At 40.3% G+C, this 56,522-nt stretch carries 61 protein-coding genes and 3 pseudogenes; 28 read left to right on the top strand and 36 right to left on the bottom strand.

All coding sequences use genetic code 11. The features are described from left to right. Positions 1-85: 85 nt before the first annotated feature. From LC608_RS04500 to LC608_RS04485, 4 genes are all read left to right on the top strand, one after another. Positions 86-223 carry a hypothetical protein gene (locus tag LC608_RS04500; protein WP_229552381.1) on the top strand — a complete coding sequence of 46 codons (138 nt, stop codon included), beginning with the start codon at positions 86-88 and terminating at the stop codon, positions 221-223. Between the two features lie 93 nt (positions 224-316). After that, complete coding sequence (locus LC608_RS04495; RefSeq protein ID WP_229552380.1) at positions 317-922, top strand: VWA domain-containing protein; 606 nt, start codon at positions 317-319, stop codon at positions 920-922. 56 nt (positions 923-978) lie between these two features. Further along, positions 979-1,584: a VWA domain-containing protein gene (locus tag LC608_RS04490; protein ID WP_229552379.1), complete on the top strand. Its 606-nt coding sequence runs from the start codon at positions 979-981 to the stop codon at positions 1,582-1,584. 27 nt (positions 1,585-1,611) lie between these two features. Then, complete coding sequence (locus LC608_RS04485; RefSeq protein WP_229552378.1) at positions 1,612-2,004, top strand: salt stress protein, Slr1339 family; 393 nt, start codon at positions 1,612-1,614, stop codon at positions 2,002-2,004. Between the two features lie 70 nt (positions 2,005-2,074). On the opposite strand, the gene LC608_RS04480 is transcribed toward LC608_RS04485, so the two are convergent. Both LC608_RS04480 and LC608_RS04475 read right to left on the bottom strand, forming a co-directional pair. Then, positions 2,075-2,422 (bottom strand): helix-turn-helix domain-containing protein, encoded by a 348-nt coding sequence (locus tag LC608_RS04480; protein ID WP_229552377.1) that lies wholly within the window; start codon positions 2,420-2,422, stop codon positions 2,075-2,077. 86 nt (positions 2,423-2,508) lie between these two features. Further along, on the bottom strand, positions 2,509-3,255 hold the full coding sequence (locus tag LC608_RS04475) for a ferritin-like domain-containing protein (RefSeq protein WP_229552376.1): 747 nt from the start codon (positions 3,253-3,255) through the stop codon (positions 2,509-2,511). A 186-nt stretch (positions 3,256-3,441) separates the two neighbouring features. Between LC608_RS04475 and LC608_RS04470 the strand changes: the two genes are divergently transcribed. Continuing rightward, the gene (locus LC608_RS04470; protein ID WP_229552375.1) at positions 3,442-4,011 is read left to right on the top strand and encodes a thermonuclease family protein; all 570 of its coding nucleotides are present in this window, start codon (positions 3,442-3,444) and stop codon (positions 4,009-4,011) included. A gap of 142 nt (positions 4,012-4,153) precedes the next feature. Here the strand turns inward: LC608_RS04470 and LC608_RS04465 are convergent, their stop codons facing one another. Further along, a complete protein-coding gene (locus LC608_RS04465; RefSeq protein ID WP_229552374.1) occupies positions 4,154-5,035 on the bottom strand; it encodes a carbohydrate ABC transporter permease in 882 nt (293 codons plus the stop codon). A gap of 25 nt (positions 5,036-5,060) precedes the next feature. Between LC608_RS04465 and purN the strand changes: the two genes are divergently transcribed. Then, a complete protein-coding gene (purN, locus tag LC608_RS04460; protein WP_229552373.1) occupies positions 5,061-5,732 on the top strand; it encodes a phosphoribosylglycinamide formyltransferase in 672 nt (223 codons plus the stop codon). 157 nt (positions 5,733-5,889) lie between these two features. Here the strand turns inward: purN and LC608_RS04455 are convergent, their stop codons facing one another. The 7 genes from LC608_RS04455 to LC608_RS04425 all read right to left on the bottom strand — a co-directional run bounded on the left by LC608_RS04455 (position 5,890) and on the right by LC608_RS04425 (position 12,967). Further along, positions 5,890-8,460, bottom strand: coding sequence for a GAF domain-containing protein (locus tag LC608_RS04455; RefSeq protein ID WP_229552372.1), 2,571 nt, complete (start codon positions 8,458-8,460; stop codon positions 5,890-5,892). A 776-nt stretch (positions 8,461-9,236) separates the two neighbouring features. Continuing rightward, positions 9,237-9,839: a CPBP family intramembrane glutamic endopeptidase gene (locus LC608_RS04450; protein ID WP_229552371.1), complete on the bottom strand. Its 603-nt coding sequence runs from the start codon at positions 9,837-9,839 to the stop codon at positions 9,237-9,239. 130 nt (positions 9,840-9,969) lie between these two features. Next, complete coding sequence (locus LC608_RS04445; protein ID WP_229552370.1) at positions 9,970-11,034, bottom strand: DUF3326 domain-containing protein; 1,065 nt, start codon at positions 11,032-11,034, stop codon at positions 9,970-9,972. A gap of 91 nt (positions 11,035-11,125) precedes the next feature. Continuing rightward, entirely contained in the window at positions 11,126-11,305 is a 180-nt protein-coding gene (locus tag LC608_RS04440) for a hypothetical protein (RefSeq protein ID WP_094351499.1), read from the bottom strand. Between the two features lie 147 nt (positions 11,306-11,452). Then, the gene (locus LC608_RS04435; protein WP_229552369.1) at positions 11,453-11,773 is read right to left on the bottom strand and encodes a 2Fe-2S iron-sulfur cluster-binding protein; all 321 of its coding nucleotides are present in this window, start codon (positions 11,771-11,773) and stop codon (positions 11,453-11,455) included. Positions 11,774-12,215: 442 nt separating this feature from the next. Further along, positions 12,216-12,560 (bottom strand): flagellar brake protein, encoded by a 345-nt coding sequence (locus tag LC608_RS04430; protein ID WP_229552368.1) that lies wholly within the window; start codon positions 12,558-12,560, stop codon positions 12,216-12,218. A gap of 134 nt (positions 12,561-12,694) precedes the next feature. Continuing rightward, positions 12,695-12,967, bottom strand: coding sequence for a transposase (locus tag LC608_RS04425; protein WP_229552367.1), 273 nt, complete (start codon positions 12,965-12,967; stop codon positions 12,695-12,697). 927 nt (positions 12,968-13,894) lie between these two features. Here LC608_RS04425 and LC608_RS04420 point away from each other — a divergent pair. Further along, positions 13,895-14,296 carry a hypothetical protein gene (locus tag LC608_RS04420; protein WP_229552366.1) on the top strand — a complete coding sequence of 134 codons (402 nt, stop codon included), beginning with the start codon at positions 13,895-13,897 and terminating at the stop codon, positions 14,294-14,296. A gap of 191 nt (positions 14,297-14,487) precedes the next feature. Beyond that, positions 14,488-14,738 (top strand): annotated as a pseudogene (locus LC608_RS04415) (hypothetical protein); the annotation flags it as partial. A 105-nt stretch (positions 14,739-14,843) separates the two neighbouring features. Here LC608_RS04415 and LC608_RS04410 read toward each other — a convergent pair. Further along, positions 14,844-14,924 (bottom strand): annotated as a pseudogene (locus LC608_RS04410) (IS5/IS1182 family transposase); the annotation flags it as partial. A gap of 26 nt (positions 14,925-14,950) precedes the next feature. Here LC608_RS04410 and LC608_RS04405 point away from each other — a divergent pair. After that, the gene (locus LC608_RS04405; protein ID WP_374108368.1) at positions 14,951-15,478 is read left to right on the top strand and encodes a hypothetical protein; all 528 of its coding nucleotides are present in this window, start codon (positions 14,951-14,953) and stop codon (positions 15,476-15,478) included. A gap of 666 nt (positions 15,479-16,144) precedes the next feature. Further along, on the top strand, positions 16,145-16,873 hold the full coding sequence (gene pepE / locus LC608_RS04400) for a dipeptidase PepE (RefSeq protein ID WP_229552365.1): 729 nt from the start codon (positions 16,145-16,147) through the stop codon (positions 16,871-16,873). A 51-nt stretch (positions 16,874-16,924) separates the two neighbouring features. Here the strand turns inward: pepE and LC608_RS04395 are convergent, their stop codons facing one another. Next, positions 16,925-17,644 (bottom strand): hypothetical protein, encoded by a 720-nt coding sequence (locus LC608_RS04395; protein ID WP_229552364.1) that lies wholly within the window; start codon positions 17,642-17,644, stop codon positions 16,925-16,927. A 97-nt stretch (positions 17,645-17,741) separates the two neighbouring features. On the opposite strand from LC608_RS04395, the gene LC608_RS04390 reads away from it, so the two are divergent. Beyond that, the gene (locus LC608_RS04390; RefSeq protein ID WP_229552363.1) at positions 17,742-18,035 is read left to right on the top strand and encodes a hypothetical protein; all 294 of its coding nucleotides are present in this window, start codon (positions 17,742-17,744) and stop codon (positions 18,033-18,035) included. Here the strand turns inward: LC608_RS04390 and LC608_RS04385 are convergent. From LC608_RS04385 to LC608_RS04375, 3 genes are all read right to left on the bottom strand, one after another. Then, entirely contained in the window at positions 18,018-20,234 is a 2,217-nt protein-coding gene (locus tag LC608_RS04385; protein WP_229552362.1) for an AAA family ATPase, read from the bottom strand. The genes LC608_RS04390 and LC608_RS04385 overlap by 18 nt on opposite strands. 89 nt (positions 20,235-20,323) lie before the next feature. Then, entirely contained in the window at positions 20,324-21,025 is a 702-nt protein-coding gene (locus LC608_RS04380; protein WP_229552361.1) for an SDR family NAD(P)-dependent oxidoreductase, read from the bottom strand. A gap of 115 nt (positions 21,026-21,140) precedes the next feature. Continuing rightward, positions 21,141-21,368, bottom strand: coding sequence for a hypothetical protein (locus LC608_RS04375; RefSeq protein ID WP_229552360.1), 228 nt, complete (start codon positions 21,366-21,368; stop codon positions 21,141-21,143). Positions 21,369-21,635: 267 nt separating this feature from the next. On the opposite strand from LC608_RS04375, the gene LC608_RS04370 reads away from it, so the two are divergent. Further along, positions 21,636-23,699, top strand: coding sequence for a cytochrome-c peroxidase (locus tag LC608_RS04370; protein ID WP_229552359.1), 2,064 nt, complete (start codon positions 21,636-21,638; stop codon positions 23,697-23,699). A 317-nt stretch (positions 23,700-24,016) separates the two neighbouring features. On the opposite strand, the gene LC608_RS04365 is transcribed toward LC608_RS04370, so the two are convergent. Then, positions 24,017-24,184, bottom strand: coding sequence for a hypothetical protein (locus tag LC608_RS04365; RefSeq protein ID WP_229552358.1), 168 nt, complete (start codon positions 24,182-24,184; stop codon positions 24,017-24,019). 462 nt (positions 24,185-24,646) lie between these two features. Between LC608_RS04365 and LC608_RS04360 the strand changes: the two genes are divergently transcribed. The 5 genes from LC608_RS04360 to LC608_RS04340 all read left to right on the top strand — a co-directional run bounded on the left by LC608_RS04360 (position 24,647) and on the right by LC608_RS04340 (position 28,357). Beyond that, positions 24,647-24,997 (top strand): hypothetical protein, encoded by a 351-nt coding sequence (locus LC608_RS04360; protein ID WP_229552357.1) that lies wholly within the window; start codon positions 24,647-24,649, stop codon positions 24,995-24,997. Between the two features lie 460 nt (positions 24,998-25,457). Next, the gene (locus LC608_RS04355) at positions 25,458-25,694 is read left to right on the top strand and encodes a hypothetical protein (RefSeq protein WP_229552356.1); all 237 of its coding nucleotides are present in this window, start codon (positions 25,458-25,460) and stop codon (positions 25,692-25,694) included. A gap of 694 nt (positions 25,695-26,388) precedes the next feature. Next, complete coding sequence (locus tag LC608_RS04350) at positions 26,389-26,622, top strand: hypothetical protein (RefSeq protein ID WP_229552355.1); 234 nt, start codon at positions 26,389-26,391, stop codon at positions 26,620-26,622. Further along, entirely contained in the window at positions 26,622-27,392 is a 771-nt protein-coding gene (locus LC608_RS04345; RefSeq protein ID WP_229552354.1) for a response regulator, read from the top strand. Before LC608_RS04350 ends, LC608_RS04345 begins: the two co-directional genes overlap by 1 nt. Further along, positions 27,389-28,357, top strand: coding sequence for a PleD family two-component system response regulator (locus tag LC608_RS04340; RefSeq protein WP_229552353.1), 969 nt, complete (start codon positions 27,389-27,391; stop codon positions 28,355-28,357). Before LC608_RS04345 ends, LC608_RS04340 begins: the two co-directional genes overlap by 4 nt. A 42-nt stretch (positions 28,358-28,399) precedes the next feature. Here the strand turns inward: LC608_RS04340 and LC608_RS04335 are convergent, their stop codons facing one another. Continuing rightward, positions 28,400-29,536 (bottom strand): cob(I)yrinic acid a,c-diamide adenosyltransferase, encoded by a 1,137-nt coding sequence (locus LC608_RS04335; RefSeq protein WP_229552352.1) that lies wholly within the window; start codon positions 29,534-29,536, stop codon positions 28,400-28,402. 224 nt (positions 29,537-29,760) lie between these two features. Between LC608_RS04335 and fraC the strand changes: the two genes are divergently transcribed. From fraC to LC608_RS04320, 3 genes are all read left to right on the top strand, one after another. After that, positions 29,761-30,300, top strand: coding sequence for a filament integrity protein FraC (gene fraC / locus LC608_RS04330; RefSeq protein ID WP_229552351.1), 540 nt, complete (start codon positions 29,761-29,763; stop codon positions 30,298-30,300). 60 nt (positions 30,301-30,360) lie between these two features. Beyond that, the gene (gene fraD / locus LC608_RS04325; RefSeq protein WP_229552350.1) at positions 30,361-31,395 is read left to right on the top strand and encodes a septal junction protein FraD; all 1,035 of its coding nucleotides are present in this window, start codon (positions 30,361-30,363) and stop codon (positions 31,393-31,395) included. Between the two features lie 107 nt (positions 31,396-31,502). Then, positions 31,503-32,282 (top strand): ABC transporter permease, encoded by a 780-nt coding sequence (locus LC608_RS04320; protein ID WP_229552349.1) that lies wholly within the window; start codon positions 31,503-31,505, stop codon positions 32,280-32,282. Positions 32,283-32,330: 48 nt separating this feature from the next. Here LC608_RS04320 and LC608_RS04315 read toward each other — a convergent pair whose 3' ends face one another. Both LC608_RS04315 and LC608_RS04310 read right to left on the bottom strand, forming a co-directional pair. Next, positions 32,331-32,987 carry a pentapeptide repeat-containing protein gene (locus LC608_RS04315; RefSeq protein ID WP_229552348.1) on the bottom strand — a complete coding sequence of 219 codons (657 nt, stop codon included), beginning with the start codon at positions 32,985-32,987 and terminating at the stop codon, positions 32,331-32,333. Between the two features lie 308 nt (positions 32,988-33,295). After that, the gene (locus LC608_RS04310) at positions 33,296-33,448 is read right to left on the bottom strand and encodes a hypothetical protein (RefSeq protein WP_229552347.1); all 153 of its coding nucleotides are present in this window, start codon (positions 33,446-33,448) and stop codon (positions 33,296-33,298) included. A gap of 411 nt (positions 33,449-33,859) precedes the next feature. On the opposite strand from LC608_RS04310, the gene LC608_RS04305 reads away from it, so the two are divergent. After that, entirely contained in the window at positions 33,860-34,087 is a 228-nt protein-coding gene (locus LC608_RS04305; protein ID WP_229552346.1) for a hypothetical protein, read from the top strand. 132 nt (positions 34,088-34,219) lie between these two features. Here the strand turns inward: LC608_RS04305 and LC608_RS04300 are convergent, their stop codons facing one another. After that, complete coding sequence (locus tag LC608_RS04300) at positions 34,220-34,876, bottom strand: DUF3386 domain-containing protein (RefSeq protein ID WP_229552345.1); 657 nt, start codon at positions 34,874-34,876, stop codon at positions 34,220-34,222. A gap of 100 nt (positions 34,877-34,976) precedes the next feature. Here LC608_RS04300 and LC608_RS04295 point away from each other — a divergent pair, with 100 nt between their 5' ends. After that, positions 34,977-35,648, top strand: coding sequence for a LuxR C-terminal-related transcriptional regulator (locus LC608_RS04295; protein ID WP_229552344.1), 672 nt, complete (start codon positions 34,977-34,979; stop codon positions 35,646-35,648). A gap of 591 nt (positions 35,649-36,239) precedes the next feature. Here LC608_RS04295 and LC608_RS04290 read toward each other — a convergent pair. Then, the gene (locus LC608_RS04290; protein WP_229552343.1) at positions 36,240-36,635 is read right to left on the bottom strand and encodes a hypothetical protein; all 396 of its coding nucleotides are present in this window, start codon (positions 36,633-36,635) and stop codon (positions 36,240-36,242) included. Positions 36,636-37,561: 926 nt separating this feature from the next. Here LC608_RS04290 and LC608_RS04285 point away from each other — a divergent pair. Then, positions 37,562-40,312, top strand: coding sequence for a zinc-dependent metalloprotease (locus LC608_RS04285; RefSeq protein WP_229552342.1), 2,751 nt, complete (start codon positions 37,562-37,564; stop codon positions 40,310-40,312). 110 nt (positions 40,313-40,422) lie between these two features. Here LC608_RS04285 and LC608_RS04280 read toward each other — a convergent pair whose 3' ends face one another. Together LC608_RS04280 and LC608_RS04275 are read right to left on the bottom strand one after the other, a co-directional pair. After that, complete coding sequence (locus LC608_RS04280; RefSeq protein WP_229552341.1) at positions 40,423-41,328, bottom strand: alpha/beta fold hydrolase; 906 nt, start codon at positions 41,326-41,328, stop codon at positions 40,423-40,425. Positions 41,329-41,464: 136 nt separating this feature from the next. Beyond that, positions 41,465-41,974: a HugZ family protein gene (locus LC608_RS04275; RefSeq protein WP_229552340.1), complete on the bottom strand. Its 510-nt coding sequence runs from the start codon at positions 41,972-41,974 to the stop codon at positions 41,465-41,467. Positions 41,975-42,224: 250 nt separating this feature from the next. Between LC608_RS04275 and LC608_RS04270 the strand changes: the two genes are divergently transcribed. Together LC608_RS04270 and LC608_RS04265 are read left to right on the top strand one after the other, a co-directional pair. Beyond that, positions 42,225-43,709: a CIA30 family protein gene (locus LC608_RS04270; RefSeq protein WP_229552339.1), complete on the top strand. Its 1,485-nt coding sequence runs from the start codon at positions 42,225-42,227 to the stop codon at positions 43,707-43,709. Positions 43,710-43,772: 63 nt separating this feature from the next. Beyond that, a complete protein-coding gene (locus LC608_RS04265; protein WP_229552338.1) occupies positions 43,773-44,120 on the top strand; it encodes a hypothetical protein in 348 nt (115 codons plus the stop codon). A gap of 160 nt (positions 44,121-44,280) precedes the next feature. On the opposite strand, the gene LC608_RS04260 is transcribed toward LC608_RS04265, so the two are convergent. From LC608_RS04260 to LC608_RS04245, 4 genes are all read right to left on the bottom strand, one after another. After that, positions 44,281-45,093, bottom strand: coding sequence for an alpha/beta fold hydrolase (locus LC608_RS04260; protein WP_229552337.1), 813 nt, complete (start codon positions 45,091-45,093; stop codon positions 44,281-44,283). A 42-nt stretch (positions 45,094-45,135) separates the two neighbouring features. Next, positions 45,136-45,528: a carboxymuconolactone decarboxylase family protein gene (locus LC608_RS04255; protein WP_229552336.1), complete on the bottom strand. Its 393-nt coding sequence runs from the start codon at positions 45,526-45,528 to the stop codon at positions 45,136-45,138. 73 nt (positions 45,529-45,601) lie between these two features. Further along, positions 45,602-46,162 carry a TIGR02281 family clan AA aspartic protease gene (locus tag LC608_RS04250; protein ID WP_229552335.1) on the bottom strand — a complete coding sequence of 187 codons (561 nt, stop codon included), beginning with the start codon at positions 46,160-46,162 and terminating at the stop codon, positions 45,602-45,604. Between the two features lie 388 nt (positions 46,163-46,550). Then, positions 46,551-47,324: a nucleoside phosphorylase gene (locus tag LC608_RS04245; RefSeq protein ID WP_229552334.1), complete on the bottom strand. Its 774-nt coding sequence runs from the start codon at positions 47,322-47,324 to the stop codon at positions 46,551-46,553. A 244-nt stretch (positions 47,325-47,568) separates the two neighbouring features. Here LC608_RS04245 and LC608_RS04240 point away from each other — a divergent pair, with 244 nt between their 5' ends. Further along, a complete protein-coding gene (locus tag LC608_RS04240) occupies positions 47,569-47,916 on the top strand; it encodes a DUF6883 domain-containing protein (protein WP_229552333.1) in 348 nt (115 codons plus the stop codon). Then, the gene (locus tag LC608_RS04235; protein WP_190961074.1) at positions 47,913-48,137 is read left to right on the top strand and encodes a DUF4926 domain-containing protein; all 225 of its coding nucleotides are present in this window, start codon (positions 47,913-47,915) and stop codon (positions 48,135-48,137) included. Before LC608_RS04240 ends, LC608_RS04235 begins: the two co-directional genes overlap by 4 nt. A 49-nt stretch (positions 48,138-48,186) precedes the next feature. Here the strand turns inward: LC608_RS04235 and LC608_RS04230 are convergent. The 9 genes and pseudogenes from LC608_RS04230 to LC608_RS04190 all read right to left on the bottom strand — a co-directional run. Continuing rightward, positions 48,187-48,414: pseudogene (locus LC608_RS04230) on the bottom strand (PIN domain-containing protein); the annotation flags it as partial. Between the two features lie 31 nt (positions 48,415-48,445). After that, on the bottom strand, positions 48,446-48,556 hold the full coding sequence (locus tag LC608_RS04225) for a type II toxin-antitoxin system HicA family toxin (protein WP_229552332.1): 111 nt from the start codon (positions 48,554-48,556) through the stop codon (positions 48,446-48,448). Then, positions 48,557-48,775, bottom strand: coding sequence for a type II toxin-antitoxin system HicB family antitoxin (locus tag LC608_RS04220; RefSeq protein WP_229552331.1), 219 nt, complete (start codon positions 48,773-48,775; stop codon positions 48,557-48,559). 123 nt (positions 48,776-48,898) lie between these two features. Continuing rightward, a complete protein-coding gene (locus LC608_RS04215) occupies positions 48,899-49,312 on the bottom strand; it encodes a type II toxin-antitoxin system VapC family toxin (protein WP_229552330.1) in 414 nt (137 codons plus the stop codon). Continuing rightward, on the bottom strand, positions 49,299-49,559 hold the full coding sequence (locus tag LC608_RS04210) for a DUF2281 domain-containing protein (RefSeq protein WP_229552329.1): 261 nt from the start codon (positions 49,557-49,559) through the stop codon (positions 49,299-49,301). Before LC608_RS04210 ends, LC608_RS04215 begins: the two co-directional genes overlap by 14 nt. Positions 49,560-49,757: 198 nt before the next feature. Continuing rightward, positions 49,758-50,762 (bottom strand): reverse transcriptase family protein, encoded by a 1,005-nt coding sequence (locus LC608_RS04205; protein ID WP_229552328.1) that lies wholly within the window; start codon positions 50,760-50,762, stop codon positions 49,758-49,760. Positions 50,763-50,912: 150 nt separating this feature from the next. Next, positions 50,913-51,614, bottom strand: a complete 702-nt coding sequence (locus LC608_RS04200; RefSeq protein WP_229552327.1) for a hypothetical protein — start codon at positions 51,612-51,614, stop codon at positions 50,913-50,915. A 186-nt stretch (positions 51,615-51,800) separates the two neighbouring features. Continuing rightward, positions 51,801-52,073: a hypothetical protein gene (locus LC608_RS04195; RefSeq protein ID WP_229552326.1), complete on the bottom strand. Its 273-nt coding sequence runs from the start codon at positions 52,071-52,073 to the stop codon at positions 51,801-51,803. 219 nt (positions 52,074-52,292) lie between these two features. Then, positions 52,293-54,506: a phosphoketolase gene (locus LC608_RS04190; protein WP_229552325.1), complete on the bottom strand. Its 2,214-nt coding sequence runs from the start codon at positions 54,504-54,506 to the stop codon at positions 52,293-52,295. A gap of 189 nt (positions 54,507-54,695) precedes the next feature. On the opposite strand from LC608_RS04190, the gene LC608_RS04185 reads away from it, so the two are divergent. Continuing rightward, positions 54,696-56,078, top strand: coding sequence for a cytochrome P450 (locus LC608_RS04185; protein WP_229552324.1), 1,383 nt, complete (start codon positions 54,696-54,698; stop codon positions 56,076-56,078). The last annotated feature ends 444 nt before the right edge of the window (positions 56,079-56,522 follow it).

Below are 56,522 nucleotides of genomic sequence, written 5' to 3'. Positions count from 1 at the left end.
GACTCAATACGGTTGCAACAACCAAATTAACTACTAAGTTTTGGTGTTTCCAGGGGATTGTGGGCTAGGAAGATTTTGTTCAAAGATGCGGCGGTCACTGAGCGCAGCCGTACCACTTGCCTACGGCACGCTCCGCGAACCTGGAAGGAAGCTACGCGCAGCATCTCGTAGAGAAGTGCGGGCTACGCCAACGCATTTATCAACTGTGACACGGCTTTATTGAGTAGCAAGATTGATACGAAACCTTAAAATGCTTACGGTATCGTCAAATTCGTACACTAGACTAGAACTACACGGTAACAATCAGAGGAATATTATGATGAGCGATCGCGACTACACATTAATCATTGACAAAAGCGGTAGTATGTCCACACCCGATCAAGTGGGTGGTAGAAGTAGATGGGACATAGCCCAAGAGTCTACTCTAGCTTTGGCAAGAAAGGCCGAACAGTTTGACCCCGATGGCATTACGGTGTACTTGTTTTCCGGTAGATTTAAACGCTACGATGATGTCACCTCAGCTAAAGTCGCGCAGATATTTCTCGAAAATGACCCTTCTGGAACAACAAACTTAGCAGGTGTACTCCAGGATGCACTCAATAACTACTTTCAACGCAAAGCTGCCGGTAAAAGCAAGCCAAACGGAGAGACAATTTTAGTCATTACCGATGGTGAACCAGACGATCGCAAAGCTGTATTTGAAGCGATCATTCATGCGACTCGCCAAATGGAACGTGATGAAGAATTAGGAATTTCGATCATTCAAGTGGGTTCAGATGCCCAAGCAACTAAGTTCCTCAAAGCTTTGGATGATCAGTTGCAAAGTGTCGGCGCTAAATTTGATATTTGTGACACGGTTACTTTAGATGACTTAGAAGAAATGAGCCTTGTAGATGTATTGACGAATGCAATAACTGACTAATGCATCTATCAGCCCAAACTCTAATAAATATTGGCTCTTAATTGGAAAATTGAATCATGTTAGAAAATCGTGACTATACCTTGATTATCGACAAAAGCGGCAGCATGGCAAGCAAAGATCAAAAGGGTGGTAGAACTAGATGGGTTGCAGCACATGAATCTACTTTAGCTTTAGCTAGTAAGTGTGAGCAATTTGACCCAGACGGCATTACTATTTATGTATTTTCTGGTAAATTTAAGCGATACGAAAATGTGACATCCGGCAAGGTAGCGCAAATTTTTCAAGAAAATGACCCCTCTGGTACAACTGACTTAGCAGGTGTGTTAAAACATGCAACTGATGATTACCTTCAACGCAAAGCAGCCGGTCAAACCAAACCAAATGGTGAAACAATATTAGTGGTTACGGATGGTGAACCGGATGATCGCAAAGCAGTAATGAAGGTAATTATTGAAGCTTCTCGCCGCATCGATCGAGATGAAGAATTAGCTATTTCCTTCATTCAAGTCGGCACAGATCCCCAAGCTACCCGTTTTCTGAAAGTTTTAGACGATGAACTCCAAAGTGCTGGTGCTAAGTTTGATATCTGTGACACCATTACTATGGAAGATATGGAAGATTTGAGTTTATCAGAAGTGCTACTCAATGCCATTAATGACTAGCTATATTATTTATTAGGAATTACAAAAATGGATTCCATTGATAAGCTATTAGCTGAACTCCAAACCGAATATAAAGAAGTACAACCACAACAGCAGTCAAAATCAGCCACGGCCAAATCGTTTATTCTATCATCGCCAAAGTCGGCATCTTTCATGGATAACCTTTTGGCAGAGATTAAGGCTGATTTTGCCGAAGAGGATGCTGCTATTGAGTTAAAAAGACAGCAAGAACTAGAACAAGAACGAATTCGACAAGAACAAATCAAAGCCAAACAACTAGAAGCTTTGAAAGTGGAAGCAAAAAAATGGTTAGCCAAAGTAGATCCACTTTCTTCCGAAGGACTTTGGTTTGAAAGGTTTGCTGAAAGTTACCCCTCAAAATTAGAGGCAGCGATTGAATATTTGAGAAACAACGAATAAAATAATTCGTAATGCGGAGAAATCTGCTAGCTAAAATTATAAGTTAGCAATTGTTATTTATTACTTATGCTTAATATTGATGGTGATTTTTTAGAGCTAACTGTTGCACAGCCCATTCATGCATAGCATAGAGAATTGGTTGTAAAGTTTCTCCTAAAGGCGTCAGAGAATATTCCACCTTGGGCGGAATTTGGGGATAAACTTCTCGATGAATAATACCGTCTTCCTCCATTTCTCTGAGTTGCTGGGTAAGCATCTTTTGCGTAACCCCAGGTAAAGCCCGTTGCAACTCACCAAATCGTTTGACGCCAGTCATTAATTCTCTAATAATCAAAACTTTCCAGCGTCCGCCAATCACCTTTAGCGTAGTTTCTACTTCACAAGTCAGCCTGCGATTATTTTCTGCTTCAGCTTTCATAGTTAGTTTTGTGAATTTGAAGAAGGCAAGAGACAAACCTCCTGCCTTTCAAGCTAAATGTTGAATGTTCTCAATTCAATTTTTAATTATGACGTAGCTACCAACTCAGAATCGACTTCCGAGGGCGCACTATCTTGGACTAGCGATCGCATTTCACCCTTACGCTGGAGGATACCGCCAACCATTGCCAGCAAGGCGTTTACCTTGCGGGTTCGCCACATATCTACAAGTTCCTGTACTTTAGTCGCAGACATCCGTCGCATCATCGCTTCGTAGAGATAAGCAGCATGTCCAGTTTCATCTTGGGCAATACAAAGCATTCCTAACTTCAAGTTACGAGCGTTTGACTCGTTATCAGGTAATGCTTTCGCCATTCGCGCAAAGTCTTTACTAGCATCTAACTCCAGAATGTATGTGCTAGCCATAAACACATCCCAGTCAATAACAGCCGGTTTTAGCTGTTCTTGGGTGTAGCCTTCAAAGAATGCTGCAAAAAAGGGACTACGCTGTTGTGATTTTTTTGTAGATGTAGTTTGGGGTTGAGCCTTGAAATCTATAACTTGTTTATTTAACTGTTGTAAGGCGTGGGCAAAAATTTTACCATGCCTAGTTTCATCTGATGCATGTTTTGCTAGTTTTTCGGCTAGCCATGTATCACCTTCGGCTGCGGCGCGATCGCTAAGTGCAGATAAAAACGGCACAGAACCAGATTCGGCCAACTGAAACCCCGCAAGGATGTTAGGGCGGGTTTTAGAATCACGAATTTGAGCAGCAGAGTAATAGGCAAAAGCACCCGAACCAGCTAGATGCAGAACGTGAGTCAAGAAGTTCATCAGGAATTCCCGCCGACAATTGGAAGGTTACAATTCTTATACTAATCTGCATTTTCTATAGTGTGCCGCCAGATGCTCTTACTATTTGGAATTGCCTGTGGCAGTATGTCAAAGGTTAACAAATATATCTTTGCATTTTGCTAGTATCATTCCACATAGGTAATGCGGTAATGCAGGTAACTTTGGATGGAGAGATTAACTAAACCAGTGCGATTTTGGCTTTGTGCAACTATCTTAATTTTAGGTTTGATTGGCTGCGACCGCTTTATCGGTACTTCTGGAGAACCAGTTGAGCGAGTCAGTGATGGCGATACTTTAGTAGTGAAAGATACTAACGGCAAAAACCTTACCGTGCGTTTTGCTTGTGTAGATGCGCCAGAAATAGCTCATACTAACAAAGAAAAGCAGAGTAAACGTACTAGCGATCGCAATCAATTTAATTGGGGTGTGAAAGCCCAAGAACGGGTGCAAGAACTGGTGCAACAAGGAGGCGATCGCGTGACTTTGAATATCACCGATAGCGATCGCTATGGACGCAAAATTGCCGAAGTCCGTTTAAAAAATGGCACTTTTGTGCAACAGGTATTGTTGCAAGAAGGATTAGCAAAAGTGTATCGTCCCTATTTAAACAAGTGTCCTAGCAAAGACTTAGTTCAACAAGCCGAAGCTAAAGCCAAGGAACAACGGCTTGGCATTTGGAGCGATACTAAATTTATTAATCCTTGGGAATATCGCAGCCTATATAAAAAAAAGTAAAAATTATAGCTGTTTCTAACTGAATGCACTAAATTTTTTAGCATTGCATATTTACATGGTAATTCAGCAACTTCCAAAATTCTCCCCCTGCCTCCCCTGCTTCCCCTGCTCCCCCTGCCCCCTGCCCCCTGCCCCCTCCCCTCTACTCCTCTCCCCAAGTTTGCAGTTGCAAATAAACTAGTACCATTGTCGCTGCTAATAACACCGTCGCTGCTGCTGCTGCATAACCAAAATCAAATTGAGCAAAAGCCTCTTGGTAGATGTAGTAAACCAGCAAATTAGTCGAATTCAGTGGCCCACCACTAGTCATTACAAAAACTTGCTCAAAACTCCGCAATGTAAAAATCGCGGTAGTGATGACTGCAAATATCACAGTCGGGCGCAATCCAGGGAGAGTAATATACCAAAATTGTTGCCAAGCATTTGCTCCATCCAAATCTGCTGCTTCATAACGGCTGGGAGGAATTGCTTGTAACCCCGCTAAAAAAACTACCATATTGAAACCGAGTTGTTTCCAAATACTCATTAAAATAATTACTGGCATTGCCCAAAATGTGTCTCCTAGCCAGGGTATGGCTGGAATACCGAAAAAGTCTAAAAGTCCGTTTACTGGCCCAGATGTTTGAAACAGCCAACGAAATCCCAAACCGGCTGCCACAAGTGAGATAATTGAAGGCAGAAAATAGGCACTCCGCAGAATGCCCCGCAAGGGAATGGAGCGATTTAATAGCACTGCCAATCCTAAAGAGATAACTAAACTGGGAATGATGGTGGCAACAGTAAAATAAAACGTGTTACCCAAAACTTGCCAGAAGTCGGGGTTGAGTAGCAAGCGCGTATAGTTTTTTAAGCCTATCCAATAAATACCTTTTAGAGTGAAACTACCAGCAGTGAAACTGAGGTAAAACAAATAAGCGATCGGCCAAATGATAAAAACGCTCAGTAAAATTAATGCTGGTGTGAGAAAAATCCAGGCAGCTACTGTATCATTATCCAACCACGACTTAGAATATTTTTTTTGCATCTATATATTAACCCTCTTAGCTGTTATGACCTTCCGCCCTGATTCTACCCTTAGCTTGGTTTCTCCTAGTATTAGCGATGTATGCCGACAAGTTACCCCTTTAAAACTGGGAATTATGGCTTCTGGGAATGGCAGCAATTTTGATGTAGTTGCTCAAGCTATCCAAGATGGGCAGCTAAATGCCCAAATTCAAGTTTTAATTTACAATAACCCCTCAGCTAAAGCAGCCGTCAGAGCAACCAAAAGAGGTGTAGAAGCTGTTTTATTGAATCACCGCAACTATAAAAATCGAGAAGAGTTTGATCAGAAAATCGTGCAGACATTGCGACAGTACGATGTAGAATGGGTGATTTTGGCAGGTTGGATGCGATTGTTAACGTCAGTTTTCATCGATGCTTTTCCTGATAAAATTATCAATATCCATCCTAGTTTGTTACCTAGTTTTAAGGGAATCCATGCTGTAGAACAAGCCTTAGCATCTGGGGTAAAAATCACTGGTTGTACAGCGCATATAGCTTGTTTAGAAATGGACAGTGGCCCAATATTGATGCAAGCCGCAGTACCAGTATTGCCGGATGATACACCAGAAACACTCCACGCCAGGATTCAAATTCAGGAACATCGAATTTTACCATTAGCGATCGCTCTAGCAGCTTCTTCGTCAAAAACTACACTAAGCTCGATGCATTTGGGTTAAAAGAGGACAAGGGGCAGGGGGCAGGGAGAAAGGGGGAAAAGAACCTGCATCAAGCCTTTGATTTTTCCCTTATACCCTGCTACTGACTTTCTGCTCTTTTGCTTCTTCCTGCTCCCTGCTCCCTGCTTCCTGCCCTATTGCATCATCTCTTACAAAGCTATACTTCAGTAGCTTGATACGCTTGTAGAAGCCTAGCATGATCGAGAGTAAATCCTACTTGCATCGCTATCTGGGTAAATAAATCAATCTCAGGCTGTTGCCAATCACGGGGGCCAGAACACTGATGTGCAACTAACAAACCAAATAGCTGGTCATCTTTGATAATGGGTGCTACTAAATTTGCTTTCACACCAAAGGATTCGAGCAGGTTAATGTGACAATCAGCCAAACCGGCCTCGTAAATGTTGTTTGTTGCTACAACACGACCAGCCTGGTACTTTTCTATATAGTTTTCAGTGAAACAAGGGTCGTAAATTTTAGACCGCAAAACTTTGGGATAACCTGGAACTACTGATTCAGCAATTATAATTCCGAACCAATTAGCGTAAAAGCTATAAACTAATACTCGGTCAACACTCAGTGCTTTGCGAACCTCTTCTACAGTAGTTTTGAGAACATCCTCTTCTTTGAGTGATTGGCGAATGCTGCGGGTAATATCCACCAGTAACTGACTTCGCCTACTTTCAGCTTCGATTCGTTGTAAGAGTCTTGCATGGTCGAGAGCAAATCCCACTTGCATTGCTATTTGGCCAAATAAATCAATCTCAGATTGTTGCCAATCACGAGGTTTAGAACACTGATGTGCAATTAATAAACCAAATAGCTGTTCATCTTTAAGAATGGGGGCTACCAAATTTGCTTTGACAGCAAAGGATTCGAGTAGGCTAATCTGATAATCAGCCAAACCGGCTTCATAAATGTTGTTTATTGCTAAAACGCGACCAGACTGATAATCTTCTACATAGCCTTGACCAAAATATAGGTCTTGGATTTCAGATCGCAGAACTTTTGGATAGGTGAGAACAACTGATTCGGCAATCACAGTTCCAGAATAATTAGCATTAAAGCTATAAACCATCACTCGGTCAGTACTCAGTACTTTACGAACTTCTTCCACAGTGGTTTTGAGGACATCCTCTTCGTTGAGCGATTGGCGAATGCTGCCGATAGTATCCGCCAGCAATTGACTTTGCACATTCTCAGCCTCGATTCGTTGCACGAGTCTGGCATGGTCGAGAGCAAATCCCACTTCCATCGCTATTTGGGCACATAAATCAATCTCAGACTGTTGCCAATCACGAGGTCTGGAGCATTGGTGTGCAACTAATAAACCAAATAGTTGTTTATCTTTGAGAATAGGTGCGACCAAATTTGCTTTCACACCAAAGGATTCGAGCAGGTTAATATGACAATCACGCAAACCAGCTTCATAAATGTTATTCGTGGCTTGAACGCGACCAGACTGATACTTTTCTACATAATCCTGAGCAAAACATGGGTCTTGGATTTCAGACCGCAAAACTTTGGGATAACCTGGAACCACTGATTCTGCAATCACTGTTCCAGACCAATTAGCGCTAAAAGTATAGACCAGCACTCTATCACTACTCAGTGCTTTACGAACCTCTTCCACGGTGGTTTTGATGATATCCTCTTCGTTAATCGATTGGCGAATGCTGCGGGTAATTTCTATAAATGCCTGAGCTATATCTGCTTTCGTATCAACCTGTTCTAGAAGTTTGGTGTAGTCAAGGGCGAATCCTACTTGTATAGCTATCTGAGCCAACAAATCAATCTCAGACTGCTGCCAAAAACGAATTCTAGAACACTGATGTGCAATCAATAAACCGAATAGCTGTTTGCCTTTGAGAATAGGTGCTACTAAATTAGATTTGACAGCAAATTGCTCTAGCAATTCAATATCACTATCACTAAGATCGGCTTGATAGATATTATCAATAGCACGGATGGAACCATTCTGGTATTTTTCTCTATACCCTGCCTCGAACCCAGGCTCAGGGACTGTAACGCCTAATACTCTTGGCAAACCAGGTGCTACTGACTCAGCGATAAAGGTTCCATTACAACCGGATTTGAAGCAAAAAATGGTTACACGGTCAATGCTTAAAGCTTTACGAATTTCTTCTGAGGTAATTTTTAGAACATCTTCTTCATTGAATGATTCTCGAACCCATCGCGTAATTTTAATTAATAATTGGGAGTAATCAGCTTCGGCTTCTTTCTCCTTTATCAAAACTGAAAGCAGTTCTGTGAATAAGTTTATGTTTCTCTCTAACATCACTAATTCATCTTCATTAGCAATGAAATATTGAGTAAACTCACTGTCTGGACGTAGCTTGTTTTTGATACTATTAGAAGTTGCCGCAGCTTTACTGATTCGACTAAAAGCTCGATTAGTCACAAAAGCAGCGATCGCACCTGTTAAAATTGCTGTTACTCCCATACCAGTTAACAAGAGCGACAATTGTTTCTGTAGAGCTAGTTCAGTTTCTGTTGAACTTGCCGCACTCTCAAGTCTTACTTGCGGAATTTGTTTGGTAATTAAATTAATTCCGTAGTGGTAAGTAGCTGTTCCAATTGCAACTACAGGAAGGATACTAATGCTTAGTGCCCAAACAATTGCTTTAGTTTTTAAACTCCATTTTTGTTGCCACAGCCTTTGTTCACGATTTCGTCTTGCTTGGTTTTGAGAAAAAGACTGATTCATAAATGAAACCTGGATTGCTGCAATTGAGAATCAAGTAAATAACCTCTCCACCAAATTCTACACAAAACTTATTTAACAAGGAGTAGGTTTCAGGAGTACTTTAAGGCACTACCTTTTACGTCGTACCCCATAAAGCTTTTGTTGTCTTTGACCTCAAAAAAATCAGGTCTGATTAACGGGCTTGTTAACAATAAAATGGCGTAGGCGTAGCCCATCGTAGATATCGCTTTGTTTAATGTCTCATTTTCTTATCAGGTGTATAGTTTTCTGGCAAAACAGCCAAAAAATCTTTCTTTTTCAACAATAGTTCTACAGACTTTTCACAATTAGCATCCCCCCTCAGAAAGAGAAGGAACAACGCGATAATAAGCCTTTAGTCCGCTTGACAGCACAGAAACTTACTACTCACCTTACTTGAATTTGCGTAGCGGCACGACGTCCAGGAAGAAGTTTTGGTTTAACTATATTTATTGTAGTCTACTTGACTAAAAATCTCTGTAACTGAGGGCAAACAAACATACTTTATAAAAAATTTATAGCATATAACTAAGTATGAATATCTATATAAACACAACTTATAAATGTTGAAGCTGTAGTTAAAACAGCTCCTTCTGTGATTATAATTGCTGAACCTATCCGTAAAAGCAGGGCGACTCGCTTAAAAACTTTTGTACAAAAAGCATTTAGTCAAAGCGTTCAAAAGCCGTAATTTATTCTATGGTTGATAGTGTGCGATGCCTGGGTTGGGCTACGCCTTGGCACTAATTCCTAGAAGCTCAAAATTTATTTTTTAATTGCCGTAATTGCGACATTTTCCAGAAATAGCTAGAAATCCAATTGGTAATAATGTGAGCGACAATGGGCACTAATAAGTTGCCAGTGAGCAGGGCACTATATGCGAATATCATCCCGACAATTGTTGCCCAAATCACATAAGGCCATTGTTGGGAACCACTAAAATGCAAGATGCCAAAGCAAAGACTAGATACAATGACAGCCAGATGATCTAAGCCTAAAGCAGGCAGCATTACACCTCTAAATAATAATTCTTCACTCAATCCCGGTAGTAACCCTAGCCAAATCAAGTCTGGTAAGGCTAAGGGCCTTAGTACCATTTCTAGATAATAATCTGCACTTTTACGATAGGCAGTCCAAACGCGATAAGCTACGCCACTTAACGCAGTGATGACCAATCCTAACCCTACACCCAACAGCAACTCTCTTTGGTTCAAGTTCCAAGAAAATAGGGAAAAGTTGCCAAGGTATAAGGAGAGTTTGGCGACTATCAACAAAATGATTGCAGTCGCTCCCATCGCCCCAAGTATTTGGATGCGCGTCAGGTATGGAATTTCTGGCTTTTGCTTTTGTTGTTCAATCATGAGTTTTTAAGGGGGCAGGGGGGCAGGGGGCAGGGACGCAGGGGAGCAGGGAGCAGGGGGAGTAGGGGAGGGGAGCAGGGAAGGCAGGGGGAGCAGGGGAAGCAGGGGGAGAATAACTAATGACTAATGACTAATGACTAATTGACTGCACAGGTAATAAGTTGGGACGGAGAGCGGAGGGATTAATACCTGCTTTGTGTGCTACTAATACACCCACTGCTTCTAAATATGAGTTTACCTGTATACATTTGATCCCCAACGGTTGCGGAGGAACTTTTATTAGAGTTTTATTTTCTTCTACTGTAATTATTTGGCATCGTCTTTGGCTTAAACTCAGTAAGGCACTGCTACCACAAGCATTTGCTGGTACGATCGCAGCATCTACTTCATCTACCCAAATATCTTCTTGCTGCGATCCGATTGCTCCTTTCTCTACTATAAATTGTGGGGCACGGCTTAATCCGACAAGGACACACGGCAAAAAGGTATAGCCCAATTCTTCGGCGGCGGAACGGGGAGATAAATCAGGTTGCGGAGGTTCGCTCAAAAGGGCGGGAGAATGGGCGCAAGGAATTTGAAAGGTTCGCACTAGCAAATGGCTAATTACGGCTTCTGCACCCGCCAGAGAATCTACGCCTTCACCTTGGCGATATTTCTGTACTGCTTCCTCATCCATATCATCGGGGAAACGGGCTACAACTGCGATCGCTTCTGCCCCAGCTTTTTTAATTAATATCTCAGCTGCTCGTAATAAACTATCCGGGTTGCCAATCGTTCCCCAACTAGCTCCCGATGCTGTAGTCCGTAATTCTACATTTAACGGGGCATCAGTAATTACATAATCTGTTAAAGTTAATCCCAGAGTTGCTCTGACTGCATCTGCTGCTTGTATATGTCGTAGCCGTAACTCTGGCTCAATGGCTTGGTCTAAAAGCAAACCTACTTTGTTGCTGCGGACTGGACGCAAACCCCAACATCCAGAGGCGAATTTGTCAAGCCCGTAACCTTCAACATAGAAAGCGTTTGGAAGGTTCCAGTATAAACTTGCACCGTTAAGGACATTGGGGTGAGTAATTAGGCGATCGCAAACCTGTGCTATAACTTTGGCAACAGGTAAAGCATCTCCTGCATAACCCCCAATGGCAGCCCCAACGCCTGTTGGTACAATTAAGATAGCGGTATACGGACGATTCATTTTAAGTTAAGAGTGATGAGTGATGAGTTTATGAATCACAAGCCATCAAATCCTAACTCTTGTACAGACGCGATTAATCGCGCCTCTACTCCTAACTCTTAACTGTAGTCACCACCGCTTCAACTGTAGCTTTTTGTTCGTCAGCATCCACAGAAGTAACTGCCCAACGCAGAGGTTCGCCTTGTTTCTTCAACTCTGTTTCAATTACTTCTAGTAACTCTGCGGGAGTTTCTTGTAAATCAATTTCTGCGGTAATAAAATGAGTTGTCATTTTGGTAAATCCTGTTGATTTGTAGTTTCTAGAATAGCTGATATCAGTGGCGATGAGATACTTATGTTATTTCTCAGTTTTAGTAATACCAGCGAACAGTTACCAATAATTAAATCAATATCCTGATAATTGATAACTGATAACTGATTATTTGCCTTTGCCAAATTGTAACTGATAAAGTACATCTTCTTTTTCCGTCTGAATTTTCAAATCAGAAAGGGGTTTGGCAATACAAAGCAATACGTAACCTTGCTTTTGCAAATCTGGACTAACGCCCATACCATCAGTTTGATCCACACTTCCCTCGCTTATTTGTCCGGCGCAAGTTGTGCAAACACCTGCATTACAAGAACTCGGCAGTTCCAAACCAGCAGCATCGGCAACTGATAAGATCGTTTCATTTTCAGGAACTTGCAAGGTATGAATTTTGCCTTGGTGATCAATTTCTACGGTGTAAGTTTTAGGCATATACAAAAGAAGCGTGATGCTACGGACAAATTTCTTAGTTTATCTGAATTAGTTAAAAATATCCAGATGTTACTATAAAAATTTAGGTTAAATAGTGAAAATTATAGCAACTAATTCTGAACATTTTGTGTGTTAGTAACATTATTTACTATACAATACACAAATAAATTAGTTAAATTTGCTTACTATAAATATGCGCGTAGGCGTAGCCCGCCGTAGGCATCGCGTTTCCCCCTCCTTGGAAAGGGTGGGCAAATAGACTCTTAAAGCCCCTCTTAGAAAGCTATAGTTGTTGTATACACAAGTCAAATTACCCCCCTTAATCCCCCCTTATAAAGGGGAGAAACAAGAAAATCCGGTTCCCTCTCCTTTATAGAACCCATTTGAGATCTATACAGGAGGGCAATCGAATTTGGCTGAACTACGAGCTAAGTTACAAATTTTATAGATTGATCGTCAGGATTTTTTTCTTGCTTTTTTTGTCGCTCAACACGACTGTATTGTAGGGTAATGTATCCGTTCCCAGCGGAATTGGCAGCCTAAAACTGGGGCTTTTATGATCGAGTTCGCCTAAATCAATGCTTTTCGTTATATCGCCATCTGTTGCAAGATTTGCGGTAAGTTCGCCTTTATAATCTTCAATTAAAAAGTCTCTAAAGAAAACGACTTCCCCACCCTCAGGATCTATACCAAGGATGACCGTACCGCTGAAAGTTGCGCCTTTTCGTTCTTCATTAACCGTTGCCATTGTGATTTCCGAGGGGTTTTGACCGGACATATCTGCCATAAACTTTTTCCTGAGCGAATTCTCAACAATTGAAAATGATTTTACAAGAGCGCTATGGGCGATCGCAAAACTCTCAGGACGTATTTCTGCATCGGTCTTGCAAATGTATAGCCAAGTTACTTCTGGTTATACGCCTAATTGGAAGATTGAGTAGGGATGAGTAGGGGCCCAAAGCGATCACGAAGCGTTGCTGCAAAGCAGATCGCATCGCAGAAACCTGATAGAGGGGAGACGGCGGTAAATATGCAGGGTAAATCACACCAGTTACACCCATTCTTGAGTTGATAGAAGATACCATCTAAGATTTGTCGCTTTGTCCACTTTGGCGGTCTGGTTTGCTTTTTCTGCGGCAATAGTGGTTCAATGATTGCCCACTCTTTGTCGGTTAAGCTGCTGGAGTACGGCATTTATTTCTCATTTTACCCGTTCTTCCAAGATCCCAAATGGGTTCTATAAGGGGAGGGTTAGGGTGGGGTAAAAAAATATTTGATACATGAATAAATTTTTCTGCTACCTCATGCACCTCAGTGTCTTCAGTGACTCTCTGCTTATCCCTTTGACTTTTGACTTTTGACTTCCCCAACGGGGCTGCTTGCTATAATGCACTCACCAACAAACTTTAGTCATCAATGTTATAAGGTTGACTCTTAAGGTTACAGCATTAAGCCTTAGAGCTAGAACATAAAGGCTTAAGGTTACAACATTAAGCCTTAGAGCTAGAACATAAAGGCTTAAGGTTACAACATTAAGCCTTAGAGCTAGAACATAAAGGCTTAAGGTTACAACATTAAGGCTTAAAGTTAAAGCGATCTTGCTGTTGACATAGAATACAAACCATTTGTAGGGGCACAGCAATCCTCATAAGTGTCAACTTAAGCTTAAACCCTTATTCCACAGGCATTTTACCCCACCCTAACCCTCCCCTTGGAAAGGGGAGGGAACTAGATTTCCGGCTTCCCCCCAATGCATCGGGGGGATTGAGGGGGGTAATTTGACTTGTGTGTACACGGTAGCCTTGGCAAGGGGAGGAGAAGTTTTGGCTTTAGACAAAACTGGGGTGGGGTAACGTAGATAGTGATTGTAAGCAAGTGGACTTAATACCAGGTGATTCTAGGGCTTTGACGTTAAGTTGACACCTATGATCATTGCTGTGCCCTATTGTCTATTGCTTAAACATAATATTATTTTGCTGAAAATCAACCTTTGATGATTAAATTCCGAGAAATTACGGGCATAAATAAAAACTTTTACCAAAAGAATGCGCTTTTTGCTGAACCAGAATCCAGGCTAATTGAGACACAATAGCTCAGTAAAGCTTTTCAAAGTGTAAAATTATGACTCGAAGAAAACGTAGTTCCCGGATTTTAGAAAAAGCTGAGTTTAGAGTTGCCGGGTTGAAAGCTATCGATCCAAATATCAATTTTAATGATACTTACAACTTGCAAAACCTGAATCAATTAATAGATAATTTTCACAATACGCTTGATGATTATAACGCTGCTATAGCTATGATTGAGTCTTCTAGAAAAAAGCTAGATGAGATGGAAAAAAACTTAAGTCAGGTTTCAGACAAAATGCTGATGGGGGTTGGTTTCAAGTACGGCAAAAACAGCAATGAATATGAACTTGCAGGCGGCGTTAGAGACAGCGAACGAATCCGTAAAAGCAGATTGACACGCTTGAAATCTAACACAGATAAAACATCAGATGAAAATGTAGTAACCGCCACGCCCTAACGGGAAGTCAAAAGTCAAAAGGCTTATAAAATCTGCTTTTAAGTTTTTTAGAATGGTATCTGTGAAAATTAAAGGTGTCCAGATCCCCGACTTCTCAAAGAAGTCGGGGATCTATTTCATCATGAATGATTTAGCACTGCTATATAATAAGACTTTGCATTAACCCAGAACTTCCAAAATCTTAAAATTGAATGACCAGGTTTATCCATGATAAATTTGCCAAAGACTATCTGAACTACTAAAAGATTACGGAGAAGTTAAGGCATCAGAAAAAGTCTTAGGAGAGATAAAAGAAATAGATGTTTTATTCACTCCTGCTAAACAGCAAAGTTCTAATATACAAATACTGGGTTTGCTAGGAAGATTTGCAGAACAGCCTGCAATTATAGAAGCATACCGCAATCCAGCTTCTACCGATGAAATCTGCGACTGTATTCTAAGAGGGTGTTTGAAAAGTTTTGAGAAGTTAAATGTTATGTCAATCGCCTCACGATAATACGGATGGAGGCAAGATGGATAAATGTCTCCGAATGTTTCGGGCAATAACTACTGCTCGCATATCAGTTGGGCGGGGATGTCCACCTAACTTAGCTGGTGGAATCAGAGGCGCAAGGATTTCCCACTCCATATCATTTAAGTCTGTAGGATAAGACTATGGTTATCAAACACCCTGTTTTTCTTGCACTGTTACCACTCTCAATTATCTGCGTTAGTACTCTTTCCGGCTCTACATTCCATTCACCAATACCAACAGCACTAGCACTGACCAAGGACAACCAAAAATCCCCATCAATTATTTTCTTTCTCCCAAAGGAACGCCCTCAGCCTGGAGTCGGCTGGGAAATTACCACCACTTCCACCAAGGCAGAGATAGCCCTAGCAAAGCATTTGGTGAAGATAGGTGCAAAAGAATACGTTGCTTGGTGGTGTCCTCATTGCCACGAACAGAAGTTACTTTTTGGTAAAGAAGCCTACCAGATTATCAACGACAGCATTCAAGTTGAGTGCGACAAGAGAGGCATCAATCCTCATCCCGATTTATGTAAAGCTGCGAAGGTTCCAGGCTTTCCCACTTGGGTCATCAATGGACATCTTTATAGTGGCGTGCAAAACCTTAAAGAGCTTGCGAAAGCTTCTGGCTACAAAGGAGATATGAACTTTCGTTACATCCAAAGCCAATAAAGAGTGTGTATTTACTTTTTTAAATTTTTTGTAAAAAGTCCAAGATCAACGAATAGCTTTGAAAGTATTGTAAAGTAGTTTATAGCGCTTAAACCCTGCTTCATACAAAGAATTTGCCTCCGGCTGTACCACATTACTATCTTGCGATAATATCTTAAGTGCAGTTTGTAAATTGGGGTAAATACCAGGGCAAACGCATCTAAAGTATAAGAATCCTTTAATAGCAAGGGTTTCGGCGTTTTTAAATTTAGCCTATTTTTTCGTCAATATCCTTACCCAGTAAGGGTTTCAGAAATACCGTGCGTTCGCCCTGGGGTAAATACTAGCCCTGTCAAGGTGACAAATAGCCGGATAATAATGCCATGCGATCGCAAAGGAAAAAGTAGCGGAGGATATGGTGAATGCTGGGTGCAATATTTGAGCGTTTTGTCAAAGAGAGTCCAATAAGTGTAATGGTTCGAGGGCTTATGGAAAGAGTATTCGCGCCAGAAACAATCAATCAAATATTTGAGGAAAACGCTTCATCCCAGTACACGCGAGAACTACTTTTTGCACATAGTTCCGAGCGTGATCGCCCAAAAAGCTATGAACTGGTTTACTCAACCAACACCGAGTGTAAATTAACCATTTTTTATTATAGATAATTACAACTATAGGAAATAAATCATGTCAAAAAGATTGTTATTACTTAGTAATTCAACAAATATCGGTGAAGAATACTTATTTTATCCTCGTCAGGAAATTAAAAGTTTTTTAGGAAACTCTGTCAATAAAATAGTGTTTATCCCTTTTGCAGGAGTTACTTCAACTTATCAGCAGTATAGCGAAAAAGTTGAAAAAGTATTTCAAGATATAGGTTATGAAGTTGATGCTATTCATTTGGTTGAAAATCCTCATGAATTAATTAAAAACGCAGAAGCTATAGTAGTTGGAGGCGGAAACACTTTTCATTTAATACATTGCTTACACCAGACTAAACTACTTGAAGACATCAGAAATAAAGTTAGTAATGGAACTCCTTATATCGGATGGAGTGCAGGTTCTAATGTTGCTTGTCCTACCATCAAAACAAGTAATGATATGCCAATAATTGAACCGATAAGTTTTCAAGGATTGAATTTAGTTCCTTTTCAAATCAACCCCCACTATACAAATGCAGTAATCCCAAATCAGAATGGAGAAACAAGAGAACAAAGACTGGAAGAGTTCTTAGTTTTAAATCCAGATATTTATGTCGTAGGGTTGCCGGAAGGAACAATGTTAAAAATTGAAGATTCATCAATCAAATTGATTGGCAACAAAACGATATATTTATTCAAGTTTGGACAAGAAAAACAAGAGTATTATCCTAATGATAATTTGGATTTTCTTCTTGAAAGAGTTTCTTCTGCATGATGACCATTTTTAAATGACTAAGACGAGTTTTTATTTGTTAATTACTTAGCCTCAGCTTTTTTGCGCTTTTTTCAACCCGTCGAACTCACTTTCAAAATTATTAACCCGACGGCGATATTGATGTAGCAACAAAGCCGCTCCAGTAAAACCCAAACCAACTAGCGTTGTTGTAGCTGCTGGTTCTGGAACTCTTTGAGGAGTCCGTATAGAGAAATTTAGTACAGCTACACCCCTAGAGGTTAAGGGTCCATCAGTTGAACCTGGAGTCAGCCTGTCTTCTTGGGTGAAAGTTATTAAGCCTGTAGCATTCTCGAATATACCAGTTCCATCAGTAACATTTATGATGCCACCACCGACAATAGTTTGTTGAACTAGATCGATGACAGCGCTATCGCTTGCTCTTCCAAATAACTCATTAGAACCACCAAAATAGCGATCGCCACGAAGGTTGCCTTCTATGCCAAATACAGATGGATCTGCATCAAATGTGCTGAATATTTGGGTTGGGCGTTCCTCAAAACGCCCATAAGTTCTGCTGTCAAAGTTAGTTAATCCGAAAGGGGCATCACCAATACTTTCACCTAAAACGGCTACATCTAGAATGTTTTTTTCCTCATTAAAAACTGGACCAAAGATAGCTAGTGCGTCGTAAGTAATACTGAACTTATAAATATTTTCCGTACTCTGTGCGATTACTTCTTGTACATTCGCTCCAAAACTAAATAAAGTTAAGGCTACGGGAATGAACCATGTGACTTTTTGACAGAGCATGATAGTCCTTTGTTTTTTAAGTTAAAACACAGAGTGTAAATAAAATAGTGTCTCACCCAAAATAATACTAGAACTTATGCACTTTACAACAAGAATTTTGTCAAGGAGTTGCGGGAAAATTGAGCCAGAGAAAAATCTGGTGCAAGCTATGACTCCAACTACCCCAGTTCTAACTGATAGTAAAACCTTGAATGAAGTACTTAACTCTTTAACGGAGAATCTTCCAATTCAGACTCAAGGTAAGTGTGAACAACAAAATATTTTTGAAATTTTAATTCGGGCTGCTACCCAGAGAGATAGTATTGAAAACACTACTAAAGTCCTAAAAAATGTTCCAACCAGTAATGATATTCGTTACCATTTGGAGAAATATTCATCCGCTAATCTTTAAAAATGCCACAGTGCTTGACCAAGTAACGGATTGATTGAGTAAGTAACGAATAAATAAACTTTTAATAATATCTAATTCCCCACTTGTCAAATTTGCAGCCAGACGATCTGCATAGCTTGGTCGATTAGGATTAGCAGTAAATAAACGCTTGATAAAATGATCAGAGATATGTATTGGTGTTAAATACTGTTCAATAACCAGTTGTACGCAGTGTCCATTTGAGGCAAAAGCGTGATGTAAATCGTCAGCATCCCAGTTAAACATGGGGTCAGAGGCATCTGTATAAATAGCTTCTTCGGCTAAAACTAATCGCTCATACAATTGGGCATCTAAATTTTGGTTAGGCAGTAAGCGGTAAAACCTTTGGGTATGACGAGGTACTGTCTCACTTAAAATAAGCTTGACCGAGTGCGGGATCAATTGAGCTAAAATTTGGGCTGCAAGCCCCTTATTTAGTTCCGAGGCTAGTACATTGCGCCCGATAATAGAGTCAAACTGTACATTTGGTGCAAGAGATGTCAGCATCGCAGGTATCTGTGCAACAGATGCAGTAAAAATTATTGGTCGCATCGTTTCAGGAAGTGCCGCAGCAAGTTCATTTAAAGCATTGGCATCAGAACTATTGCGAACACAAGCATAAACCCCACCTTCGGGAACTTGCCGGATTGCTTCCCAAGTAAGTAAACCACTGGCGGCATTAAGATCTAATACTAAATGATGACGTTGTAATTGAGCGAAACTAAAAATGCGATCGCGCACAGATGCTAATTGTGTACTTACCTGAGAAAGTGTGCGTTGCAACCAGCGCTCATCTGCTCGGTCAACAGTTCCATAAGTCATCACTTCCACTGGTGCAACACCAATCCCCTCTACTATTGCAGCAAGTTGAGCTTCTCGACGACGTGCTACTTGTGTTGCGATTTGGTATTCATAACCTTGGGTTGATGGTTGGTAAAACAATTGGCCTTGCAAGCTCTTGGGTAAATATTGCTGTTCTACCCAATGATCTCGATAAGCGTGAGGATAGAGATAACCCGCCCCATGTCCAAAACCTTTTTTATCTCGATTGGCATCTTTAAGATGAGTGGGAACGGGAGCAACATTTTCAATTTCTACTGCGGCTAAAGCATCAAAAAAGCCCATAATGCTATTGGATTTTGGTGCAGTCGCTAAATAAAGTACTGCCTGCGCCAAATGATAACGTCCTTCCGGCATTCCCACGCGATCAAAGGCTTCGGCACAAGCATTTGTAATGACAACTGCTTGAGGGTCAGCTAATCCGACATCTTCGCTTGCAAGAATTAACATGCGACGGAAAATGAAACGCGGGTCTTCACCTGCATAAACCATTTTGGCTAGCCAGTAGAGTGCTGCATCTGGGTCAGAACCTCGTAAGCTCTTGATAAAAGCACTGATGGTATCAAAATGGACATCCCCTTCTTTATCATATAAAACAGCACGTTGCTGAATTGATTCTTCTGCCACTGCTAGGGGAATATGAATAATACCTGTAGCATCCGGGGATGTAGTCTCTACAGCCAGTTGCAAGGCATTTAATAATGAACGAGCATCACCATTGGCAACATTAACTAGATGAGCTAAAGCATCTACGTCAATTTGTACTGTTAACTTGCCATAACCGCGTTCAGAATCAGCTAGTGTTTGCTCAACAATTTTGTATAAATCTTTATCAGTTAATTGCTGAAGTTGAAAAATCCGCGAACGGCTGACAAGTGCTTTATTGACTTCAAAAAAAGGATTTTCGGTGGTAGCACCAATGAGAATGATTGTACCATTCTCTACCCAAGGCAATAGAGCATCTTGTTGAGACTTGTTAAAACGATGGACTTCATCGACAAAAAGAATAGTTCGTTGATTATGAAACTTGCGCTCTTCTTGGGCTTTTTCAATTGCCGCTCGAATTTCTTTAACTCCTGAGAGTACAGCATTGATAGCAATGAAGTGAGCGCGGGTGGTGTTGGCAATAACACGCGCTAGAGTAGTCTTGCCAGTCCCGGGTGGCCCAGAAAAGATTAAAGAAGACAGTTGATCCAAACTAATAGCACGCCGCAGTAGCCTTCCTTGTCCGATAATATGCTCTTGACCAATAAATTCATCAAGTGTCCGTGGACGCATCCGAGCTGCCAGGGGTGCTGATTCTTCAGTTATTTTTGCAAGATGCTGGTCAAATAAGTCCATTATTTAATACGTCGAGAAGAGGTGGGGTTTTTCGAGCCATAAAAGATTTATGCTTTTTCAAAGTAAAAAACTATAACGATAATTGATATCTAAAAAGAAATTACTGTACGATCCCGCAAAAACTTACCGTTTATATTGCGTGGAGCATTAGTAGCCAGCCAAATTGCAGTGTCGGCTCCTTGTTCTGGCTCTCGTGGTGCTGATGAACCACCCATATCTGTTCTGACCCACCCCGGGCAAATGGAATTGACGACGATCCCAAGGGATTGCAAAGCTTGTGCAAGCATGATCGTTGCGCCATTCAATGCTAGCTTTGATAGGCAGTAACTTGGGACATCGTAAGACAAGCCTCCTAATGCTCCATATCCGCTTGAAACGTTAATAATTCTAGCATCAGGGGATTTTTCCAACAGGGGTAAAAATGCCTGCACCATCCGAATTGAGCCAAAGGTGTTGGCATTCATTGTGGAATCCAGTAACTCACGGTCAATGGTAAGAATATTTACATCCTTGTCTGGATACACCCCAGCATTATTGATCAAAACGTCTAACCGATCAATTTTTTGGTGCAGGGTTTTTACTGCTTCATTGATAGAGCGATCGTCAGTGACATCCAATTCGACAGGAATTACCTTTGGTTGAAGCTTCTGGGCCGCAAGTTTTGCGTTATCAAGCGATCGCGAAGTGATAATTATCGAATAGCCTTTTGCTACTAGACCTTGAGCGATCGCAAACCCAATCCCTCGGTTCCCACCTGTGACTAATGCCCATTTGTCTTGCGTAGATTCCATTTTCTGTTCTCCCTTGTGTTAAGAATGCTTGCTTTTGTTGAATCAGCGAATAGCAAGTCGTTGGTTTGTGTATCGTGATTAATTGAAATTTCTATACAGTACCTACGTAATGCCTTCAAGAATCTAAAACAGATGTAATGCGTTTGTAGCGTTTACACTCTGTTGACCATTTGTTACATGCTTGTATAACTGTTTGTCTGTCTTGCTGTGATAAAAGCTTATCTGATTGACTGCAAGCTAAAATTTGTGCTGCTTTTCGAGCTTGTTCATATCCCACACCATATTTGACTAGTTCTGTATGGAATATTTTTTCTTTTTCCTCGACTGATATCTGAAAACTCAACAGACACTACGCTGTCAAATTATCAAACAGAATTTTTTATCAACTTTTGTAAATAATTGGTTGGTTCTGCATAAAACTTGTGTGCCGAATGTAAGTTATACAGGTACTTGCTTGACGAGTATTAATTGAGGTTTACTTGATCTGGCATTGCGTAACCATACAAAACTCATGGGAATTATACCAATAATAAGCTTAGTAACCTTTATTACTGGCTTATCAATTTACTTCCTACTGACCTCAAAAGGTCGAATTTTGCTCAAATCTTTGATGACAAAAATAAACTGCCAATGGTGGAGACTTGGCTTTGGCAAGCTTAACCAACTAGGAACAAGATTTTCCAAGACTATAGCAATTGCTGTGATTATTATGGTAGCAGTAATCGCTGGAAATAGTGTATCCGCGCAGGTTACGGGGTCGCCTCCAGTTTCGCTCAAGAGCGTATCGGTTCCAGAACCTGACAATCTTGGAGACTTTGTAAAAAATAAAGCAGCTGCAATCAAGTTAGGAAAGACTCTTTTTTGGGATATGCAGGTTGGGAGTGACGGACAGACCTCCTGTGCTACTTGCCACTTCCATGCTGGAGCCGACAATAGATCCATAAATCAGATTGCTCCTGGGCTTTTGCGAATTAACGCTGACCGTACAGAGAATCCAGATATAATTTTTAATATAGGCGGCGCGCCAAACTACCAGCTAAGAAAAGAAGATTTTCCCTTTCACAAGCTGTCAAATCCAAATGATTCTACGACTGTGGTATCTGACAGTAACGATGTTAGCTCCTCTCAAGGAGTCGCAAATACAAAATTTGTCGGTGTTATACCTGGTAGCTCAAGAGACCTAGAAACAAGTGAGCCAGATCCGGTCTTTAAAGTGGGAGGTATCAATGTGCGCCGCGTCCAGCCGCGTAATACGCCAACCGTAATTAATGCAGCATTCAACTTCCGCAACTTCTGGGATGGAAGGGCACAAGATATCTTTAATGGGGTGAATCCCTTCGGTTTAAGAGACTCTAACGCCTCTGTGGTGAAAGCAGAAAACCCAAATCAGCTTAAATTTGTCAAAGTCAGCCTGAATAATTCGTCTTTGGCTTCCCAGGCGGTCGGCCCGCCACTAAGTTCCTTCGAGTCGTCTGCTGATGGTCGCACTTTTCAAGAAATTGGTAATAAGTTTGGTCAAATTGACCTCAGCAAATTTATAGTTGTCAATGGTTCGCTGGAAAATATTCTGTCAATTGGGGGTACAAAGCTCCCCAGAGTCCTGGGGCAAAAGTTGTCTGGACTCACACCACTAGGCAAACAGATTGTGCATCCACAAGACAGCATTTTAGGTGCAGACAGTGGATATCCTCAACCCGGACTCAAGGATAAAACCTACGAGGATCTGATTAAAGATGCCTTTAAGCCAGAGTGGTGGAACTCTAATCAATTCATCCAAGTTGATGCTGAAGGTAAACGGACTTTTGTTAACAAACCTGATAACTCTTCCCAAACCGATGAGTACAGGCTGTTGGATTATAACTTCTCGCTATTCTTTGGGCTTGCAGTTCAGTTGTACGAGTCTACACTCATTGCCAACGATACACCCTACGATCGCTTCTTAGAAGGAAATACCACTGCCCTCACCGTGCAGCAGCAACGAGGCAAACAACTATTCGAGGGTAAAGCTGCCTGCATCTTCTGCCATAGTGGGTTGGAACTCACCAGCGCCTCGGTTAGCAACGTCAAAAACCAAAGACTTAGAGCCACTACCACCACTCCCAGAACCGTCTCGGACAGAGGTTACTTCAACATCGGTGTTAGACCCACCCTAGAAGATATCAGTGCTGGTGGTCGAGACCCATTTGGTAATCCGCTTTCGGAGTCGGGGGTAGCTGCTTTGGGGAAATTCCCACTACTTCTTGGTTCAAGCCCCAATATTACAGTTACTTCCAATGACAAAGTAGTTGCAGACGGACAGTTTAAGACTCCTGGACTACGCAATATAGAACTCACAGCTCCTTACTTCCACAATGGTGGCTATTTGACTTTGCCACAAGTGGTGGATTTCTATAATCGTGGTGGAGATTTCAGCCAGGAAGGGGTTCTCCGCCCATTGGGATTAAGCGAAACTGAAAAAGATGACTTGGTGGCTTTCCTGAAAGGACTCACTGATGAGCGAGTTGTCTCTGAGAAAGCGCCCTTTGACCACCCGCAACTGTTCGTTCCTAATGGACATCTAGGTAACTCTATGTATGTTGCCAATGATGGGACTGGCAAAGCTGCCGATAACCTACTAGAAATTCCTGCTGTAGGTAAGAATGGTGGTAAAGGTACTCCAAATTTCCTGAACTAAGTAGCAACTTGAGTTCGTCGCTCAGGTATCAGAGCAGGGGGAGATAAGCGAAAAAAATTACTTCCTTGTCCCCCTGATCTTTGCATACTTACAAACTGACGCTAATTTACCGCCGCTTGATGCGGAGTATGCACTCGCATTCATTTTGTATTTGGTAGAGATTTTTATCAGAAAAATGGGTTTAAGACCCTCACCGCACGATTGATAACACCCGCAAGGATTTTCACTTTAAGCAAGCTCACGCCCTTTGTGAATCTAGTGATATGGTCTTCATGGAAGATTTGGATTACCGGACTCTAGCAAAATGGATACACAGGTTACAGATGCTTGACGCGGGGTTTGGACAGTTCCGAAATTTTATCAAGTAGAGAAGCGATCGCAGTTCCGTATAAGCGATCGCTATAATTAATCCCTAACCACAGGGATTGATTATGACAATTATATTTGTCCCAGTAGTTTAATGATTGCAGTGCTAGCCCCCTCATCCCCCCGTCGCTCTTAAGACATAAAAAATAGGCAATTGTTCTACTTAGCCACAAGAGAACAATCACCTCAGTAAATGAGTGTTTTTACGTTTTCACTCGTAAATGCAAACTACAACGAGTATGTTATCAGCTTCACCTGAAAAAAATGTATTTAGCTTCATCTAATGGTAGCCCTTTCTTTAAAAATATGGGGATATTTATTAATTAAGTCTTTTAAAAATTAAATAATTTACGATTCTTATGTATACCCCTTAATTAATGACTGAAGCTCTTTAATAATAAATCAAACTATTAAAAATAATTAGCACTCAAGACTTATTAGTGCTAATTGCTGACTAAGGTTTAATGTTTATAATATAGAGATAAATTATACTTTTTATAGATGCTTTAGCTACTTCTTAGACGTTATATTAGAAAAAACTAAAGCTTTACTGCAATTAATTTAAAATTGGGAGTGGTAGCATGAAATATACTTTTGATATTGTCGGAGTATCTCCACTTTTGCAGTTTTTTAATCACCAACAGCAAAATGGGCAAAAACTACCCCGCCAAGGCGTGGAATACTTGGGAATGCATACCTGCACACTAGATACGTTTCTAGAATCAGTGGAATCAGTTCCAGCAAAGTGGGATTGGAATCTGGATCAAGTGGTAGATACCGTGATTCAGTTTTGGTTGAATAACTCAGACAGCATTCGTTATTGGAAAGTACGCTTAACTGATGCTGGTAAGGATAATTTATTAGTCGCAAGATTGGCGGATATAACCGCCTTACAAGCTGAATTTGAATCCCTACTAGATAAGGAGTGGTGAAGGAAGAGACAGGTAAAATTGAAAAAGAATTCAGGGGTGGAGCAACTCTTGCTCCGCCTTCAGTCAGAATGCACGCTTTTTTCTATTGTTTTCGTTTTTAAGTGCTTTGAGAACTTTGAGATATAAACTTTTTAATAGTATTTTTTAAGACGTTTGCGTTCATTTTAACACTGATACAGATTTTACTTATGTGTATGCATACAAATCATACAAACCCAATATTTGCCAAACTTTCTGCTTGAACATTGTTATGCCCTGGAAACAATTACAAATTAAGGCTTTGAGATTCATTGCCATCTGAAAATTCCAACTTAAGTGGTCTAAAATATAGCGCTCAGTGTTGACAATTTTTCAATAATCGAATAACAAGGTGGCAGCAGCATTAAAAAAAAGCGTTAGTGCATTCCTACCTAGAAACTAATTAACGCCCTTCATTAAACTTCATACGGTTAAGATAATTATGCCAGAAAATACGGATTACAAAGCTTCTAAATCAGACAATCAAGCTATTGCTTATAAAGAACGCCTCAATTCTTGGGCCATCGCTCGTCTACTTCCTAATACGCAACGGGAGATTGTTGCTCGCTTCCGCAGCCGTTCTGATGCCGAAGGCTATATGCGGCACCTCCCACAGCAAAAACCAAATGCTTCTTACATGGTTGTTTTTGATTGTCAACGCCAAGAAGCTGTGATTTAAGGTATAAGTATAGGCAATAAACCTATCTTGAAAGAGGGCAGTTTTCTGTAAGCTAGAACTGCCCTCTGCCTTCCTCGATAAAAAATTAAAAATGTGTAGGCGTAGCCCATCATTCGCGTAGCGTCTGTCTGCGACACGCTGCGCGAATGCAGACAAGACATCGCTTACAACTCCAGATTACAATTCACGCTTCACTTAAAAATTCTGGATGTTGTCAATAAGCATATCAACTTTTGTATTTTACGTTTTCAAATCCCAGTTTCCGAGCCAGTAAGCCTTTACGCGTAGAGTGTTAGTAAGCGAGTAACTTTAAGTTTATTCGCGTTAGTGGCACATTAGCGATCGCCACCGGAAAGGGCGGGTACGCCATCGCGATCGCGTCTCATCCAAAAGCCTATTACCGCAAGGTGGAAGTCAGCCCCTTCTCTGCGTTCCCTGCGGGACGCTGACGCGTAGCTTGCTTCCCCATTCGCGTGTCGCAGACAGACGCTACGCGAATGGGGAAGTCAAAAGAATTGTATTTAAACCTCTTGTGCCATTTTAAATGGTATATTTATTTCCGCCTACCTGTGCTAGTACAGACAATTTGCTGCTATCAAAAAAACGATAATTATAACCAGAAGTTATTAACTTTTTCTGACAAGATGATATCCAAATATCTAACCTATAAGTAAATTCCGTAATAGCTAATGATGTGATTGGGCAAAACTGCCGATTTTTGCAACGCATAGATAACCAGGAACCAGCACTCAATGAACTGCGCTCATCTCTTCAATCTGGAACAAGTTGCAAAGTTGTTCTCCGCAACTATCGCAAAAATGGCACTTTATTCTGGAATGAATTGAGTATAGTAATGGGGATCATCGACTACCACTGCGGATTCTTCTGGCAAAAGATACGATTGTCAATCAGAAAGTTGCCCTACTGATGCTCCAGAAAATTGGTTATGTGGCGGATGTCGTAACTAATGGGCTAGAAGTACTAAAGGCTTTGCAAAAACAGCCCTATGACCTAGTGTTGATGGATGTCCACATGCCCCAAATGGATGCGTTAGAAGCAACTCGAAGAATCTGTCAAGAATGGGGAGTGGGTTTTCGTCCCTATATCATTGTGATAACTGCCAATGCAATACGGGGCGATCGCGAAGTCTGTCTTGCTGCTGGTATGAATGACTACATTAGCAAACCCATTCAGCTTCAAGAGTTAGCTGAGGCACTCAGCAAATGCTCACCCCAAAGAAGTTCTGAATTCACCTCCAGAGGAAAACAAGATAAGGTGATGTGCTTAGAATTGCAACCTTCGCAAAATATCCTCCAATCAGAGCAAAACCAGACATCAAAAACCGCCAAAATCGATGCCAAAATTCTTCAATCTTTACAGGATATGCTCAGAGGAGATCGTGTGGCATTTGTTGAACTGATTGAGTGTTATCTTACAGAGGCACCGAGATTGGTGCAAGATATCAGCACAGCTATCACAACTCAGGATGCCCAGACTCTATTGAACACAGCCCACCAATTTAAGTCTAGCAGTGCTTCTGTTGGAGCGATCGCTCTATCACAGCTTTGCAAGGTGTTAGAAGCACAGGGATACAGCAGTAAATTAGAAAACACCCTAGAATTAATCTCACAACTATATCAGGAATATGAACAAGTTAAAGCTGCCTTAGAAGAAGAACTTGCGAAGGATGTACCATGAAAGCTGATGCTCAAGAAAGCCAATCTTTAGTTCTAATTGTTGATGATGAACCTTTTATGCGCCTGATACTGCGGCATTTCTTGGAGCGGGAAGGCTATCAAATAGCGGAAGCTCAAAATGGCATAGAGGCAATAAAAGTTTTTAAGCAATTGCATCCTCATATAGTACTTCTTGATGCCATCATGCCAGATATGGATGGGTTCGAGTGTTGCAGTCAGTTACAGAATTTTGATTGTAGCAAGTACACTCCGATTTTAATAGTTACAGGGCTTGAAGATCAAGTGTCAGTTGACCGGGCATTTGCTGTGGGGGCAATGGATTATGTTACCAAACCGATCCACTGGGCAGTTTTGCGACAACGGGTAAAACGCTTAATTGAGCAATCTCAGTTACAGAAAAAACTAGAAGCCGCTAATGTGGAATTGCAGCGATTAGCTACTATCGATGGATTAACTCAAGTAGCTAACCGCCGACGGTTTGAAGAGTATTTTAACCAAGAGTGGCAACGCATGAAACGGGATAAACGTCCCCTTTCCCTGATTCTTTGCGATGTTGATTTCTTCAAATTATATAACGATACTTATGGTCATCGGGTAGGCGATCGCTGTCTTCAAAAAATTGCTAAAACGCTCAAATATATTATTAAACGTCCCGGAGATTTAGTTGCCCGTTATGGCGGGGAGGAATTTGCTGTGATTTTACCTAACACAAACGCCGAGGGGGCGACTCATGTTGCCGAAAAAATTTGTCATGCTGCCCGAACACTAGCAATTCCTCATAAAAATTCCCAAGTTAGTCCTCATGTTACCCTGAGTGCCGGGTTTACAACAGAAATTCCTCAGCCAGATTCTGATATAGAAGAAATGATTTCCGCCGCAGATCGGGCGTTGTATCAAGCAAAAGCAGCAGGACGCGATCGCTTTGTGCAAAATATTCAACTACCAAAAAGTAAAAATTCCTCCTAGTGAGCCAAAACTCAGCTATTAGTCCAATGCCCCATTCCCGATTTAAAAATCTACCCCTCGTTTAAGTTCTACACCTTGATTGGCATAGTGTTTATGGCAGTAAACCTCAGAATGAACGCTAGCCAAGTCAAAGTACGCAGGTGGATTTTGGCAGCGACCGGTAATAATGATTTCGGTGTCGCGGGGTTTACGGAGTAAAGCTTGGACAATAGGTTCAACGGGGAGTAATTCTAAGTCAACGGTGGGATTTAGTTCATCGAGAATAATAGTTTTATATAATCCAGAGGCAATCGCAACTTTAGCAATTTCCCAACCCCTTTCGGCTTCTACATAATCTAATTCTTGCCGGGAATTTCGCCAGACGATCGCATCTCCACCGCAGCGCTGATGATCCACCACTTCTGGATATGACTGCTGTAAGGCAGCGATCGCAGCGTCTTCTGTGTAGCCACTACCACCTTTAAGCCACTGCATAATCAACACACGGGTAGACCCTGGATGATTGATTCCCCTACCAATGGCTTGTAAGGCTTTGCCCAAAGCACTAGTAGACTTGCCTTTACCAGCACCAGTATAAATTTCAATCCCTTCAAGGAAGAGAGCTTTAGCTGTTGGGTGGTGATGAGGTTTCATTTCTGAGTGCAAATCTGCAATATCAAGCAACCTTTGCGGTGCGGCGCGTCCGGTGGCGATGATTTCCAACTCTTGGGGTTTAGATTTTAATGTCCGTACCACTTCATCTACTGGTAGCAAACCCAAATCCAGAACTGGGTTAATTTCATCCAAGACAACAACTGAATATAAACCACTAGCGATCGCGCCTTTAGCTACATCCCAACCCCGCATTGCTTCATCTCGGTCAAAAGTGGTAATTTCCTCATGACCAAAAAATTCGGCTCTCCCAGTGCGAACCTGGTCAATTAAATGAGGAAACCCACGTTGTAAAGCTGCGATCGCGCCATCTTCGTCATAATCACGTTCAGGCCCTTTTAAAAACCGCAGCAGTAAAACGCGGTTAGAATTGCTAGGCATATTGATCCCCAAGCCAATAGAGCGCAAAACCACGCCCAAAGCTGCTTGAGACTTACCTTTACCCAGTCCATCGTAGACGTGAATTTGGCCGACGAGCCGTTCTTGACGCACTTGTGCCGTGCGAATACCAATACCGTTCCTTGTCATTTCTCGAAAAGCTATAAGTGGCAGTCTTTAATCTTACCTAACGTCTTGTAATCTTAGGTAGAGAAACTGCTCCTCTCATGCATCCGTATAATGTATAAATAATATCGACAATATTATATTGGCACACCAACATAGTAAAGGAAAAAAACAATCAGATAATTTCCACCATCACTCTCACTATCCCAGTTATACTCTCTACAGTTAACCCTTACCCTTGACCATTTATGCCTGAAAATTGGATGCTTCCGAGGATTTTTCCTATTGGTGGAATTTTGTTTGACTTTTTATTTGTACTGATTGCCATCCCCATTGAAGCGTATGTTTTGCACAATCGACTAAAATTTGACAAAAAAACTAGCATTTTTTATGCTATCTCTATGAATCTGTTTTCTAGTGTAATTGGTTGGGTCATATTTTTTGTAGTAGAACCAATGTTGCCGATACATCTGAAATCAGAATTAATTAGCTATATGTTTTTTAATAATTTTAAATCAGCAAATACACAAAGTTTAATAATTTTAACTGCTTGTATAATTTTCTTTGCTACTTTTATAATGAAGTTTTTCATTTTAAGGGTATTACTATTATCATTGACTGAACCAGTTGCTAAAAAACAAGAGGAACCTCAAACATCTCAAAGGCGGCGATTGCGTGGTTTTAGCACTGCTAAATTACAAAGTACTAATTTAGTCGTTACTACATTAATTGCGAATTCTCTAAGTTTTAGTGCTATAACCATTATTTTATTCTTTCGCTCCAAGTAGCAAGAACTTACTTTATTTAAAAGAACACTAGTGATTGATTAATCAGGTGGAAGGGAGAATATGAATACGTTACTTAAAGATGTATTTGGGGTTTTTAAATTTGCTGAAGGGCTTTATGCAGGAATTAGAAAAGTATTAGTCCCACCTAAAGCTTATTCTTGGCAAACATTTATTTATTTGAGTGTTTTTTCTTGGGTAGTTTCATTTTTTGCTATAGGTTATATAAAAGATATAATTGCCTTTTTCGGTTGGTTATTTTTAATTGCTGGCACAGCTTGGTATACAACTGAAGATCCTTTGAGAGTTCCTGGTACTTTTATGCCAGTCGGGGCAGTGATCACTGGATTTTTGGTGAGTGTTTTTGCATTTGGAAATCAACAAGATGTCATTACACCAAGAACAATAGTTTTTTGGCCGACAATTTCAGCGCTAATTACGGCTATACCAGAATTTATTGAAGGAAATGATACCGATGCAAAAGCTCGAATTCCTAAACCAGAAGACCGCCAAAGAATCATAATTTTAGTTGCTAGTAGTATGCTGCTAAGTTGCTGGATTCAGTTTCACTTTGTGATGAATAATTGGTTCCAACAATATCCTACTTTGCAAGCAGACACTTTTAAAGGTAGTACCGTTCTTGTCAGTACAGAAAAACGCCTAAAAATCCCACGAAACGGCGCTATAATTCTAGAGAAACTTCAACCAATAGTAGTAGAACAAATAGCCCAAAGACCTTGGTCGGAAGTGGAGAAATGGCTGATCCCGAAAAAAGATGTCGAACCTCGGGTAGTAACTCTGGGTAGGGAAGTAATTCAAAAGAACTTGGGTAAATACGAAGAGAAGGAACTATGGCGTGTTGAACCGCGTGTAGCTAATACTAAGTCTGGATATATATTAGATTTATTAAGCATTTGGATGGGCCCGAGTTCTAACCCACGGGGCTATTACTTGAAAAAATCTTGTCGCATTGAACCAGTTGCTGCAACTAACAATTCAGACAATAAAATTACAGTTGCAGAAATTGAATGCGATCCCGGCAGTAAACTTTTTGGTGGAACACCGCCTTTGCAGCAGGGGGAGGAGCAGGGGAGATGAGGGAGATGAGGGAGCAGGGGAGGCAGGGGGAGAATAACTATTGATTGATTTTTGAGCCATGCCTAATTCCCAATGACAAAGGACAAATGACAAATAACAAATAACAAATGAGTATTAACAGAATTTTTGTATTGGCAAAGAATGTGTTTCAGGAAGTGGTACGCGATCGCATCCTATTTATTATTGGTTTTTATGCGCTGATAATCGCCATTGCTTTCCGTGTCCTTCCTGAATTTGCAGCAATGGCTGAAGAAAAAATCTTTTTAGACTTTGGGATGGCGGCGATGAATGCCATCGGGTTAATTGTGACGATATTTATTGGTACGGGACTGGTTAATAAAGAAATTGAAAAACGCACTATTTTGGTATTAATTGCTAAACCTGTCAGCCGCAGCGAAATTATCGTCGGCAAATACTTGGGTTTATCCGCAGTATTAGCTGTGCTTGTCGCCACAATGACTGCAATTTATCTAGTATTTGTGCAATTTGGTAACATTTCTCATTCAACCACCAGCATTTTAATTGCTGCAATTTTTTTATTTTTGCAGTTGTCATTAATCACGGCTGTGGCTATTACCTTCGGTGTTTTCACTGCTTCTTTACTGGCGACTGTTTTAACCTTTGCACTATATTTAATCGGAAACATTACTCCCGATTTAGTACAACTTGGTCGTCTGAGCCGTAACCCTGGTATGGAAAGTCTAACTCAAGGTTTGTTTCTCATCTTACCAGATTTATCTCGATTAGATTTAAAAAACGATGCTGTTTATGGTCTGCAAGCACTACCTGACACAACTGCATTGATTACAAATGCTGGCTATGGCTTACTTTATAGTGCTATGTTGTTAGCGATCGCTATTTTTATCTTCTCACAACGTGAATTTTAGTCATTGGGGCAAACAGAAAGTTATTCTCTCCTGACAAATGACAAATGACTAATAAATAACTATCTGAGGTTGCTCAATTGTCCCATCAGGCATAATAGTATCCCGCAGCTTGGCATAAATCAGATTTGTCTCCCAAAGATTTGCCTTATTCAAGTTTGCCTTGGTTAAATTTGCCCATGTCAGGTCTGCACCAGTTAAGTTGGCCTCAGTTAAATTAGCTTCTAGTAATTTTGCTCCACATAACTTTGCTCGTGTGAGATTTGCTCTAACTAAATTAGCTTCAATCAGTGATGCTTCAATTAATTTGGCTTCGCTTAAGTCTGCTTCTCTCAAATCCACATCACATAAAGAAGCACCCCAAAGATTACTACCTGTGAATTTTGCCCGCCATAAGAAAGTTCCGCACAAATTTGCTCGTGTTAAATCAGCATTAATCAAATTAGCTTCGCACAAAGATGCTTCATACAAATTAGCTTCGCGTAGGCTAGCTTGCATCAGATTTGCGCCACTTAAATTAGCGCGAGTGAGGATACAGCCACATAAATTTGCATCACGCAAATCCGCTCCTATGAAGTTAACACCACTTAAATCAATTCCTTTCAAGTCGATTCCACGCAAGTCACATCCACTGAAATCTCGGCGCTGAAAATATTTATTTGTGATTTGACTTAATATAAATTCCTGTTGATCAGCATAATTTTTCATGGTATTCACCTCTGGGTGTAATTTATCTCAAAGGTTGAGTGTGATAGTTACCGTATATTGAGAGTACACCGCAAATGGAGATCATCTGAGTAAATAATCAGAGATAAATTCCCAAAAAATCGCTAGGAGCTTGAAAATACGCTTTTTAACTGGTTTTTAAAACAAAAAATGCTGACATAGGTCAGGAAACATTGATAAGTCAAGTAGAATCAATTAGGTCGGTGAGAATAACTGAAAATCACCATTACTTCTGTCAGCACCCCACCTACACTCTTTAGGTCTGCCGATTTTGGTTTTTTCATCAGGGATTAGCTGTTACCAATGCACGAGAGCCAGTGCAAGGCAAAAATGCTTAGGCGTAGCCCGTTGTAGACATCGCTAGCATTACTATTTGTGCCAATATTGGAACCCAAAACCACGCCCAAAGATTCTACAAACAACAGTAAACCGGGACTCATCATTGATTTAAACTCAAATTAAACAAACATTAATACTTAATGCAAGTAAGACAAATGTCGTAATAAAAATTGCAGATTAAATCATCCGAAATAAATTTGTTACTGTTTGTAGGGCTAGGATATTAGTGTTTTCTGTATCGCTTTAAACTGAACTGTATTGATATTTAATTTACAAATGTCTCCGAATGTAGGCTAGGCTGTAAAATGTTTATATGCTAAATTTTAGATAATTGGCGTCTGCAATCTTCGTCAGCATTATAACTTTGTATGATTTACTTTCACTTCTATAGGACTCATATTTGATTTTTGAACAAAACTCAGTACACCTTTATTCCTTCTTCCCAGTCCCCAGCCCCTTACCTCTAGGAGTGATTCAGAAATCAAATCGGATTGCTATAATTAATAAATATCTTTATGAGTAGCTTAGTCTTCTTATTAATTGGGTTAGGGACTTTCTTCTTTGCTTTGAGGACTAAGGAGGAAATTCATCGCATTGCGGCTATGGTAGTTGGGACAATTGTTCTGGTTTGGGGATTTGCTCTGGCTCCTTTGTCATTTCAATTGCTATTTGAGATAATCTCAGTTTTAGCGGCTTTCTTTGTTTGTATGCGATGTTTGGGTTGTGGTTTCAAGCAAGATTGATTTTAAACTTGATAACGTATTAGCTTTCTGACTTTACAGGTCACTTGACTATGACAGTTGATTGTTATTAGTCAATGTCAAAAAAAAAGCGTAGGTACAGCCTACGCTTTTTTTTAGATTACAAAATACAGCTTAAGCAGCAACAGGTTCCAACAATTTAATATCAGAGAAGATAAATTCTTGAATAGAAACTTGCCCTGCTGTCTCGGTGCGAATCTCTCGACGATTTAGAATAAAATAGTTACCAACTTTTTCATATTCATCGATAAATTCGCTTCTACCGCCCTTTTGTTCTCCAGTCTTGGGGTCATGGTACACAGAGTCATAGCTGTGAGATAAGTAGCCTTCCCCGGTGTCGTGACTGCTAAAAGTGTCAATTGTCACATAAGTACCGTGAATTAGACGGTGAACATGGCATACTTCATTATTGCGGACTTTATATTTATCGCCCTCAGCCTTACCACCCATTAAAAGCTCAACCGCACCAGTTTCGTCGGTTTTGCCATAGCTAAAGGTATTGGCGCTGTGGGTATCTTCAAAGCTGCGGCGGATGCGGTGAATTGCTATCTCCCATGCTTGACCATGAATTGCTTTCTGGGCTGGCTCGTCATCTACATCCAAAACTTCGGCTTTCAGATTGGCAGTGATGATAACTTTTCCTGTAAACACTTTATCATCATGCTTAAAGGTAATATTTGCGGTATAACCAGGGAAATTCTTGTCCCAAGTGTAGCGGTTCTCATAAGCAGCCCGGAAAAGTTCCTGAGCAGAGAGTTGTGTAACTGTCATGTGCTTCTCCTAGTCGCTACTGTAATTAGCGTTTTAGTTTCCTTGGTATTAGCATAGAAGTAATTGTTGAGGCTTGGATAGTCCCCAACTGGGTACACTTATGGTTAATTCTCTCCACACCGTATTTGATGCGATCGCCAATGTCCAAAATGAGCAAGAATTAAGGCTAGCTCTCACGGATAAAATTGGTGAGCATTTTGGCGTGCAAAATTGGGGCATTTATTTCCTAAATGAGCAACCAACGGCCCAAATGGATGTTCAGGGCATTCCGGCAGTATGCTTAGAAAGCAATCCAGTCGGGCGCTACGTGGTTGAGCGTCACGCTCCCGCCCATGAACAGTTATTATTATCGCCAGGAGACTGGAAGCATTTTTGCTCACGTTCGGATCACGAACACGTAATGACTGGGCCAATTGTTTGCAATGGTCATCTTGTAGGAACGCTTAACTTGGCTCGTGACAAGGGAAATCCGGCTTTTAATGGCAACGATTTAGCTGATTTGAGTGCCTTATGCATTCATTTATCAGCAAAAATGGCAACTCTACGGACAAAACCAAAAATATCCCATTCTCTTTTAGTAAATCCTCTAACAGCGCGTGAGTTAGAAATTGCCGACTTAGTGGCGCAGGGGTTAACGAACGCAGAAATTGGGGAAAAACTTTGGATTACACAAAATTCCGTGAAACAAGCTTTGAAAAGGATGTTTCGCAAGTTGAAGGTTTCAGCGCGTGCAGAAATGGTGGCAAAGCTACAAGATATACAAGTTTCATAAAAAGATATAGTTTCGTTAATTCACACGAGCATATAAGTGGGGAGTAGGGAGTAGGGAATATGGAATCACGCTTTTAAAGTTGTACGGACTTTTTTCAGAAATTAAATCATAGTCCTATAGCCTAAAATAACGATAGGGTTAAGCTAGATTAGCGAAACTGAATATGGCTGCGATCGCCTTGGTAAAAAAGTCAACTTTAAATCAATCAAAGTGATAATCAAACTTGATTGTTTAATTGTAAAACTGCCTGAATTATAAATGAGCGATCGCATGGCTAGTACCGCAAGGCTGAAGTCAAAAGTAAAAATAATTGTATTCTATAGTAGTCCCAAATCATTTGTGAAAATTATATATCTCTTTCTTATCTTGTATTAATCTAAATTTTGCAGAAGGGGCGTACAGCTAGCTGTACGCCCCTACTAAAGGACTATATTTTATGCAACTAAGAAAGACTACAATGTACCATCTAGCAAGGGTAAGCGCGTTACCCAAGTATTAGAATTCGGTGGTTAAACACCAGCGCCCCTATTATTACTCTTTTATTGGCGAAAAGTTATTAGTACTTGCTGCCAATAGGATATCGTAACGCATTTAGAGTCCAACTCTGTTTGAAACATCTTTGGCTGCCTCTGCCGCACTGTCGCCTACATCGCTAGCAGTTTCTTGAGCGCCCTTTACGTATCCACCTCCAAACTCTTTAAAGGCTTCTCCTGACTGTTGCCCAATCTTCTGAAGTCGTTCACCAGGAGAATCTTCGGTTTCACGAGCATCCTTAAACCACTGCCCTACTGTTTTCGGTCTTTCAGCATCATTTTGCTCTACCTGTTGACGAACTCTCTCCTTTAAGCCTTTGTCATTTGGCCCATCACTAACATTTGTCGTCAGCACTAGAAAACCAACTACGACAACAGCCAAAAAAGATTTTACCTGAAGTCCTTTAAGTAGGGAACTGATGTTAGCAATCGTCCTAGAAATTAAATTTATCATGCCAATTAGCTTTTTTTTGACTACAAATTAAACATTAACTATAGAAAGGTAATTATCCTTCTAGCAAAAGGCATATTTTAGTTGTAAAAAAGAAATATATTTTAAATCTTTGGGAAGAGGTGATTTGTTTGACGCTAATTGGTCATCGCGATCAGAACGCAGTTAAACAAAGCAATCGCAAAGTACAGATGTTGCGATCGCTTCATTTTGCAACTTTTAAAAAAGCTAGCTCATTAAGCGAAGCGATACGCTTCATTCGCAATTGACTTGTAACGATTTTGGTAAATTTACTTGCATTGGGATGCTCCCCTTCTTTTAATATACTAAAGAAAATCATTATGTTCAAAAAGCATAACAAGTCCAAGCGATTATCACTTACAAAAACTCAGAAAAATTGGGTGGTATTGCCATTCTGAAGTCTGATTTATTCGGTGCTAAAGTTTCTCCAACAGTTGCCTCCAAACTGCAACCAGTAGCAGGATATTATCCCGTAATTGATTTGAAGCAATTAAGCCGATTAGCATAAATTTCCACAATTCATCCTAAAAAAGCTTTTTAATACTCAATAACAGCTTTTTTAGTAGTCTCTCTTTCTGTTTATAAATGATGCTTGAGATTACTTCGGCTGACAAATGTAGCACTATATACATTTTTAATGCTACATTTGGTCTTTAATTCAGATATAAGTTAATAAAACATGTATCTTTGGTTATATAAATTATCTGTTTTAAGACACAGATACTTGATGCATAAAAATAAATAGCTACTAATAACAATCAAGAGTAAGACGACTTTTAAACTAGAGACATTTTGTCTAAATGAGTGGATTTATACCGTAATCCTTAGATATTGAAGGGCTTGCAGACGGCAAATTAATCCACATTTTTTCCTCAATACGAGAACTGGTTCAAGTGGAAAGCCAAAGGATGAAATACTGGATAAGGAAATTCGCAATCTGTATAGTATTACTGTATAACTTGCTCCTATCAAGTGATTACGCAGGAGCAAACCAACTTTCATATATTGATGTGCAACAATTAAATGCACTCCCGACGGTTGAAAACTTAGCAAGTGCTGACAATAATCTTACTAAAAGTAGAAAAGAAGATTTTTGCCCATTTAATGAGATTGTCAAAAGAATAGATAAACTAGAGGGACTCTTCACACTTTATTGCAGTGCGGATTCGGGCAAAATTTACTTAGAAATTAAACCAGAGCAGCTAAATAAAGACTATCTAGCTATAGTTACATTGGAATCTGGCATCGGGGAAAAGGGAATTTATAGTGGATTACCTCTATCTGATTTCCTCTTCTACTTCCAACGAGTAAAGAATAGATTGCACTTTGTTGTTCGTAATGTTAAATTCCGCGCGGAAAGTAGACCAGAACAGCGATCGCTTGCTCGCTCATTTAGCGACTCAGTTCTTTATTCACTCGAAATATACACTATTAAACCAGGCAGTAAAAATATTCTAATCAGCCTAGATGAACTGCTAATGCAGGATTTTGCCGGCTTAACTACCTTATTAAAATCCTCTTTTCATGCTGATTATCACTTAGATACAAGAAAGTCTTATTTAGGTGATGTTAACAGCTTCGCAGAAAATGTAGAAATTGATTCTATTTACAGTTTTTCATCACTAGAAGGAGCAAATTTAGTCACAGTACCCGATAGCAGGGCACTCACCCTGAAGGTACACTACAGTTTTTCTCAGCTTAGAGAAAACACGGGCTATATTCCTAGACTTGCAGATGACAGAGTAGGATATTTTATTACTGCTTTCCAAGATTTATCTAATAATAATGCTCACGAATCATTTGTCCGTTACATCAATCGTTGGCATCTAGAACCATCAGATCCTAACGCCCCCTTATCTCCACCCAAAAAGCCAATTGTGTTTTGGATTGAAAATGCTGTGCCACTAGAGTACCGCGATGCGATTCGTGAAGGTGTTTTGATGTGGAACAAAGCGTTTGAAAAAGCTGGATTTCAAAATGCTATTGAAGTGCAGCAAATGCCAGATGATGCTGATTGGCAACCGGGAGATGTACATTACAATACTATTCGCTGGTTCAATTCTTTAGATGCAGGTTTTGCCAAAGGCCCAGTGCGCGTTAACCCACTTACCGGGGAAATATTGGATGCAGATATTATTGTGGATGCCAATATGGTGCGTTCAATTCAGCAAGAATATCACGCACTGATGGAAGCAAATTCGTCTTTTACGGATGGACATTTTTCTCAACTGGGCAAAAACTCATGCCCAGGTAATTTATCTGCAATGTTCTCGAAAGGTTTTAAAGCTTTTCCTGAACAACATTTAGTAGACAATGATTTCTGCTATAGCATGGAGTCTTCAGATCAAGCCGCAATGGGGGCGTTGGCATTGTCAATTTTGCCAAACACTACACCCAGTAGTGAAACCATGAAAAAGTATGTGCATCAATATTTGCGTTCTCTCATTGCTCACGAAGTCGGGCATACTCTCGGTTTGCGCCACAACTTTCACGGTAGCACCATGTTAACGCCCGAAGAATTAAATAATACAGAAATCACTCGCACTAAAGGTTTAGTGGGTTCGGTGATGGACTATCTACCCGTGAATATTGCACCACAAGGAATACAACAAGGTGACTATTTCCCAGGAGTTGTTGGCCCCTACGACGAATGGGCAATTGAGTATGGTTATAAAAGAAGCCCATCAGTAACACTTGAGGGAATCATTCCAGAATTAGAAAAAACTTTTTTGGAGCAGATTGCACTGGTGTCGCCTCAACCAGAATTATCTTATGCAACTGATGAAGATATCTGGGACATTAATCCTTTGGCAAATGTCTGGGACATGAGTAGTGATGTGCTACTTTATTCGCAGTGGCAAATGGATAATGCCCGTTTTATGTGGCAGCGCCTTGACAAGGGTTATCTATCGAAAGGCGAAAGTTATAGTAACCTGCGCGTCTCATTCAATAGAGTTCTTAAATATTATTTTCGCAACGCCACCTTACTTTCTAAATACATTGGTGGACAATCGTTTCGGCGTCTCCATGCTAGTGATGATACTTCTTGGACATTTGTACCAGTTTCACTTTTAAAACAACGTCAAGCGTTGACAAAGTTACAACAATATGTGTTTGCTGAGAATGCTTTCAATTTTTCACCACAATTGTTGAATCAACTAGCACCATCGCGCTGGGAACACTGGGGTAGTTCTGTACCTAACAACCGCCTTGATTATCCAATTCACGATCGCATTCTGGGTTTTCAAAGTGCGGTGCTGCGATCGCTATTAGACAGCGATCGCCTGAATCGTTTACAAGACATAGAATTAAAAACCCAGCCTGGAGAAGCACTTTCCATCCCGGAACTGTTCGACACCCTGCAAACAGGTATTTGGACAGAAGTTTTAACCCCAGGAGAACCAAAGCCAATTTCTAGCATCCGCCGTTCATTGCAACGGGAATATCTGAATATTTTACTAGAGATGATGTTGGGTACTAATGATACACCTGAAGATGGTCGGACACTGGCTTGGTATAAATTGCGCCAACTGCAAAAAGCCATTGATGTCAGACTCAAACAACTTAGTGAAAGCCTTGATATTTACACCCTAGCCCACTTAGAAGCTTCTGGCGATCGCATCGCTAAAGCATTAAATGCACAGTTAATTTCTAAATAGGAAGTAAAACTCCTAACTCCTAACTCCTAACTCCTAACTCCTAACTCCTAACTCCTAACTCCTAACTCCTAACTCCTAACTCCTAACTCCTAACTCCTAACTCCTAACTCCTAACTCCTAACTCCTAACTCCCCAAGATACTTTTGTAATAGCCCAATGAAAACTTCTGGTGTTTCCAAATGAGGTAATACTCCTGCATCTGCGATCGCATAAAAATCTTGAATTGCACTTGGATTTAAATTTGCCAAGCGTCGTCCTAATTTTACGCTGGTAAATTGTGCCTTTTCTCCCCAAAAAATGACCGTGGGAATTGTCAGTTGTTTAATATATAAACTCAGATCAAAGTAAAGATCGCCGCGCAAAAATGACAAAGCGGCAAACTTGGCATTAGGCTGTTGTGCAGAGGTTAAATAAGCCTCCACCATTTCTTGAGATACTCGTTGTGATTTGGCAAACAGAAAACTTTGTAAAAAATTTCGGACTGCAATTTCATTTTCAGCACCAAGCATATAAATAAAATTGTCCAACAGAGGCGCATTGATCACTGAAAGCGGAAGTCTGCGTCCAGCACCCTGCCCAAAATCATCAAATCCAGAGGGGGAAACCAAAAACAGCGCTTTGAATAAATTGGGTTGAACAATAGCTAGGCGAATAGCAAAAGCGGCTGTTAGAGATGAGGCTACCACTGTCACTGGTTGACGACAAGTTTCAATGATAAACTCTGCGATCGTGCTGAGATAATCCCTAATTTTATAATCCCGGACTGGATGAGCTGATTCTCCCCAGCCGATTAAATCGGGAGCTAAAATGTGGTAATTAGAGGCAAAAGCCGGGTAAACTTTAGACCATTCATACGCAGACGCCCCACCACCAAAGTTATGGAGAAACAGTAGTGGAGGTAAATCTTCAGTATCAGCGAAGGCCCAAGGTGCATTCGTTTGGGTATAGTAAACCATTGCCCCCAAGGATGTATGGATAAGTTTATGTCCAAAGCCAGGAGGTTGAAACTGAAGCATAAAATTAAAAAGTATAGTTTAATGGCACTTTACCCGAAGGCAAAATTACGAGGTATAAAGTCAAGCTTACCGATAAATATCGGAGTAAGTAAACTTTTTGTCTTTTAAGCTATTTCATATTTAATTGGCATACAATTCATCCTTGCTTTTGATTACTATCTCCTGTGATCTGAACAAGTTGATTTAGGTTATCACCACTGATGTGATAGGCTGCCCCAAAACCAACTACAAAACGACCTTCACTCGGTGTTAGCTGGAAAATCCGAAAGTCAGACAAGCCGCGCAAAACCTCGATAATTTGACCAAACCGCCCTTGAAATTGCTCAACAATTTGATTCCACTTATCAGTTTCACGCTCTATCAAATTTGCCGTACAATCAAAATTTAAACGACGACGGGCAAAAATTAGATTACTCTTGGCTTCATCCTCGATAAACAAGACACTAACATGAGGATTGTCATAGAGATTTTTGGTATGAGTTGAAAGACCACTGACGTAAATGTAGATGTTTTTGGAATCATCTATTACAAAGGGAGCATAACTAGCATTGGGTATTGCTTGTGCGCTCACGGTGCTAATAATTACACTCTCCAATTCTTCTGGAAACTTTTCGTACTCAGCTTGAATGTCTTCGAGTTGGTTCATAAGTAAATTACCGTTTGATTAGGAACACCTCATTAAGTATCCTAACGTGATTGAGCGATGTCTACGACGGGCTATTTGGCGTCGCATGGAATGCCAAAGATTTGGCTTAAGGGAATAGGTTACAGGTTATAGTTATCTCCTGTACCTTTCCCCTAATTAAAGCAATTCAGCATTATCCAAGCTCTGAGTACCGGAGGATTTGGAGAAACAAACATTGGGCTAAACTGAAGAAAGTTATGAGGACGCAAATATGACTGACAAAAATCGTTCTCAATGGGATTTAGGCAGGTTTATTGAAACCCTGACTTACTTTGAGGTAATTCCTTTCCTTAACTGGGTACAGCAGTTAATCCAAGGTCGTCCTAAGGATAATCAAAATAGACCCAATGGAGGAAGAAATGTGGGTGTAATATTAGTAGCAGGTGCAACAGGTGGTGTAGGTAAACGAGTTGTGCAGCGATCGCTCCAACAAGGTTATAAAGTTCGCGCCCTAGTTCGAGACATTGACAAAGCCCGGTCAATTCTTGGTAATGATATAGACTTAGTAGTTGCGGATATCACCCAACCAGAAACTTTAACTTCTTTAGTTATGGCTGATATCCAAGCTGTAGTTTGTTGCACAGCAGTGCGTGTGCAACCAGTTGAGGGAGACACAGCAGATAGAGCCAAATATTATCAAGGGGTTAAATTTTACCAGCCAGAAATTGTTGGCGACACCCCAGAAAATGTAGAATATCAAGGTGTTAAAAATTTAGTCCAAGCAGCTGCAAAATATCTACCCCAAGCAAACGAAAAACCGATATTTGATTTCACCAAGCCATCAGCAGAATTAAAAGATTACTGGGGGGCGCTGGATGATGTCGTTATGGGTGGCGTGAGTGCCAGTAATATCCAATTAGCAGAAAATACAGCTTTATTTGCTGGTAATGTCTCCACGGCTAACTCTGGTGGATTTGCTTCTATTAGAACCAAGAATTTTGATCCACCCTTCAATTTATCTGATTGCGAAGGTGTAAAACTGCGTGTCAAAGGTGACGGTCAGCGTTATAAAATCTTCCTGCGGACAGATTCAAAATGGGATGGTATTGGCTATAGCTATTCTTTCGATACCGTAGCTGATACCTGGATAGATGTTCACATTCCCTTTGCAGATTTGATTCCCGTCTTTCGGGCAAAAGTTGTCAAAGATGCACCGCCAATTGACCAGGATAGAGTTTGTTCATTCCAACTGATGTTGAGCAAATTTGAATATGATGGCGCTTTGAATCCTAAATTTTCTCCCGGTGGTTTTGCTTTGCAGTTGGAATCAATAAAAGCTTACGGCGGTGCTACTTTACCACAATTTATCCTCGTCAGTTCAGCAGGTGTGACTCGTCCCGGTCGCCCTGGCATTAATTTAGATGAAGAACCGCCAGCAGTGAAATTAAATGACCAATTGGGAGGAATTTTAACTTGGAAGTTGAAGGGAGAAGATAGTTTAAGAGAAAGCGGAATTCCTTATACGATTGTTAGACCTTGTGCTTTAACTGAAGAAGCAGGAGGTAAGGAATTAATATTTGAGCAAGGCGATAATATTAAGGGCAAAATCACCCGTGAGGATGTGGCAGAACTTTGTGTGCAAGCCTTAAAACTAGAAAAAGCTTCTAATGTTACGTTTGAAGTAAAACAGGGAGATAATACTGTTAACTCTATCGATTGGCAGAAGTTATTTTCTGATTTAGTAAAGGATAAATAAGTGAAGTGACTACAGACTTATACTCTGTAGCCATCTCAACACATCCTGTCTAAATAGACTGTTATGAAAAAAATCCAAGTGCTAATATTTGCCGGGATTTTAGCAACAATTCTCTGGGGTGGGTTATTTGGAAACATTGCTTCATCCCAGCAAGCAGAGTCTCGCATCTACAACCTGGAAGCGGACTTAAACCGTGTCGAGTCACGATTAAATCAGTTAGAGTCTCAACTTGGTCGAAGCCGCCAGTCTCCATCTCCAAGAACAACACTTACCCCACGACAGTCAACTGGTTCCAGAAGGAACTTATCACAACAAGATCCGATGTTTGATCGGCTTGCAACTTTGGTGGTTGAATTGAAGCAACAAGTTAACAAATTAGAGACGCGAGTTTCTAAATTAGAAAGTCGCTGAGTATTTCAAAAATGAAACTCTGCCTTTAATACTTTGTCATTACCAACACTTTTTAAATCTTGGAATTTATTCCGAGGCGGGATATCTGGTAAGCGCGATATGACTGTTACAAAAATGTGGGTAACGACAAGCCATAAAGGGAACGCTAGAACCAGTTTTATTAATTGGTATAAGCTGGCTTCAACTTCCGCAGGAAGTTAAGCATAGCTGAAACCACAGCATCCGGAGACTCAATTAAGAAGCCATGACCCCCACCGTTGAGGACTAAAAGTTCAGCGTTGGGAATGCCTTGAGCAAGTTGCTGGGAAAACTTTAGTGGGGTGAGAATGTCTTGTTTACCAACTAGAACTAGAGTAGGACAATGAATTTGTTGTAGGCGATTTGTTGTGTCAAAGTCAAGCATGGCTCGGCTGTGATGATAGAGTGAATGAGCCGCAGGTGGAAAAGGATATCTGATTGCAAATTCAATTAGTCCTTCAATCATCCCAGGAATCGAGTAGAACGTATCTGTAAATATCCAAGGTAATACGACTTTTTCATAAAGTTTCAAGTCTACATTTTTGCAGAGGTCGCCCCAAGTCTCGATAATGCTGTTAAATAATCCATCACCCTTTGCCAAGGACGAAAGTAGTATCAGACTTTCTACCTTTTCAGGATGTGCTAACACTAACTCTTGGGCTATCTGACCACCCATCGAATGACCTACTAAATGCACTTTATCGATCGCAATATGATCGAGCAATCCTGCAACGTCATTAGCCATCTGCTTCAGACTATAGGGGTTTTCCGGAGCAGAACTTCGCCCCATACCTCGGTTGTCTAAGCGAATGACTTGATACTGCGAAACCAGCGATGGCATAATCAACGACCAATAGGCATGATCGCAAAGAAAGCCAGCTATTAATAGCAAAGGCTCACCCTTTCCCTTAATGTCGTAGAACAAATCAATCCCGTTAATCTGAACTTTGGGCATAGTAAATAATTCTCTTAAGCAGGGATGGACAAGCCTACACTCCTACGTCTTAAATCTCTCGTCCACCGGAATTTGATAGCCGTTGGCGAGGCGATTAGTCATGTTGGCAGTGGCTGCGATCGCCATTAGTTCCCCGAACATGGTATCATTCATACCCTTGACCCGCGCCCCTGCTGTGTGCGAGGCGATGCAATACTCACAGCCATTCGTCGCACTCACGGCGATGTAAATTAGTTCGCGCATCAGTGGATCAATCTCACCGGGACCAGTCATCACTTCTTTCACTGCTTGCCAAGTTCGTTGCAAGGTAGGGGGATGATTGGCTATAGCTTTCCAAAAGTTATTGATATAGTCATTCTGGCGTGTAGCGCGGATGTCGTCATATACTGCACGTACTTCGTCGCTAGCTTCTTCGTATTCAATCAGCTTAGTCATCGAAAATTTGGGTAGAAACCCCGTCCTTTTATAGATACCAAAATGTAGGATACTACGTTTTTAGCTGCGGACATTAGCGGTGATGAAATTCGACCTCTTTTTCCAGAATCTTGATATCATAGCTGCCAAAGAAATCGTGACCCAGTAAGCCGATACTTGCTTTTGGTGCGATCGCTACCCGAAGATTATTGGTTGTAACTCCACCTACTGCAATAGATTTTAGCTTACTGGTTGGAAATTCTACTTGGCTACCATCAGCAATTTGGGCTTGCATTGTCCCTGTAGGCTGGAGTTCAAGTGTATTCGCCATCCCTTGAGTGATAATAGTTTCACTAGAACCTGTATCTACAATCATTTCAAAGGTTTTTTTGTCATTGAAGGTGACATCAATCACAGGAGTTCCACCAAAGCGGCGTTTGATTGGGACTCGAAAAACTTTGTTGTCTGAAGGTACGGGTATATTGCCACAAAGCCTTCCCAATCCAACGGTTTTGCCAGAGGAGGTTATCATGTAACATGCTCCTGGATCGTCAGCTGTTGCCTGATGAGAGAATGCTAAAAATATCAGCGTCGGCATTAGTCCGATTGCAGCTAGATTAACGGTTTTAATCCAACGCCTCCAAGCATTCTTCATGTTATATTTTCTCCAATTTCACTGAGTTTTTTTAATAGCTTAACTTATCATAGTCGCTGCAATAATTGATATTGCAAATCCATTTTTTTAAGATAAAAAGCTAATTTTACTAAACCTTGATTAAAACAAAATCCAAAATTATTGATATTGTTTTTGCTACAATTATAGTCTATGTTAATCACAGACTTTTTGTGATTTTAAGTTATTTATTAATTTTTTTAATTTACTGTTTATTTAAGTGTCTCCAGAAGATTAAATTGCATTTAACTCAATACATTTTATCTATAATTACTGATTGATAAATTAAAGATTAAGTAAAGACATGATAAAACTACTTAGAGCATATAAAATCTAGCAGACTAAGAAGTTAAATAAGATACATGTGTGCTTATTCAAGGGTTTCTGCTGCATGTACAGCAGTTGCGATCGCATTTCTAATAGCAATATCTTTTTGTTCTAAGATGATATTTTCACTAACAGTACGCCCAGCTACTACACCACAAACAGCAGCAGCAGCAAAATTATACACTCCTGCCATTTTAAATAATGTGCCACATTCCATCTCATAATTCAAGATATTTAATCGCCGATATTCTTCTGTAATACCATGCAGCGATCGCATTAAATTTGGATTCGCTGAATCAGTGCGTTCTTGTCCTTCGTAAAAAGTATCAACTGATGCCGTAATTCCTATGTAATGTTCAACCTTTAATTCTCGTGCGGCTTTAACTAAAGCGACTGTCAGAAAAGGATCGGCTACGGCTGGATATTCCACAGGCGCAATATCATTTGCTGCACCTTGGCGACACAATGCTGCACTGCTAATAACAACGCTACCGACTGGTATATAAGGTTGAATCGATCCGCAAGTTCCAATACGAATAATTTGCCGGATTCCTACTTGTATTAGCTCGTTGACAATGATACTTAATGAAGGCGCACCCATACCACTAGTAGCTGATAAGATGGTGCGACCATTAGATAAGTATCCTACATAGCTATTGAGTCCGCGATTCTCCGACAACAAGCGCACATCTTGTAAATACATTTGGGCAATTAAACGCGATCGCTCTGGATCGCCAGATAATAGGGCAATGGTGGGAGGCGATGAACCTAAATCGTCTAGTCCAAAGCCTATGTGATAAAAGCGTTGATTTAGCATAGAATGACAATTTATCTCAAATTATATGCTTTTCCTAACTATTATTAGCTAAATCTTGATCACGAATAAACATCAATGTATATTAGATATGTCAGAATGTCCTAGTTAGTGATATGGACTTCAAAAGTAGTTAATCAATATCATTTAATTGCAATATCTTAACAGGGTTAAAAATATGGTTTCTGGTAAGAGAGAAATTGCGTGACAGGCGATAAACTAAAGATAAGAAGGTAGGAGAGGCGGATTGAAACTGCCGAATTATGAACTGGCAGTTGTGCCACAGCGAAAAATCACTGAGTATTTGTTGTCGCCAACTCACCCTGATGGACGCAGCAAGGAAAAGTTTTTCACTGCGTTTGGTTTTTCAATAGAGGATTGGGAAACTTTTGCTAAGGCATTACTAAATCATGTTGCTGATAACGATGTTACAAAGATTGAAGATTCACCATTCGGAACTCGATATGCTGTAGAAGGTACACTGCTTTCACCGGATGGCAGAAACCCTTGGATTCGTTCTGCTTGGTTTATTGAAACAGGGGAAACTATTCCTAAGTTTATTACTTCATACCCACTAAAACGGAGAGAAGAATGATTCAAGAACTTGATAGGGTTATTCTGACTAGTGATATACCAGAATATAGTTTAGAAGAGGGTGATATAGGTACAGTTGTTTTAGTGCATCAGGGTGGCAAAGGATATGAGGTTGAATTTGTCACATTAGATGGGGAAACTGTGGCAATTGTTTCACTTTACAGCATACAAGTACGTCCCATTGGTAGAAGAGAAATTGCGCGATCGCGGCTGATAATCTAATTTATAATGGCATACAGCCAAATAATCGGGACTAACTAATGTTGATTTTCTAAGGCATAATCCAGTTTTCCAATTTTAATCCATTGATACGTTCGTAATGGCGAGTATTATTTGTTACTAAAATATAATTTTTTGCAACTGCAACACTAGCAATTAGTAAATCAAATTCAGCAATTGTTTGCCCTATTCTACGGAGTTCTGCTTTTAATTCACCATACTTTCTCAAAGCAGGATCAGTTAAAGGTATGACGGGTAAGTTTTGAATGAAGTTTTCTGCACGAGTTAAATTTTCTACTACTCGTTGAGAATTATAAGCACCAAAGTATCATGTGGCTTCCCGTTTGGTGATCTAATACATAACCAAACTTTTCAAAAATCTTGACAGCTTCCTTACCGGAGATACTTGATAAACGTCCCATTTATACCACAACTTCTCCAATAAACACTTGCGATTCCTTAACAATATAAGGTTTGCCATGTTTAGCTTGAACGTGGAGATATCCCGTAATGGCATCTTTAATATTTTCAATTGCCTCATCTAGTGTTTTGCCTTGACTCACGCAACCTGGAAGTTCAGGAACCTCAGCAACATAGCCTTTATATTCTGAATCAAAAGTAAAAATTACTTGAAATTTCATAATAAATTAATCTTGGATAGTTGAGGTCTAGAATAAATATAACGCTCAAATCCTAAGTTTGTTACTTCATCTCATTGGTAGAAGAGAAAGTGCGCGATCGCGGCTGATAAATTTATAATTACTTCAAAATAGGAGATTTTCAAAAGGATAATTTTGCTTCCAACGATAGGTATTAAAGTCACGTTGATCTACTGAAAAAATGCGTCCATGCCCTAAATGCTCTGCTAAAATTACTAGGGAAGCATCAGCCAAATCCATTGGAAGATCAGCATATTTTTTCATTAATTCAATAATTCGAGCAGTATGGTAAAGTTCTAAATTAAAAATCGTAAATAATTCTTGTTGCAGACTATTTAAAAAAATAATTTCAGCGTCAACTCCCTTGCGAGTTAGCAAAAGATAACAAGTTTCTGTGACAACAGACCATGTTGTAATTAAAGGTTCATTATACTGTTTTAAAGCTTGCTTTGCTCTTTCGTGGTGAGTGTCTTTTTTATCAATAAGAGCTAACCAAAATCCTGTATCAACGATGATCATATTTTTTATCTAATGTATTAGATAAAACTTCTTTATATGTGGTTGATAAATTTTCTTCCACAGAACAACAACCAATTAATCCAATTTCATCAAACTTTTCATAGAGACTTTTTTCCTGACTATGATTTTTTGATTCTGGTTGTGGATAACGCTTTTTGAGTAACTGAATAAAATCAAGTAGTAAGGTTTGAGCTTCTTCTGGCAAAGTATCAATATCTCGATATATTTCTTCAAATTTTATAAGCATAATTAACTTCTAAGATCGAGGAAAATTTTTGGTATGATCCTATTCTAGGCTGCTTTTAAATCTGAGTGAGGTGATTGGTTAAGTCGAAATCTGTGCATTCGTCTTCATTAAAGATTGCTTAATCTAATATTTTAACTTGACTGAAATAGGCAGGAAGTTCAGGAACCTTGGCAATATAACCTTTCTTGAACTTGTTTTTTACACAGGAGAATGACGTGCAAAAATAGCATAAGGGTCACGTTCCTGTTCATCAACTATACCTTCTTCTTTAAGAATTTTTTGCCATTGCAGGTCGAATTCAAAAGCTCTATCTGGCTCTACTGAATACATAAAAGCAATAAGTCCATCTATTCTTTTTATGTCATAATACATATTTTTATGGTTATGGCTATTAACTTTATATTGATGGTTATCCCAACCATACTTAGATGCATAGTACAAAATCTGCCGCAACTGTTTTTTTATGAACTTTGGTATACGAGGTTTTGTATTATCAAAAACTGTTAACCCAGTTACGTATTGTGACCGACCTCTGCGTTGATGTTTCCATTTTGCTGGATTTAACTCAAATTTATACTTGTTTAAACATTTCTCTATATCTTTTTTACGAGGTGTTAGATCGCCAGAGAAGGTAATATCATCAGCATATCTAGAGTATGAGCAATTATATTGTTGTGCTAGTCCGGCAAAATCTTGATCTAGCTCCTTGCATACCAGGTTAGCTAATACGGGACTTGTACTAGCACCCTGCACTAAATGTCCGTTAAAAGTACATAATTTAGTGAATATTTCTGCACTTTTTTCTGTACAGCCAAGCTCTTTAAAAACATCAGAAACCTGTTTTTGAGTGATACTATTGAAGAAGTTCTTTACATCCAGATTTAAGACATATTTTTGAGATAAGTGAAGTGAGGCATTTGTTGCAATCGAGCGTTTGCTTACAAAACCTTGAACATATTCAGGAAATTGCTGTTTTGAAGTAACCGCTGTAGAAATATTCTTCTGAATAATGTTAAGTTCTGACTCCACTTCGTAAATAATCCGGTATTGCCCCTTTTGACGTTTTCCCCTTTTAGGAATTTTCTTTAGGGTATAAAACAGTGAAGGTCGCTCAAGTACTATGTTAATGAACGATGGAAAACAATTCACTGCTCTTGCAATATGATCAATATTTTCTAGGGCTTTGAAGTTTAATTCAATCATAGTGGGTGGTTCTGGAGGAGTAAGGAATGATTACACTGTGAGGTATTCAGAAGCGGACACGACTCGCGCCCACATAATGTTACGCTTCCAGAACCATTCACATCATAGCATGGTATACTATAGCGAATTTATAAAAATGAATTTATCCCTTTAGGGAAATGGATGTTTACGTGTAAAGAATTCATTTGTCCCGTATCTGTGAATACATCGAATCTTTGGTCGAATTCTTTCAAAGTTACGTGCTTGCCAAGAAGTAGATTTATTTACTCCACTTGCCACGTAATCTCTAAATATAGCTGCCACATAATCTGCTAATACTAAGCAAGGTTCATCCTTACCAGCGCTAATTACCTTGGGATAGTCCCCAAACTTAACTTTATCCCGTAATTGAATTTCTTCAACTCGCTGATTAACAATTACTTCTAATTGATCGCGACGATTTTTAATCCGATTATCATGCTGTTCAAAACAGATATGGATAGGTACATCCCAATTTGCTCGCAGGCGCTCAAACATAACACGACCGAAAAGCCTATCGTACCAGCCATATCCCTGACTGGGATTAAAATCACTCTCCTTTTCTTGATAACAAATATAAGCTTGGAATGGTAGTTGACTAATTAGATCAATAACATCAGCTTTTACTTCAACAGTATCATCTTCACAATAATGAAACCCTTTTTTTAATAGAGAATCTTGTACACTTGGTACTCTACTGCGGATTGGATCGCTTAGAATATTCTTTTTTAGATTCTCCAATTGGGATCTTAGATAATCAGGATCATGTGTTGTAACGCAGACTATTGCTAAAAGATTAGATTCTTTGTCAGTACCAGTTTCATCTACGAACATAAAAATGTCTTTTGATACCATACTTAGATATAGACAGACTTTCTGTAGTTGATAAGCCGATTAAAAAACACTTTAGTTTTGTACCTTAATAAAACATATCGAATAATAAAACCGCAAATACACCCATCAAAATACCTCTTTCTCTATGTATATATGGGTATATTTGCGGCAATAATAACCTAAATCTTAATGCACTAATGCGATCGCACTTTTCCTCAAGTCTCCAGATTCCCCACGCTTCCAGATAAAAATATCACCCTTCCTCCTAGCTACAAAAATCAAGTTTTGCGACTTGTAAACTAAGTTTCTGACTCGTAAAGCAGCTTTTGTGACTCGTAAACCAACTTTTGTGACTCGTAAAGCAGCTTTTGCGACTCCAAAACTAGCTTTTGTGACTCCTAAACTAGCTTTTGCGACTCCAAAACCAGCTTTTGTGACTCGTAAAGCAGCTTTTGTCAAAGAATTTCAGCAAATCTACTCCCATTTTTCCTGCTTGCTAAGTTCTCTCCAATAAAAAAACGCAAATATACGCATTCCGACGCAATTTCAGCGTTTCTATACGTATAAATGCGATAAAAGTAGAAACAATTCCAGCTTTATTTAATGGGCGTTGCTGAATCTAGGAATGAAACGCAAAGGAAAATTCAATAAAATCATCCCGCATTTATGCAACATCATTTAATGGACTAACTCAATCGCACGTTTCGTCAACGCTTCAGCAGTCAATCCATTAAACGCCATCAACTCACCAGCACTAGCTGTAGTTTCGCCACGTTTCCATGCAAAGGTGTCGCGCTTCGCTGTACTCCGTAACAAAATTGGTTCTAGCATCCCCGCAGCACCACCAGTAACAGCAATTAGCGCATCGCCATCAAATAATTCGGCAAATTTCGCATCATCCAAGAAACCGCCTTCAGGTTCAGAACAAGTATCCCACGCAGTATCATGGCTACGGTACAATTGCCGAGGATTGATAACAGAAACTATCTTCGCACCAATACCTTCAGTTTCTAAGAAAGCAGCAGCTTCAAATACTGGCATTAATGTTAAATCGCCAATTACAGCAAATACAACTTGCCTATCACCAGCAACTTCATGTAATAGCACTGCACCATCGCGCAACCCTTGACGAGTTTGTTCTAAAGTTGTGCGAATTGGCAATGGTGATTTACTTGCAGTAATCACAATTCCTTTATTCTTAGTTTTCAACGCCCACTCATAACAGGCTTGAATACTATTAGCATCAGGCGGAAATAATGGGAAAACATTTCCATTTCGCATCAACGAAGCAAAGTAAGCTTCAATTTCGGGACGTTGGTGAGTCCAACCGTTGCGCCCTTGCTCTAATGCGCCTGCTGTGAATAAAGTAATAGTCGAGGGAGTTTGACGGCGCAATTCTGCCATCGCTTGGGTTACAGTTTGCCAAATTGGTAATCCGTTGATGGCAAAAGATTCATAGGAACACCACAAAGTTCTCGCACCCATTAACGCTAAACCCGCAGCTAAACCGGCACAAGCATCTTCACTCAATGGTTCATAAACTTGTCCATTTGGTGCTTGGTTATATAAGTCGTCGGTTGTGGGGTGGATAATCTTTAATGCTTGGTTAATATTGGCAATTCCTGATGCTTCGTTACCATCAGCGTTGGTGACGAGGAAATTTCGATCTTTATTTCCAACTACTCCTACCAATCGTCCCATCGCGGTTGTGGAAACTTTGGGTTCGCCACCAACTGCGTATTCTTCTAAAGGTAATTCGCCTAATTCTGGTAATGGAAATTCAAATTCTGTCACCACAGTTTTTGCTGCTGGGCCACCACCGGCGCGTTCTGCATTTGTTCTAACTAATTGCCAAGCTTCCGCAGACAAAGCACGGGTTTGCAATGCAGTAACAATATGCGGCGCATCCAGCGTATCTTTAGGATAAAGGTTGTGAGATTTTGCACCCCGCGCGTGAACTCCTGCACCTTTAAGTTGTTTAATAATGAAGACGGTAAGCTTACCACCCAGTGCCGATCGCGCTGCTTTATCTACACCGGAAAGTACTGCTTGAGTAAATGCTAGGCGTTTCTCAAAAGAAAAGGCGGTACTATCAACGTAATCCCCTGGCTGGTTTTGATCGTCAAAATCCTTGGCATCCACTAACACCACTTCATCAAAACCGTTACCTTGCCAATATGCTTGCATCTGTTCATTGGTTTTAAGAGAAACCATGCTGTGATGTTCTTGGCTGTAACCGTTCCACACCAACACCGGTAAGAAGTTGGTGACAGCAGGATAAGCTGTATGGAAGTGAGCGATCGCACTTACAATATAGGGTTCACCCAATCCACCATCACCAACTGTAAAGGGGAACAACTTATCTTTGTGCAGCAGTGCAGCCGCCATTGCAAAGTGTTGCCCTTGTCCCAAAGGCCCCGCAGGTGCGAGAATACCAGGGATGAAACCAGAAAGATGTCCTAAAAGTCCGTGCTTTTCTCGGAAGCGATCGCGCAATTCTTGGACTGTAAAAATTCCCATATCCTCTAGCGATCGATCCAAGAACATGGCACTATAAAATCCGGGGGCGTGGTGTCCCACTTCAGTAATAATGTTCTTGTATCCCAGCATGACAAGAGATGCGTAAGCTTCTGCTTGGCTGGCGAATCCGCCGGGATGCCCAGAAGCTTTACTAGCAGTGACTTGCAAAGTCAGGTAGCGGAGGGCATCGGCAGCGAGTAAAGTTTGATATACAGCATTCGGTTCTGTGGGAGATGCGATCGCTATTTTTCCCGACTCAATAGCAGGTGTTGCACCATAAGTTTCAAAATCTGGTAAAACTTCACCAAAATATTGAATTCCTTCAGAAAAATTGGGAAGTGCTGAAGATGCCTTTGCGGAGATTGCAGTCATGCTGAGTACCTTTTGATGATGAAATGAAACTGTAGATGCTCGTTGAATTTAACAAAAATTTTACATCTTTGAGGTTTTAACAGTTTATTGCTTTTTTGCAACGTTAGAATAAGTACTTTAAATGGTTACGCAACCAAAATTTTAGTTAGTTTAAGTAGCAAAAAAATATTTAAGTAGCAAAAGAAATTTATGAAATTACCAAATGGGCCACAAATCCCAGCCATTTTACAGATGGTGCGTTGGATTGCTAATCCCATGTCATTCATGGAAGATTGCGCCAAAAGGTATGGGGAGATTTTTACTATCAGGTTAGAGAGAAACTCTCCTCCTCTGGTGATTGTCAGCAATCCCCAAGCGCTACAGCAAATTTTGACAAATGATACCAAAGAATTGGAAGCGCCTGGTGATCTAAATGATGTGTTTGAACCTTTGCTAGGAAAGCATTCTGTAATTACCATTAGCGGCGCAGAACACCAGCGCCAACGGCAGTTGTTAATGCCTCCCTTTCACGGCGAAAGAATGCGGAATTATAGCCAGGTGATTACCGATGTTACCAAGCAAGTCATTAGCCAATACCAAATAGGTAAACCCTTTAATATTCGGTCTGCTACTCAAGCCATTACCTTGCGGGTGATTATGCAAGCTGTGTTTGGGCTACATGAAGGGACTCGCGCCGAAAAACTACAGCAATTTTTGGGCGATCTTTTAGAAAAGGCCAGTTCTCGGTTAATTGTAGCTTTGCTTTATTTCCCCGCTTTGCAAAGGGATTTTGGCCCGATTAACTTCTGGGGAAAGCAGATGCGCCTTCAGCAAGAAACTGATGAACTCATCTATGAGGAAATTCGGGAACGTCGAGAAAAACCAGATTCATCACGCACGGATATTCTTAGCTTACTCATGGCTGCTAGAGATGAAGCAGGTCAACCCATGACCGATGAAGAGTTGCGCGATGAATTGATGACTTTGTTAGTCGCTGGCCACGAAACCACAGCGACAGCCTTAGCCTGGGCATTATACTGGATTCACAAAATACCATCAGTGCGCCAAAAGCTAATACAAGAATTAGATAGCTTGGGCGATAACCCAGACCCCAGCACCGTTTTCAAATTACCTTATCTCAACGCTGTTTGCTCCGAGACATTGCGGATTTACCCAGTAGGTATACTAACTTTTCCAAGGGCAGTAAGAACACCAATATCGCTAGGCGGTTACGAACTAGAACCGGGCACAATCTTACTTGGTTCCATTTATTTAACCCACCACAGGGAAGATATTTACCCAGAACCTAAGCAGTTTAAGCCAGAACGCTTTTTAGAACGGCAATTTTCCCCCTATGAATATTTGCCCTTTGGCGGTGGTATAAGGCGTTGTATTGGTCTAGCATTTGCCCAGTTGGAAATGAAGCTAGCACTTGCCGAGATCCTTTCCAGCCTTGAATTAGAACTAGTTGACAATCGTGATGTACGACCTAAACGCCGTGGTTTGGTGACAGGGCCAGATCATCCCATTAACATGGTTGTCACGAGTCAACGTCAGATTAAGTCCCCCATTCTCCAGACAACAACTGTTTGATGCTGCGGGCTTTGATGGTTGCGTTCAGCAAATCATCAATCATCTATACATTTAGATAGATTTTCAATGCTTTTACATAATCCCTCATAGTCCTTTTTTAATGGGGGCTATGGGGGATTTGAATATATGCATCTGTAAAAAAATGGATTTTAAAATTGCCATTTTACACCAGCATAAGACATTCGTATATAAGCAAAAGATGTAATTTAACGTATACATCCACCGAAACTATATTTAGTAAGTTTTTTCGATAAATGCTTTTAAAGATTCAGAAAAAATATTATTATTATCCTTGTAAAAATTAATGGTGTTTATTTACCAATAGGTTTCAATTAATAGGATTATTCCGATAAAATTTTCCTAAGTTTTTGAAAGGTTGCCCTAATTGCTTCCTTAAAAAGAAGAGTTCCAGAAGCTAAAGCCTTACTTTGCGCGTATTAAATT

It is taken from the genome of Nostoc sp. XA010 (assembly GCF_020829625.1).
Classification (GTDB): Bacteria; Cyanobacteriota; Cyanobacteriia; order Cyanobacteriales; family Nostocaceae; genus Nostoc.
Note: the sequence above shows the minus strand (reverse complement) of the source record. Positions and strands in the feature narration are given on the sequence as shown.

Bases quoted from the DNA above. Each gene is read 5' to 3' on its own strand.
- LC608_RS04500 (WP_229552381.1), top strand. From the start codon at position 86: ATGCGGCGGTCACTGAGCGCAGCCGTACCACTTGCCTACGGCACGCTC.
- LC608_RS04495 (WP_229552380.1), top strand. From the start codon at position 317: ATGATGAGCGATCGCGACTACACATTAATCATTGACAAAAGCGGTAGT.
- LC608_RS04490 (WP_229552379.1), top strand. From the start codon at position 979: ATGTTAGAAAATCGTGACTATACCTTGATTATCGACAAAAGCGGCAGC.
- LC608_RS04485 (WP_229552378.1), top strand. From the start codon at position 1,612: ATGGATTCCATTGATAAGCTATTAGCTGAACTCCAAACCGAATATAAA.
- LC608_RS04480 (WP_229552377.1), bottom strand. From the start codon at position 2,422: ATGAAAGCTGAAGCAGAAAATAATCGCAGGCTGACTTGTGAAGTAGAA.
- LC608_RS04475 (WP_229552376.1), bottom strand. From the start codon at position 3,255: ATGAACTTCTTGACTCACGTTCTGCATCTAGCTGGTTCGGGTGCTTTT.
- LC608_RS04470 (WP_229552375.1), top strand. From the start codon at position 3,442: ATGGAGAGATTAACTAAACCAGTGCGATTTTGGCTTTGTGCAACTATC.
- LC608_RS04465 (WP_229552374.1), bottom strand. From the start codon at position 5,035: ATGCAAAAAAAATATTCTAAGTCGTGGTTGGATAATGATACAGTAGCT.
- purN (WP_229552373.1), top strand. From the start codon at position 5,061: ATGACCTTCCGCCCTGATTCTACCCTTAGCTTGGTTTCTCCTAGTATT.
- LC608_RS04455 (WP_229552372.1), bottom strand. From the start codon at position 8,460: ATGAATCAGTCTTTTTCTCAAAACCAAGCAAGACGAAATCGTGAACAA.
- LC608_RS04450 (WP_229552371.1), bottom strand. From the start codon at position 9,839: ATGATTGAACAACAAAAGCAAAAGCCAGAAATTCCATACCTGACGCGC.
- LC608_RS04445 (WP_229552370.1), bottom strand. From the start codon at position 11,034: ATGAATCGTCCGTATACCGCTATCTTAATTGTACCAACAGGCGTTGGG.
- LC608_RS04440 (WP_094351499.1), bottom strand. From the start codon at position 11,305: ATGACAACTCATTTTATTACCGCAGAAATTGATTTACAAGAAACTCCC.
- LC608_RS04435 (WP_229552369.1), bottom strand. From the start codon at position 11,773: ATGCCTAAAACTTACACCGTAGAAATTGATCACCAAGGCAAAATTCAT.
- LC608_RS04430 (WP_229552368.1), bottom strand. From the start codon at position 12,560: ATGGCAGATATGTCCGGTCAAAACCCCTCGGAAATCACAATGGCAACG.
- LC608_RS04425 (WP_229552367.1), bottom strand. From the start codon at position 12,967: ATGCCGTACTCCAGCAGCTTAACCGACAAAGAGTGGGCAATCATTGAA.
- LC608_RS04420 (WP_229552366.1), top strand. From the start codon at position 13,895: ATGACTCGAAGAAAACGTAGTTCCCGGATTTTAGAAAAAGCTGAGTTT.
- LC608_RS04405 (WP_374108368.1), top strand. From the start codon at position 14,951: ATGGTTATCAAACACCCTGTTTTTCTTGCACTGTTACCACTCTCAATT.
- pepE (WP_229552365.1), top strand. From the start codon at position 16,145: ATGTCAAAAAGATTGTTATTACTTAGTAATTCAACAAATATCGGTGAA.
- LC608_RS04395 (WP_229552364.1), bottom strand. From the start codon at position 17,644: ATGCTCTGTCAAAAAGTCACATGGTTCATTCCCGTAGCCTTAACTTTA.
- LC608_RS04385 (WP_229552362.1), bottom strand. From the start codon at position 20,234: ATGGACTTATTTGACCAGCATCTTGCAAAAATAACTGAAGAATCAGCA.
- LC608_RS04380 (WP_229552361.1), bottom strand. From the start codon at position 21,025: ATGGAATCTACGCAAGACAAATGGGCATTAGTCACAGGTGGGAACCGA.
- LC608_RS04370 (WP_229552359.1), top strand. From the start codon at position 21,636: ATGACAAAAATAAACTGCCAATGGTGGAGACTTGGCTTTGGCAAGCTT.
- LC608_RS04365 (WP_229552358.1), bottom strand. From the start codon at position 24,184: ATGAGGGGGCTAGCACTGCAATCATTAAACTACTGGGACAAATATAAT.
- LC608_RS04360 (WP_229552357.1), top strand. From the start codon at position 24,647: ATGAAATATACTTTTGATATTGTCGGAGTATCTCCACTTTTGCAGTTT.
- LC608_RS04355 (WP_229552356.1), top strand. From the start codon at position 25,458: ATGCCAGAAAATACGGATTACAAAGCTTCTAAATCAGACAATCAAGCT.
- LC608_RS04345 (WP_229552354.1), top strand. From the start codon at position 26,622: ATGCTCCAGAAAATTGGTTATGTGGCGGATGTCGTAACTAATGGGCTA.
- LC608_RS04340 (WP_229552353.1), top strand. From the start codon at position 27,389: ATGAAAGCTGATGCTCAAGAAAGCCAATCTTTAGTTCTAATTGTTGAT.
- LC608_RS04335 (WP_229552352.1), bottom strand. From the start codon at position 29,536: ATGACAAGGAACGGTATTGGTATTCGCACGGCACAAGTGCGTCAAGAA.
- fraC (WP_229552351.1), top strand. From the start codon at position 29,761: ATGCCTGAAAATTGGATGCTTCCGAGGATTTTTCCTATTGGTGGAATT.
- fraD (WP_229552350.1), top strand. From the start codon at position 30,361: ATGAATACGTTACTTAAAGATGTATTTGGGGTTTTTAAATTTGCTGAA.
- LC608_RS04320 (WP_229552349.1), top strand. From the start codon at position 31,503: ATGAGTATTAACAGAATTTTTGTATTGGCAAAGAATGTGTTTCAGGAA.
- LC608_RS04315 (WP_229552348.1), bottom strand. From the start codon at position 32,987: ATGAAAAATTATGCTGATCAACAGGAATTTATATTAAGTCAAATCACA.
- LC608_RS04310 (WP_229552347.1), bottom strand. From the start codon at position 33,448: ATGATGAGTCCCGGTTTACTGTTGTTTGTAGAATCTTTGGGCGTGGTT.
- LC608_RS04305 (WP_229552346.1), top strand. From the start codon at position 33,860: ATGAGTAGCTTAGTCTTCTTATTAATTGGGTTAGGGACTTTCTTCTTT.
- LC608_RS04300 (WP_229552345.1), bottom strand. From the start codon at position 34,876: ATGACAGTTACACAACTCTCTGCTCAGGAACTTTTCCGGGCTGCTTAT.
- LC608_RS04295 (WP_229552344.1), top strand. From the start codon at position 34,977: ATGGTTAATTCTCTCCACACCGTATTTGATGCGATCGCCAATGTCCAA.
- LC608_RS04290 (WP_229552343.1), bottom strand. From the start codon at position 36,635: ATGATAAATTTAATTTCTAGGACGATTGCTAACATCAGTTCCCTACTT.
- LC608_RS04285 (WP_229552342.1), top strand. From the start codon at position 37,562: ATGAAATACTGGATAAGGAAATTCGCAATCTGTATAGTATTACTGTAT.
- LC608_RS04280 (WP_229552341.1), bottom strand. From the start codon at position 41,328: ATGCTTCAGTTTCAACCTCCTGGCTTTGGACATAAACTTATCCATACA.
- LC608_RS04275 (WP_229552340.1), bottom strand. From the start codon at position 41,974: ATGAACCAACTCGAAGACATTCAAGCTGAGTACGAAAAGTTTCCAGAA.
- LC608_RS04270 (WP_229552339.1), top strand. From the start codon at position 42,225: ATGACTGACAAAAATCGTTCTCAATGGGATTTAGGCAGGTTTATTGAA.
- LC608_RS04265 (WP_229552338.1), top strand. From the start codon at position 43,773: ATGAAAAAAATCCAAGTGCTAATATTTGCCGGGATTTTAGCAACAATT.
- LC608_RS04260 (WP_229552337.1), bottom strand. From the start codon at position 45,093: ATGCCCAAAGTTCAGATTAACGGGATTGATTTGTTCTACGACATTAAG.
- LC608_RS04255 (WP_229552336.1), bottom strand. From the start codon at position 45,528: ATGACTAAGCTGATTGAATACGAAGAAGCTAGCGACGAAGTACGTGCA.
- LC608_RS04250 (WP_229552335.1), bottom strand. From the start codon at position 46,162: ATGAAGAATGCTTGGAGGCGTTGGATTAAAACCGTTAATCTAGCTGCA.
- LC608_RS04245 (WP_229552334.1), bottom strand. From the start codon at position 47,324: ATGCTAAATCAACGCTTTTATCACATAGGCTTTGGACTAGACGATTTA.
- LC608_RS04235 (WP_190961074.1), top strand. From the start codon at position 47,913: ATGATTCAAGAACTTGATAGGGTTATTCTGACTAGTGATATACCAGAA.
- LC608_RS04225 (WP_229552332.1), bottom strand. From the start codon at position 48,556: ATGGGACGTTTATCAAGTATCTCCGGTAAGGAAGCTGTCAAGATTTTT.
- LC608_RS04220 (WP_229552331.1), bottom strand. From the start codon at position 48,775: ATGAAATTTCAAGTAATTTTTACTTTTGATTCAGAATATAAAGGCTAT.
- LC608_RS04215 (WP_229552330.1), bottom strand. From the start codon at position 49,312: ATGATCATCGTTGATACAGGATTTTGGTTAGCTCTTATTGATAAAAAA.
- LC608_RS04210 (WP_229552329.1), bottom strand. From the start codon at position 49,559: ATGCTTATAAAATTTGAAGAAATATATCGAGATATTGATACTTTGCCA.
- LC608_RS04205 (WP_229552328.1), bottom strand. From the start codon at position 50,762: ATGATTGAATTAAACTTCAAAGCCCTAGAAAATATTGATCATATTGCA.
- LC608_RS04200 (WP_229552327.1), bottom strand. From the start codon at position 51,614: ATGTTCGTAGATGAAACTGGTACTGACAAAGAATCTAATCTTTTAGCA.
- LC608_RS04190 (WP_229552325.1), bottom strand. From the start codon at position 54,506: ATGACTGCAATCTCCGCAAAGGCATCTTCAGCACTTCCCAATTTTTCT.
- LC608_RS04185 (WP_229552324.1), top strand. From the start codon at position 54,696: ATGAAATTACCAAATGGGCCACAAATCCCAGCCATTTTACAGATGGTG.